Consider the following 57,671-nt stretch of genomic DNA (forward strand, 5'->3'; position numbering starts at 1 on the left):
GCGCCAAAAAGCAACGCCGTCTATACCGCTTTTAAAGCCGCCATGCGTGATGCCAAAGAGATGGCGGACTATGACGTGCCGGAGCATCTGCGTAACGCACCGACCAAGCTGATGAAAGAAATGGGTCTGGGCGCAGAATACCGCTATGCCCATGACGAACCCAACGCCTACGCGGCCGGAGAGAGCTATTTCCCGGCAGAAATGGCCACCACGCGCTACTATCATCCAACCTCGCGCGGGCTGGAAGGCAAAATCGGTGAAAAGTTGGCATGGCTGGCTGAGCAGGATCAAAATAGCCAGACAAAACGCTACCGCTAGCGTTGCCGTTGCGGTAAGGTTAGCGGGTATCACACTTCTTTTATGCGGCTATACCGTTGCGGCATAAAACACAATTTCTCTTTCAATAACAACAAGCACAGGATTAGCATGCTCGATCCCAATCTGCTGCGTAATGAGCTAGACGCAGTCGCCGTAAAACTGGCTCGCAGAGGCTTTAAACTCGATCTGGATCTGCTGCGTTCGCAAGAAGAGCGCCGTAAGGTTCTGCAGGTAGAAACTGAAACACTGCAGGCAGAACGTAACTCCCGATCGAAATCCATCGGCGCGGCCAAAGCGCGCGGTGAAGATATCGAGCCACTGCGTCGCGAAGTGAACGAACTGGGTGACAAGCTGGATGCTGCCAAGGCCGCACTGGATAAGCTGCAGAACGAGATCCGTGATTACGCGTTGGTGATGCCGAACGTGCCGGACGATGCGGTGCCGGATGGTAAAGACGATAGCGAAAACCTGGAAATCTGCCGCTGGGGCGAGCCGCGTCAGTACGATTTCCCGGTACGCGATCACGTTGAGCTGGGCGAAATGGCCGGTGGGCTGGACTTTGCCGCAGCGGTGAAACTGACCGGTGCGCGCTTTGTGGTAATGAAAGGTCAAATGGCTCGTATGCACCGTGCGTTGGCCCAGTTCATGCTGGATCTGCACACGGAACAACACGGTTATCTGGAAACCTACGTGCCCTATCTGGTGAACCATGCCACGCTGTACGGGACTGGCCAGTTGCCGAAGTTTGGTGAAGATCTGTTCCATACCAAACCGCTGGAAGAGGAATCAGAAAGCAGCAACTATGCGCTGATCCCAACTGCGGAAGTGCCAGTCACCAACCTGGTGCGTGACGAGATCCTCGATGAAGAAGATCTGCCACTGAAGATGACCGCGCATACACCATGCTTCCGTTCAGAAGCCGGTTCTTACGGGCGTGACACCCGTGGCCTGATCCGTATGCACCAGTTCGACAAGGTCGAAATGGTCCAGATCGTGCGCCCAGAAGACTCGATGAATGCGCTGGAAGAGTTGACCGGCCATGCGGAGAAAGTGCTGCAGCTGCTGAACCTGCCATATCGTAAAGTGCTGCTGTGCACCGGTGATATCGGTTTTGGTTCCTGTAAAACCTACGATCTGGAAGTGTGGCTGCCTGCGCAGAACACCTATCGCGAGATCTCTTCCTGCTCCAATATGGGAGATTTCCAGGCTCGTCGTATGCAGGCTCGTTGCCGCAGCAAGACCGAGAAGAAGCCACGCCTGGTGCACACGCTGAACGGCTCTGGTTTGGCCGTAGGCCGTACTCTGGTTGCCGTGCTGGAAAACTACCAGCAGGCAGATGGCCGTATTCAGGTGCCAGAAGCATTGCGCCCTTACATGGGCGGCCTGGAATATATCGGTTAACCCACCTCACGGTGGTAACGAAATAGTGTATCGAAAGCGCCTACGGGCGCTTTTTTTGTATGAATGTTTTTTATTTACGAATGAAAGCACCATTTATTGATAGCAGACAAAGTTTCTTACCTCCTTGTGAGTAATATCCTTACCTATGGAGGGGGAATTATTTTTCCACATCAAACCACCCAGCACTAATTCAGCTTCCTCCTGTCTCTGCCGACCAAGGCATGACTTTTCCCGTTGTTCGGGCAAGACCTGGAGTGAGCTATGTCGAAGCAAAAATCTGCAACATCATCCAACGGTATCAGCCGCCGTACGCTAATGAAATCCGGCACGGTAGCGGGTTTGACCCTGGCTGCTGGCGGTTTTTCGTTGCCTTTTAGCCGTCATGCCGTGGCAGAAACGGTCGGCACCGCGGTACAACCCGTGCCGCAGGATAAAGTGGTGTGGGGAGCTTGCTCGGTTAACTGTGGCAGTCGATGCGCCTTGCGGCTGCACGTGCGCGATGATGAAGTTTACTGGGTGGAAACCGACAACACGGGCGATGATGTTTACGGCAACCACCAGGTGCGTGCCTGTCTGCGTGGCCGCTCCATACGGCGGCGCATGAACCATCCGGAACGACTGAATTACCCGATGAAACGCGTCGGCAAACGTGGCGAAGGCAAATTCAAACGCATCAGTTGGGAAGAGGCTTACAGCGAAATTGCCGCCAACCTGCAACGTATCGTCGCCAAATACGGCAATGAAGCGGTTTACATCAACTACACCTCCGGCATTGTCGGCGGCAATATTACCCGTTCTTCACCCTATGCCTCGCTGGTCGCCCGCCTGATGAACTGTTACGGCGGTTTTCTCAGCCACTATGGCACCTACAGTACCGCCCAGATCGCCTGTGCCATGCCTTATACCTACGGCAGCAATGAAGGTAACAGCACCTCTGATATCGAAAACAGTAAGCTGGTGGTGCTGTTCGGCAACAATCCGGCGGAAACCCGCATGAGTGGCGGTGGTATCACCTACTTTCTGGAGCAGGCACGGGAACGTTCAAACGCGCGCATGATCGTCATCGATCCGCGTTATACGGATACGGCTGCTGGGCGGGAAGATGAGTGGATCCCGATCCGGCCTGGTACAGATGCTGCACTGGTCGCCGGATTGGCGCATGTGTTGATCAGCGAGGATTTGGTCGACCAACCGTTCCTGGATAATTACTGCGTGGGTTACGATGAAAAAACCTTACCCGCCGGTGCACCTGCCAACGGCCACTATAAGGCCTATATCCTGGGGCAGGGCGAGGACGGCGTTGAGAAGACCCCACAGTGGGCATCGCAGATCACCGGCATTCCGGCCGAGCGTATCATCAAGCTGGCACGTGAGATTGGCAGTGCCAAACCGGCCTATATCTCTCAAGGTTGGGGGCCACAGCGCCAGGCAAATGGTGAGCTCACCTCGCGGGCCATTGCCATGCTACCTATCCTGACCGGCAACGTAGGGATTAACGGCGGTAACAGCGGTGCGCGTGAATCAACCTATACCATCACCATAGAGCGGATGCCGGTGCTGGAAAATCCGGTAAAAACGCAGATTTCCTGCTTCAGTTGGACCGATGCCATCGCCCGTGGCCCGGAAATGACCGCCAAACGTGATGGGGTACGCGGCAAAGACAAGTTGGACGTGCCGATCAAGTTCATCTGGAACTATGCCGGTAACACCATTACCAACCAGCACTCCGATATCAACAAAACCCACGACATTCTGCAGGATGACTCCCAGTGTGAAATGATCGTGGTGCTGGAAAACTTTATGACCTCTTCGGCGAAATACGCCGATATTTTGCTGCCGGATCTGATGACGGTCGAGCAGGAGGACATCATCCCGAACGATTATGCCGGCAATATGGGCTACCTGATTTTTATCCAGCCGGCCACTTCTGCCAAGTTTGAGCGTAAACCTATCTATGAAGTGATGAGCGAGGTGGCGCGTCGCCTTGGGCCTGAGGTACACCAAAAATTTACCGAAGGGCGCACCCAGGAGCAGTGGCTGCAATACCTGTACGCCAAAATGCTGGCGAAGGACCCGCAGCTACCTTCCTATGAAGCCTTGCGCAGCATGGGGATTTACAAGCGTAAAGACCCGAATGGGCACTTTGTGGCCTATAAAAAATTCCGTGACGATCCCGTAGCTAACCCGTTGAAAACGCCTTCAGGCAAGATCGAGATCTATTCTGCCAAGTTGGCAGAGATCGCCAACAGTTGGGAGCTGGAGAAGGACGAGACCATCAGCCCGCTGCCGGTCTACGCCTCAACCTTTGAAGGTTGGGATGATCCGTTGCGTAACACCTACCCGCTGCAAATGTTCGGTTTCCACTATAAGGCCCGGACCCACTCCAGCTACGGCAATATCGATGTGCTGCAGGCGGCTTGCCCGCAGGAAGTCTGGATTAACCCGCTGGATGCCAGCCAGCGCGGCATTGCCAGCGGCGAAACGGTGCGGGTATTCAATGGCCGTGGCGAAGTTCGCGTGGCCGCCAAGGTGACACCGCGCATCATGCCAGGCGTGGTAGCTATGGGGCAAGGAGCCTGGCATCAGGCCAACATGAACGGCGATCGTATCGATCACGGTGCCTGCATGAATACGCTCACCACCCACCGGCCATCGCCGCTGGCGAAAGGTAACCCGCAGCACACCAATCTGATCGAGATCGAAAAGGTATGAAATAATAATCATTATCAACAATGGCAGTGATATCAACTATTTATTGATTGTGAACAAGGTGGAACTACCTATTTAGGAGGATAGTTCCACCTAGAGCAGGTCAAAATAAAAAAACCATTACCTGCCATTTTAAAACCGATCTGCGTAGTTGATTGCAGATTTTCCTGTAGCCATACCGCTGGCTGATTGAAGCAACCCAGAGCGAAATATTATGAGCGAGTCCCCCAAAAAACCTCTAACCGGCTTTCAGTGTTCCAGACGAAAGCTGGTCAAAAATAGTGCCATTGGCGGGCTTGCCCTTGCCGTTGGTGGCGTTTCCCTGCCTTTCAGCCGTCGTGCCAACGCTGAAACCTCTCCGACATCCGCCCTTGCCAAACCCGAAGAAAAAGTGGTGTGGAGTGCTTGTACGGTAAACTGCGGTAGCCGTTGTCCCCTGCGGATGCATGTGGTCGACGGTATGATCAAATATGTCGAAACTGATAATACTGGCAACGATGAGTACCAAGAGTTGCATCAGGTTCGTGCCTGCCTGCGTGGGCGCTCAATGCGCCGCCGCGTGTATAACCCGGACCGCCTGAAGTACCCCATGCTCCGCGTGGGCAAGCGGGGCGAAGGAAAATTCAAGCAGATAAGCTGGGATGAAGCCTACACGCTGATCGCTGACAACATGAAGCGCATCATCAAAGACTATGGCAATGAAGCCATCTATTTGAACTACGGTACCGGCACCTTGGGGGGCACAATAACCCGCTCTTGGCCACCGGGCTCTACGTTGATCGCGCGTCTGATGAACTGTTGCGGCGGCTATCTGAACCACTATGGTGACTACAGCACCGCGCAGATCGCCATGGGGCTGAATTATACCTATGGCGGTTGGGCGGACGGTAACAGCCCGACGGACATCGAAAACAGCAAGCTGGTGGTGCTGTTCGGCAATAACCCAGGCGAAACCCGCATGAGCGGCGGTGGGGTCACCTACCTGCTGGAGCAGGCGCGTGAGCGTTCGAATGCGCGCATGATTGTGATCGATCCGCGCTACACCGATACCGCTGCCGGTAGGGAAGACGAGTGGATCCCTATTCGCCCTGGCACCGATGCGGCACTGGTTGCCGGGTTGGCGCATGTGTTAATCAGCGAGAACTTGGTCGATCAGCCGTTCCTGGATAAATACTGCGTGGGTTACGACGAAAAAACCTTACCTGCGGGGGCTCCAGCTAATGGGCACTATAAGGCCTATATCCTGGGCCAAGGTGAAGACGGCATTGAGAAAACGCCTGTCTGGGCCTCAAAAATTACCGGTATCCCGGCCGATCGCATCGTCAAACTGGCGCGCGAAATTGGCAGTACCAAACCGGCGTTCATTTCCCAAGGTTGGGGGCCGCAACGCCATGCCAACGGTGAATTGACCTCACGCGCCATCGCCATGTTGCCGATCCTCACCGGTAACGTCGGGATCCATGGCGGTAACACGGGGGCGCGCGAAGGCTCCTACGGCCTGCCGTTTGTTCGGATGCCGACCTTGGAGAATCCGGTTAAAACCAGCATCTCCATGTTTATGTGGACCGATGCCATTCTGCGTGGGCCGGAAATGACCGCCAAGCGTGACGGCGTGCAGGGCAAGGACAAGTTGGACGTGCCGATCAAGTTTATCTGGAACTATGCCAGTAACTGTCTGATCAACCAGCACTCAGAAATCAACCGTACCCATGACATTCTGCAAGACGAGAAGAAGTGCGAGATGATCGTGGTAATCGATAACCACATGACCTCGTCGGCGAAATATGCCGATCTGGTGCTGCCAGATTGCACCGCCTCTGAGCAGATGGACTTTTGCCTGGATGCCTCAAGCGGCAATATGGGCTACGTCATCTTCGCCGATCAGGCGATCAAGCCGCAGTTTGAATGTAAGAACATTTATGAAATGATCAGCGAGATCGCCCGGCGTATGGGGGTTGAGCAGGCCTTCACCGAGGGGCGGACTCAGGAAGAGTGGCTGCGTCACCTTTATCAGCAATCCCGCGAAGCCATTCCGGCGCTACCGGAGTTTGAACAGTTCCTCAAGCAAGGGATCTTCAAGCAGCGCGATCCCGATGGTCACCATGTGGCTTACAAAGCATTCCGGGCCGATCCGCAGGCTAATCCACTGAAAACGCCTTCAGGCAAGATCGAGATCTATTCTGCCCAATTGGCAGAGCTGGCAGCGACTTGGGAATTATCCAAGGACGACGTTATCGATCCGCTGCCGGTGTATGCGGCCGGTTTCGAAAGCCTCGACGATCCGTTAAGCGGCAAATATCCATTGCAGATGACCGGTTTCCACTACAAGGCCAGAACCCACTCTACCTACGGCAACGTCGACGTGCTGAAGGCCGCTTGCCGCCAGGAAATGTGGATCAACCCGATTGATGCGCAATCCCGCGGCATAGCCAACGGAGACCTGATCCGTATTTACAACGATCGGGGTGAGGTACGTATTAATGCCAAGGTGACGCCGCGCATGTTGCCGGGCGTGGTAGCAATGGGCGAAGGAGCATGGTATGCGCCAGATGGTAGCCGTATCGATCATGCTGGCAGTATCAACGTCTTGACCACCCAGCGCCCGTCGCCGCTGGCCAAGGGCAATCCTTCTCACACCAATCTGGTCCAGGTCGCCAAACTTTAAGGAGTAGCTGATGACTACGCAATATGGATTCTACATTGATTCAAGTCGTTGCACCGGCTGCAAAACCTGCGAGCTGGCCTGCAAAGACTATAAAAACCTGACCCCGGACGTCAGCTTCCGCCGCATCTATGAGTATGCCGGGGGCGACTGGCAGCAGGACGGCGATAGCTGGCACCAGAACGTGTTTGCCTATTACTTGTCGATCGCCTGTAACCACTGCGAAGACCCGGCCTGTACCAAAGTGTGCCCAAGTGGCGCCATGCACAAGCGGGAAGACGGCTTTGTGGTGGTGAACGAAGAGATATGTATCGGTTGCCGCTACTGCCATATGGCTTGCCCATACGGCGCACCGCAGTACAACGAAGCGAAAGGCCACATGACCAAGTGCGATGGCTGCTACGAACGCGTCGCCGTTGGCCAAAAGCCGATTTGTGTCGAGTCCTGCCCGCTGCGTGCCCTGGACTTTGGCCCGATCGACGAACTGCGTAAACAACATGGCACCCTGGCGCAAGTGGCACCGTTACCGGCCGCGCATTTCACCAAACCGTGCATCGTACTGAAACCTAACGCCAACAGCCGCCCGAGTGGTGACACTACCGGCCATCTGGCTAATCCGAAGGAGGTTTAAAATGGGAACGGGATGGCATGAATGGCCGCTGATGGTGTTCACCGTATTAGGGCAGTTTGTGGTGGGCGGCGTCATCGTAATGGGGCTGGCGTTGATCGCCGGTAATCTGACCGATCGCCAGAGCAAGGCGGTACACGGTTCTATGTTTTTCCTGTGGTTGCTGATGGGGATCGCCTTTATCGCCTCCGTGATGCACCTGGGGACGCCGATCAGGGCCTTTAACTCGCTCAATCGCATCGGTGAGTCGGCGTTGAGTAATGAAATCGCCAGCGGTTCGGTATTCTTTGCGGTTGGTGGCCTCTATTGGCTGCTGGCCGTGTTGAAAAAAATGCCGCCGGCGCTGGGTAAAGCCTGGCTGGTGCTTACCATGGTGCTAGGCCTGCTGTTTGTCTACGCCATGACGCGTGTCTACCAGATTGATACCGTACCGACTTGGCACAACGGTTACACCACGCTGAACTTCTTCCTGTCGGTGTTTATCGGCGGGCCGCTGTTGGGCGTGTTGCTGCTGCGGGCCGCCGGTCTGCAAGTGGCTGGTCGTGGTCAATTGATGATGATCAGCGTGCTGGCGCTGCTGCTTAGCCTGTGCTCGGCGCTGTTGCAGGGCAGTGAGTTGGCGACCATCAGCAGCTCGGTACAGCAGGCGTCGGCGCTGATCCCGGAATACGGTCAACTGATGGTATGGCGGCTGGTATTGCTGGTTCTCGGCCTGGGTTGCTGGATTTGCCCGCAGTTGCGCCGTGGTAACGCCAGTGTCATGGGGTTGATCTTGGGCTTTGTGTTAGTCTTTGCCGGTGAGTTGATTGGCCGTGGCGTGTTCTACGGCCTGCATATGACCGTTGGCATGGCCGTGGCTGGCTAACGTTAATCTGGGCGCGGCCTGGCTGCGCCCCTGGAGAAGCCCCAAGTTATGATGCTTGAAAAAATTGCCCTGACTGGCCGTGTGCTAGGTGTTTTATTGTATGCCCCACCGGAGAGCAAAGAGTGCCAGCCTTTACTGGACTCCCTGGCCGACCCGCAGTGGTTGACCGAATGGCCTTATGAAGGCGCTCAAGAGGCAGCAGCCCTGATTGCGGAAGGTTTGACTGGAAACCAGCCAGAGACGCTGTCAGAAGCTTATCAACGCCTGTTTGTTGGCCCACATACGCTGGTTGCTCCGCCTTGGGGCTCGGTCTATCTGGATAGAGAGAGCGTGCTGTTTGGTGATTCGACGCTGCGCCTGCGCCAATGGCTGCGGGTGAACGGTATCGAAGCCCAGCGCGACCAGAATGAACCGGAAGACCATATTGGCACTTTGCTGATGATGGCGGCCTGGTTGGCCGAAGAGAAGCAGCACAAAATGATTTCCGGGCTGATTGCGCTGCACATTCTTCCGTGGGCTCCGCGTTATCTGGAGCTGCTGCAGCAACATGCCGGACATCCGTTCTATCAAGGTGTGGCTCAGCTGGCACAAATCACGCTGGCAGCCTGGGCGGAAGAGTGCCCGTCACCGGTGCCGAGCCTGGAGCTGTATTTCTAATGAACAACGACCAGCAGTTATCTGCGCAAGGCAATAGCCGCCGCCGGTTGCTGACTGGTTGGCTGGATCGTAGTAAAGCCTTGCCGGAGCAGGAAGTCCCCTCTGTGACATTGCCTGCGGTGGCTCGTCCACCTCAGGCTTTGCCGGAGGCGTTGTTCAGTGCGTTGTGCAACGGCTGTGGCGGCTGTGTGAGCAGCTGCCCGTACGGTTTATTGAGCCTCGAGCAAAGCAAGCCGGTATTGAGCATCGATTTCACCGAGTGTGATGTCTGCCGCAAATGCACCGCCGCCTGCCAAACCGGGGCGCTGCGTGACAAAATGCCCTGCGACACGCTGCTGCGCCCGCAAATCAGCCATAGCTGCCTGGGGCGCCAGGACAGCTGCCGGATGTGTACCATCAACTGTCCGCAACAGGCTTTATCCTTCCAGCTTTCTGAAAACGGTGCCCGCCAATTGCAGTGTGACGATACGCTGTGTAATGGCTGCGGGCTCTGCAAGCTATCCTGCTTTCACGGGCATATTTCCCTGGCAGCTTCGGGTGAAAAATCGTTGCCGGAACAGCTATAAAGCCAGTTTTAACCCGTTGTTAAACATATTGTGCGATCGCCCGTTAACCGCCGATTGACTTTTTTATCGCCAGTGGCATGATGCGCGCACTCTACTCTGTCTGTTCGGTTTCAATTTCACTATGTCCGCATATTCTCGCCCAGTGCTTATGTTGCTCTGCGGCCTATTGCTGCTTACGGTTTCCATCGCCGTTTTGAACACTTTGGTTCCCCTCTGGTTAACCCATGCTCAATTGCCAACCTGGCAAGTGGGAGTGGTCAGTTCGTCTTACTTTACCGGGAACCTGATGGGAACGCTGGTGGCGGGCAAACTGATCAAGCGGATTGGCTTTACCCGCAGCTATCATCTTGCCTGTCTGGTCTTTGCCTTCGCTACCGTGGGTATGGTGCTGTCGCTGGACTTCTGGAGCTGGATCGGCTGGCGCTTCTTTGCCGGGGTAGGGTGTGCCTGGATTTGGGTGATCGTTGAAAGCGCGCTGTTGCGCAGCGGTAATTTGAGTAACCGTGGCCAACTGTTGGCGGCGTATATGATAGTTTACTACCTCGGTACGGTTGCGGGGCAGTTGCTGCTAAGCAGTGTTTCAACCGAGCTGCTGGATGTGGTGCCGTGGGTGACCGCCGTTGTTATGGCCGCCATGCTGCCAATGCTGTTTGCGCGGGTTAATAACCAAGATGACGAGCCACAGCAGGCCTCAATCTGGCAGATGTTTAAACGTCGTGACGCCCGGTTGGGCATCAACGGCTGTATTATCTCGGGGATCGTGCTGGGCTCGCTGTACGGCCTGATGCCGCTGTATTTAAACCATCAGGGGATGAGTGATGCCAACGTGGGTTACTGGATGGCGCTGCTGGTCAGTTCCGGCATCGTGGGTCAGTGGCCTATAGGGCGTTTGGCCGATCGCTATGGCCGCCTGTTGGTGCTGCGCATTCAGGTGTTCGTGGTGATCCTTGCCAGCATCGCGATGCTGGGTAACTATGCAATGGCTCCGGCGCTGTTTATTCTGGGCTGTGCTGGTTTTACCTTATACCCGGTGGCGATGTCCTGGGCCTGCGAAAAGGTGCTGCCGCATCAGTTGGTGGCGATGAACCAGACATTGTTGATGAGCTATACCGTCGGCAGCTTGCTAGGGCCCGCGATGACGTCGATGCTGATGCAGAGCTACTCCGATCGGCTGCTGTTTGTGATGATTGCGGGGGTGGCGTTGGTTTATTTGATGATGCTGCTGAAGAAACCTGACCATCACCACACCCCGTTGGCTGCGGCCTGAACATGAAAGACCGATCTTTCGAGTGGCGGGCAATTAATTGATATTGCGTACCAAGATATCTTCCGATAAGTGCAGGCTAATTTTTATCCCTTTTTTAGCTGCACTATATCGGTACTCATTGAGCATTTCGCGAATATCATCATCCAGATAGTCGATACCTTCACAATCTATGATCACTTCGCTATCCGGCTTGATTTGTCCCAATAAATGTTTTAATCGCATCTTGTTCAGAAAGGTCAGGTTTTGCTGACATTTGATTAAGTAGTGATTGTCGTAATGCGTCAACCGCAGGGCGTTGCGGTTGCTTTGATACAAACTTCCTGCCAGTTGTACAACGAGTCCAAGCGCGATCCCTTCTAACATACCGAGAAATAAAATACCGAACAGGGTGGCGGTGAAGGGGATAAATTGTTGTAAGCCTTGCCGCCATAGCGATAAGATAATTTTTGGATGTGCCAGCTTAAAGCCAGTATAAATCAAAATTGCCGCTAAACTCGCCAAGGGAATATTGTTAAGTAAATCAGTAAATAGAACCGCACTGAACAGTAATAATAGCCCATGGATGAGGATTGACAGGCGACTTTGCGCACCAGCCTGCACGTTGGCAGAACTTCTTACTATCACAGAGGTGATAGGTAAGCCCCCTATCAGGCCACTTAGCATATTACCGGCCCCTTGCGCACGTAGCTCTTTATCGGCACTTGGTTCTGGCGTCATGGGGGCAATTTTCTTCAATGCCTCCTGACTGAGCAGCGTTTCCAAACTGCCGACGATGGCAATAGTCATGGCAATCACATAGACCGTAGGATTACGCCAAGCTTGCCAGTTAGGAAAAGAGAGTTGAGATTGTAATGCTTCCACACTTGTCAGCGCAGGCAATTCAATGCGTGCCAGGTTTGCCAGCTCGGGTGACAAATACTGTGCGAGCCAGACAAATAAGCATCCCCATAAAACGGCAATCAGAGGGCCCGGTAATGCGGAAAGCCGCAGGCGCTGCTTAACAGAAGAGCTCCCCCAGAATTTGATAAGCAGTAGCGCCCCGATGCTGACTATTATGGCTGCCGGGGTAATGTCTGCTTGTAGTTGCTGCAAAGTGATGTCTTCGCTCAGCCCATGACCTACAGGGTATCCCATAGCCAGTGGTAACTGCTGTAAAATAAGTAGGATGCCAATACCTGCCAACATACCGTGGATCACCGCACTGGGGATCAGTGCCGCCAATTGGCCACTGCGTAGCATACCAAAGACAAATTGAAATATTCCTGACAGTAGCAACGCGAACAAGAAGGTTGGAAAATCGCCCAAAGAAACGATTGCACTAGTAACAATAGTGACCAACCCGGCCGCAGGCCCGCTAACGGAAAAAGGGGAAGGGCTGAGTAGTGTGACAAGGAGCCCGCCGATGATCCCAGTCAGTAAACCCACGAAGGGTGGAACTCCACTGGCTTGAGCGATCCCCAGACACAGTGGCAGAGCGACCAGGAATACGACTAATCCAGCCGGAAGATCAAAGCGCACATTAGCGTATCTCATGATATCGCTCCGTCGTCGGGGTATTGCGCCAGTACATTCAGGAATCCCGTGTGCATATCGTAAATACAACCAAATAGCGTCAATGCTTTATTCTGCTGCCAGGCTCTCTGGATTATGGCGGTTTTACTGAGCTTATTCAGTTGTACCTGTACGTTGGCATACACGGCCTTTTTCAAATACTCAGTTTCTTCATTTTCGGGAGGTTTTAGAGTGACCAGATGGGGGGCCAGAGAGAAGCGCAGAGATGCAAGACGGCGTGTTAAGGAGTCTTTTACTGGAACGTTTCGAGTACTTAAAGCTGACTGGATCCCACCGCAACCGTAATGCCCGCAAATGACGATGCTGCTTACACCAAGATGTTCTACGGCGTATTGCACCACACTCATCAAATTATCATCTTGTTCTTCGACCATATTAGCAATATTACGATGGACAAATAGCTCGCCGGGTTGTGCACGCACGATAGTTTCAGCAGGGACTCGACTGTCAGAGCAGCCTATCCATAGAATTTCAGGGTGCTGAGATTTTGCAAGCTGTGAGAAGTAACTCGGGTCCCGCCATTGCTGTTCTGTTGCCCAGCTACGGTTTCTTACTAATAGATGATTCAAGGAGTTCATAACATGTCCCTTTGTTGGTATTAATCGGCCATGACCAGCCGTTGTAGAATTCAGCGCTGACGCGTAAACCACCGTCGTTTCTACCAGCATTGCTGATGTTTGACTCAAACGACGCAGTTATACTAAGCAGGTAATATGTAAATTTATCTTATGAATAAGTAAAGATAGATGGGGGGAAAGTAATTTAATCTATGCGGGAATCAAACTGGAGCAGGTAAGTGAGTAAGGTAATTATCTGTAATTGTTATAATAATCGATATTTAAGTCTGGTTAATCTTTAAAAGACCAATATCTCCCCTGCAACCCCTTCTTTGTTAAGTGTTATTTATTAATTGCATTTTGCAAAGAAGCAGTTCAACCGCAATGTTGCGAAGTCTCTTGAGCAGGGGGCCTGATCAAGAGACCGCTAACAGGAAGAAGGATAGGGCATCTGTGGGAGCTTAATAGATCACTTTGTGGCCGTAGCTTTCCAGGATCCCCTTCACGCGATCCATGGTGTCGGCCTTAGGCGGATGAACGCCGTCCAACTTGTACTCTTCACCCATCGCGATCCATTTGTGCTTGCCCAGTTCGTGGTAAGGCAACAGCTCGATCTTCTCGATATTAGTCATATCCTTGGTGAACTCACCGAGCAGATGCGTCGATTTATCATCATCAGACCAGCCTGGCACCACCACGTAGCGGATCCAGGTGCGTTGATTACGTTTGGCCAGATAACGAGCAAACTCCAGCGTACGATGGTTGGAAACTCCCACCAGGTTCTGGTGAATATCGTCATTCATCTGTTTCAGATCGAGCATCACCAGATCGGTGGTATCCAGCAGCTCATCAATCACCGGGTCATAACGGCGGACAAAACCGTTGGTGTCCAGACAGGTGCTGATCCCTTCCTTGTGACAGGCGCGGAACCAGTCGCGAACAAATTCGGCCTGCAGGATCGCTTCGCCGCCGGACGCCGTTACGCCGCCGCCGGAAGCGTTCATAAAGTGACGGTAGGCCACGGTATCAGTCATCAGCTCTTCAACCGTGACCTCCTTGCCGCCGTGGGTGTCCCAGGTATCGCGGTTATGGCAGTACAGGCAGCGCATCAGGCAACCCTGGAAGAACACGATAAAGCGGATACCAGGGCCATCAACGGTGCCACAGGATTCGAAAGAGTGGATGCGGCCTTTCAAGGACATTGCGGGTTTCTCCAAAATCGACTGTCAAACGCAGTCTACAATAGGCTGGTAACCGCCAGGCAGGGATCAACGATGTGGCGAAAAAAGGCGCCAGGTAAAACGATTCCTGTTGGCCGGTTACGTACCGGTTCACTGTTTTGCCAGATATCCATGCAGTATATACCCATCACAGGCTAATCAGCAGCGTAGATACCTGGCAAAACAGACTCAAGACCAGAGTCAGGGGGGACTTAGTAAAAAGGCCGGAATATCCGGCCTTGGTAACACTTGTTCAGTGGGGCAGAGTGATCCGCCCCGGAGAAACCGCGATTAGATCGACTGGGTGAAAGTACGAGTAATCACGTCTTGTTGCTGTTCTTTAGTCAACGAGTTGAAGCGCACTGCGTAACCCGATACGCGGATGGTCAGCTGAGGATATTTCTCAGGGTTTTCCATCGCGTCCAGCAGCATTTCACGGTTCATCACGTTCACGTTCAGGTGCTGACCGCCTTCGATGGACGCTTCGTGGTGGAAGTAACCATCCATCAGACCCGCCAGGTTGGCTTTACGCACGTCGTCATCTTTACCCAACGCGTTAGGCACGATGGAGAAGGTGTAAGAGATACCATCTTTCGCATAGGCAAACGGCAGTTTGGCTACGGAGGTCAGAGAGGCTACAGCACCTTTCTGATCGCGGCCGTGCATTGGGTTGGCACCTGGACCAAATGGAGCGCCAGCACGACGGCCATCTGGGGTGTTACCGGTTTTCTTACCATAAACCACGTTAGAGGTGATGGTCAGCACGGACTGAGTTGGTACCGCATTACGGTAGGTACGCAGTTTCTGAATTTTCTTCATGAAACGTTCTACCAGGTCGCAAGCGATGTCATCTACGCGAGAATCGTTGTTACCGAACTGCGGGTATTCACCTTCGATTTTGAAGTCGACAGCCAGGCCGTCTTCATCACGGATGGTGGATACTTTGGCGTACTTGATGGCAGACAGGGAGTCGGCTGCTACGGACAGACCCGCGATACCACAAGCCATGGTGCGATAAACATCACGGTCATGCAGAGCCATCAGCGCAGCTTCATAGCTGTACTTGTCGTGCATGTAGTGAATGATGTTCAACGAGGTCACATACTGCTTGGCCAGCCAGTCCATGAAGTGGTCCATACGTTCCATGACTTTGTCATAGTCCAGTACGGTGTCCATCATTGGGGCTTCTTTCGGGCCAACCTGCATTTTCAGTTTTTCATCAACGCCGCCGTTGATTGCGTACAACATGGTTTTCGCCAGGTTGGCACGCGCACCGAAGAACTGCATTTGCTTACCGACAATCATCGGGCTGACGCAACAGGCGATGGCATAGTCATCGTTGTTGAAGTCTGGGCGCATCAGGTCGTCGTTTTCATACTGTACGGAGGAGGTGTCGATAGACACTTTCGCGGCGTATTTTTTGAAGTTCAACGGCAGTTTTTCAGACCACAGGATGGTCATGTTTGGCTCTGGAGATGGCCCCATGGTGTACAGCGTGTTCAGGAAGCGGAAGCTGTTTTTGGTTACCAGCGTACGACCATCAACACCCATACCGGCCAGGGATTCTGTTGCCCAGATTGGGTCACCAGAGAACAGCTCATCATATTCAGGAGTACGCAGGAAGCGAACCATACGCAGTTTCATGACCAGGTGGTCGATCAGTTCCTGCGCCTGCAGTTCGGTCAGTTTACCGGCCTTGATATCGCGCTCAATGAACACGTCCAGGAAGGTAGATACGCGGCCGAAGGACATGGCTGCACCGTTCTGGGATTTCACCGCGGCCAGGTAGCCGAAGTAGGTCCACTGCACGGCTTCTTGAGCGGTGCTGGCTGGGCCGGAAATGTCGTAGCCGTATTTGGCGGCCATTTCTTTAATCTGCCCCAGGGCGCGGTGCTGTTCAGCAATTTCTTCGCGCAGCTGGATGGTCATTTCCAGATCTTCGCCATTTTCCAGACGAGTCTGCAGAGACTTGAACTGGTTCAGCTTGTCGGCCATCAGGAAGTCGATACCGTACAAAGCAACGCGACGGTAGTCACCGATGATACGGCCACGGCCATACGCATCTGGCAGACCGGTCAACACGCCAGATTTACGGCAGTTCAGGATGTCTTTGGTGTAAACATCGAATACGCCCTGGTTGTGGGTTTTGCGGTATTCGGTGAACACTTTCTTCACTTGTGGATCCAGTTCACGGCCATAAACCTTGCATGAACCTTCAACCATCTTGATGCCGCCGAATGGGATCAGCGCGCGCTTCAGAGGAGCATCAGTCTGCAAACCAACGATGGTCTCCAGATCTTTGTTGATATAGCCCGCATCATGAGAAGTCACGGTGGAGACGACGTTGGTATCGAAATCAACTGGCGCATGGGTGCGGTTTTCCAGTTTGATCCCTTCCATAACCTTGTCCCACAGAGTGGTAGTGGCTTGACTTGCGCCAGCCAGGAAGGATTCATCACCCTCGTAAGGAGTGTAGTTTTTCTGGATGAAGTCACGTACGTTGACTTCTTTCTGCCAGTCACCTTCGCTGAAACCTTGCCAAGCGGTCGCTAACTTCTCGTTAAGTTCGGTCATTATACACCTACCTTCTAATGTGGATTTCTTTGTAAACCCGGCGCCGTGCCAGCCAACAGATTAGTGATTCTGTTTGCCGCCACGCAGATAAATTACCCAGTAAGTCAACCCAACCAGTAGACCACCGCCAATGATGTTACCGATGGTGACGGGGATCAGGTTGTCGATGATAAAGTTGCTTACGGTCAGATGAGCGAATTGCTCGGGTGCTGCCCCCACGGCTTGCCAAAACTCTGGCGTGGCAAAGTGCTTAACCACTATACCCATAGGGATCATAAACATGTTGGCGATACTGTGCTCAAAGCCGCTGGCAACGAACATGGCTACCGGCAGGATCATGGCGAACATCTTGTCCATCAGGCTGCGGCCGGAGTAGCTCATCCAGACGGCCAGGCAAACCATCAGGTTAGCCAGGATGCCCAGACAGACGGCTTCGATAAAGGTGTGGTGCAGTTTATGGTCGGCGGTTTGCAATACGTTCAAACCCCACAGGCCATTGGCCGCCATATACTCGCCTGAGAACCAGATCAGAGCAACGAAGAACAGGGCACCAATCAGGTTGCCAATATAGACGTTTAACCAGTTAAGAGCCAATTGCCCCCAGGTAATACGCCCGCTGGCTTTGGCAATCACGGTCAGTACGGTGGAGGTAAACAGGTCCGCCCCGCAGACGACGACCAGCATTAACCCCATGGAGAAGCAGATACCACCCACCAGCTTGGCGAGGCCGAAAGGAATGGCGGCGGTGCCGGTGGTCGCTGTGATATAAAAAACAAAGGCGATAGAAATGAACACACCTGCGGTGATCGCTAAATAAAAAGTCGTCAGCGGATGCTTGGTGGCTTTATACACCCCCGCATCCTCGGCAACTTTCGCCATCGCGGCAGGTAACAGCATATCGAAGGGGTTGTCAGCTCTCACACTAACTCTCGCTCTTAAGGGTTATTACAACACACTGAGATACTAGCAAAGCAGTATAGGGTAAAAATTGACTTGGATCATAACGCGCGGAAGTAAAACGGCTTAAAACCGCAAATTTAGTAGGGTTTATTGGGTTATATTATTGATTTTAATGTAAAAAATATTTTTTAATGTTTACAAAAAATTTTGAAGTTAACGCCGTTTTGGACTGGGAAGGGTTAAATTTTTGTACTTATTGTCGCTTTTAGATGAATAAGCATTAATTGATGGTTAATTAATATTTCACGCTGACGTAACAATTGGCGATTTAATTATCCTGTTGGCTGATAAGTGCGCTTTTGATAAAAACATGCAACGTCAGGGTTTGCCTGTTTTTTGATCGGCAATCGGGTCAAGGCTGCTTCTTTGGGAGTAACGCCGGTAAGGTTCTACCGGCGTATCAATCAGGCTTATGCCTGCGCCCAGTGACGGCGTTTGGCAGTTTGCAGCTTTTCGTAAGCCGCCAACAGCGCTTGGTGGGCCGGCAGGGCTTTCAATTCACTGTCGATGGCAAACAGGCCGTTGAAGCGCTCTTCACCGCTCATGGCCGCAGAGGCAGCGTCAACCGCATCCTGACCATACATCTTCACGAAGGCCGTGTGATATTGAGCAGGATCGCGTTCTGGCTCCAACGCCAACAGCAGCAGTGTCTGCAGGCAACGATAGTAGTTACTGCGCTCTGGGGTAAACAGCGAGGCGTTGAACTCCTGCGTCCACTCGGCCCAGATCAGTGCCTGCTCGAGATCGCCACCGGCCAATGCCAGCATGGATTTCAGTTCGCCAACGCGCAGGGTGTACCAGGCGTTGTCTTTACCAGAGGCAATGCCCAGCAATTCACGTACGCGGGTGAAATCGTCCAACCCTTCATCATCCAACTGCTGGATCAGAGCCAGGTACTCTTCCGGCTCCCACTCGCTGCCCGGCAGTTGCAGCAGGGTTTCACGCAGGTGCGCGCCCATGCTGTTGTTTGCCAGCAGCAGATCCTCTGCCGGATAGATGTCGGACATCCCCGGTACGATGATACGGCAGGCGTACACGTCCAGGTGCTCGTAATCGGCGATGTACACTTCGGCATCTTCTTTATTAAAGATGCTCATCAGGGTGGCGAACTCTTCCTGCGTGCTGCCGCTGAAACTCCAGTCGACAAAAGGATAGTCGGCATCCTGTTTGAACAGATCCCAGGAGATCAAACCGCTGGAATCGATGAAGTGAGTTTCCAGGTTGGCGTGCTCGGCGACTTCCTCGTCGTCGAAGGTTGGGGCGGTAAACACATCCAGATCTTTCAAGCCGCGGCCTTGCAACAGCTCGGTAACCGTACGCTCCAGCGCGACCCCGAAATCAGGGTGAGCCCCAAAGGAGGCAAAGCAGGTGCCGTTGGCAGGGTTGAACAACACCACGCAGATCACCGGGTAGTTGCCGCCTAACGAAGCATCATAAGAGAGGATCGGGAAACCTTCGGCTTCCAGCTTGGCGATCGCCTCAACCACGTCAGGATAGCGGTTCAGCACTTCGCTCGGGATTTCCGGCAGGCTGATGGACTCGGCGATGATGCGGTTTTTCACATAGCGCTCGAACACCTCGGAGAGGCCCTGAACCCGCGCTTCGTTGGCGGTATTGCCAGCGGACATGCCGTTGGACACGTACAGGTTGCCGATGATGTTCATCGGAATATAAACGGTCTGCTGATCTGACTGGCGGGTGAATGGCAGGGCGCAGATGCCACGATCGCTATTGCCAGACTGCAGATCGATCAGATCGCTGGCAGTCAGTTCCTGCTCCGGATCGTAGAAAGCGTGCGTGCGCTCATCCAGGATGCCTTGTGGCAGTGAGTTGTCAGCCGGGATCGGGAACCATTTCTCATTGGGATAGTGAACGAAATCGCCTTCGGCAATCTGTTGGCCCAAATAGAAATCGGCGAAGAAATAGTTGGTCGACAGGCGCTCGAAATACTCGCCCAGCGCGGAAGCCAGCGCGGCCTTTTTGCTGGCACCTTTACCGTTGGTGAAGCACAGCGGGCAATCGCGATCGCGGATATGCACTGACCAGACGTGTGGCACCGGATTCAGCCAGGAGGCTTCTTCGATATTGAAACCCAGATCGGTTAATTTCTGCTGAAAACGGGCGATGGAGTCTTCCAGCGCAGCGTCTTTGCCAGGAATAAAAGTTTGCGTCATTGTCTTCACTTATGTGGCGTACTAAAAACGCGCAATGATACGGGGTTTTGTTCTCAAGCTCCACGTATTCCTAAAGCCGATCAGAAGTCACAGTTTTTCTAGGGATAAAGACGATAATTCAGCGGGTTAACAATAATGGAGAAACGTAATGAAATCAGTGAAACTCAGCGTGTTGGCACTACTGTTGGCCGGGGCATGCGGCTCGGCACTAGCGTTACCTAACATCACCTTGCTGGCCACCGGCGGGACTATCGCTGGTGGCGGCGACTCGGCCACCAAGTCTAACTACACCGCAGGTAAACTGGGTGTAGAGGCGTTGGTGGATGCGGTGCCGGAGTTGAAAAAGGTTGCCAACGTGCAGGGCGAGCAGGTGGTCAACATCGGTTCGCAGGATATGAATGACGAAGTTTGGCTCAAGCTGGTCAAGAAAATCAATGCGGACTGTGCCAAAACCGATGGCTTCGTGATCACCCACGGTACCGACACGCTGGAGGAGACCGCTTATTTCCTGGATCTCACCGTCAAGTGCGATAAGCCGGTCGTGATCGTGGGGGCGATGCGCCCGGCAACGGCCATGAGTGCCGATGGTCCATTTAACTTGTATAACGCAGTTGTCACAGCCGCTGACCCTCAATCGGCCAAGCGTGGCGTGCTGGTGGTGATGAATGATACGGTGCTCGATGGCCGCGACGTGACCAAAACCAATACCACCGGCGTACAGACTTTCCAGTCACCTAATTTTGGCCCGTTGGGATACATCCACAACGGCAAAATCGACTACCAACGTTCGCCACAGCGCAAGCACACCAGCGAAACGCCGTTTAACGTCGACCAGATGAGTACGCTGCCGACGGTTGGTATTATCTATAACTATGCTAACGCGTCCGACGCGCCAGCCAAGGCGCTGATCGCCGAAGGTTATCAAGGGATCGTCAGCGCCGGGGTGGGTAATGGCAACCTGTATAAAACCGTGTTTGATACGCTGGCCACGGCGGCCCATAACGGCGTAGCGGTAGTGCGTTCCTCCCGTGTGCCTACCGGCTCCACTACTGAAGATGCGGAAGTGGATGATACTAAACTCGGTTTTGTGGCAGCCGGAACGCTGAATCCGCAAAAAGCGAGAATTCTGCTGCAACTGGCATTAACTCAAACCAAAGACGCCAAACAGATCCAGGCGATGTTTAATCAGTATTGATCCCTGACTCAAGTGGGGGCGTAATGCCCCCATTTTCCCCGCTCCGACTATGCTGTAGGAAATCTCTTTTCGCAGGAACGATTTCATGCAGGCATTTGATATCCAAAGAATGGCATTTGACGAGACCACGCCAGAGTTCCTGGCCGAGGTGGCGCTACGCTGCCTGTTCACTTTTCTGCTGGTGTTTATCTTCTTAAAAATGACCGGGCGCCGTGGCGTACGCCAAATGTCGCTGTTTGAAGTGCTGATCATCCTGACTCTGGGGTCCGCCGCGGGTGACGTCGCGTTTTATCACGATGTTCCTTTGCTACCGGTGCTGATGGTTTTCGTTTGTATGATGGTGATGTACCGCTTTTCCACCTGGTTGATGGATCGCTTTCAAAAACTCCAGACCTGGATGGAGGGCGAGCCGCTGATTCTGGTCAGTGAGGGGCTGTTCGATTGGGATATCCTGTGCCGGGAAAATATCACCCATGATGAGTTCTTTATGGAACTCCGTCAGGCCGGTGTTGAGCACCTTGGGCAGGTGAGATTGGCCATCCTGGAGGTGAACGGCACCATATCGGTGTATTTCTACCCGGATGAGCAGGTACGGCCAGGATTACCAGTGTTACCGGCACAATGCGTTAAAAGCGTGGTTGAGATTGATGTGGAGGGTGACTATGCCTGCGGGATGTGTAGCCTGATCTCCACCTTGACGCCATCACCCGAACACGACTGCCCACGCTGTGGTAACCGTAAATGGATCGCAGCCTTGTCCCATAGCCGGGTAAGCTGAATACAGCACAAAAAACCGCGTTAACCCGCTGAATACGCCAGTGTCACAGCGTTTTATGGCATAAATAAACCCTGAGGCCGCAGAGCCTGTTATTTGCGGCCTCGCCAGTTTCTCACCCTTGGAACAATAAGCATTGCAGCCGGGTTACGTGAGTGATAAAACCGATAGAGTTGGTTAACATCAGCGTTAACTTCGGGCATATGTCGAAAGCCGATTTTTACGGCGCACAGTGAATGTGGTGAGGGGAAATGACTCAGGTTTATAATTTTAGCTCAGGCCCGGCGATGCTGCCGGTTGAAGTTTTGCGTCGTGCGGAACAAGAGCTGTGCAACTGGCACGGTCTTGGCACGTCGGTGATGGAAATCAGCCATCGCAGTAAAGAATTTATCGCCGTCGCCGAACAGGCCGAACAGGATCTGCGCGATCTGCTGAAAGTCCCCGCCAACTATAAAGTGCTGTTCTGCCACGGCGGTGCCCGTGCCCAATTTGCCGCGTTGCCACTGAACCTGTTGGGTGATAACACCACCGCCGACTATATCGATGGTGGCTACTGGGCGCACAGCGCGATCACCGAAGCGGAAAAATACTGCCAACCCAACGTGATCGACGTCAAAACCACCGTTGACGGCTTAAGCGGCATCAAGCCGATGAAAGAGTGGCAACTGAGCGATAACGCGGCATACGTCCACTATTGTCCGAACGAAACCATTGACGGTGTGGCCATTGATGAAACGCCAGACTTTGGCGATAAAGTGGTGATTGGCGATTACTCTTCGACCATCCTTTCCCGTCCGTTGGACGTCAGCCGTTTCGGCGTTATCTATGCGGGCGCACAGAAAAACATTGGCCCCGCTGGCCTGACGCTGGTGATTGTGCGTGATGACCTGCTGGGTAAAGCACGCCGTGAAGTCCCGTCGATCCTGGATTACACCGTGTTGGCAGAAAACGACTCGATGTTCAACACGCCGCCAACCTTCGCCTGGTATCTGTCTGGCCTGGTATTCAAATGGCTGAAAGAGCAGGGCGGCCTGGTGGAAATGCAAAAGCGTAACCAGGCCAAGGCCGAGTTGCTGTATAGCACTATCGATCAGTCGGACTTCTACCGTAGCCGTGTGGCCGTTGCCAACCGCTCCTGGATGAACGTGCCGTTCCAGCTTGCCGATCCTGCGCTGGATAAAGTGTTCCTGAGCGAAGCAGAAGCCATTGGCCTGCAGGCGCTGAAGGGCCACCGCGTAGTAGGCGGCATGCGTGCTTCCATCTATAATGCGATGCCGCTGGCCGGCGTGAAGACCCTGACCGACTTTATGGTCGACTTTGAACGCCGCCATGGTTGATTGCCACCGCCCGCATTGAACGGGCGGTCGTACCGCTGTTGTCCTTTTGCATTAAAGCGGCTCCGGCATTATCCCGGGGCCGTTTCGTTTATCAGATTCTGGAGAGTTTTGTTCACATGGTGGATTCCCTGACGTTACAACCGGTTGCTTTGGTCGATGGCACCGTCAACTTACCCGGCTCCAAGAGCGTATCCAATCGGGCTTTGCTACTGGCTGCACTGGCGCGGGGAACGACCCGGCTGACCAACCTGCTGGACAGCGACGACGTGCGTCATATGTTGAATGCCTTGCAGGCGCTGGGAGTGAGTTACCAGCTCTCCGACGATCGCACCACCTGTTCCGTTGAGGGTAATGCTGGCCCGTTGGTTGCCGCGCAGCCGCTGGAGCTGTTCCTCGGTAATGCCGGTACGGCAATGCGTCCATTAGCGGCAGCACTGTGTCTGGGAGAGGGCGACGTGGTGTTGACCGGCGAACCGCGCATGAAAGAGCGCCCGATCGGCCATCTGGTGGATGCCTTACGCCAGGGCGGGGCGCAAATCGATTACCTTGAACAAACCGATTATCCACCTGTGCGCCTGCGTGGCGGTTTCCGCGGCGGCGACGTAAGCGTTGACGGCAGCGTATCCAGCCAGTTTCTGACCGCCTTGCTGATGATGGCACCGTTGGCGGCCCAAGACACCGCTATCCATATTTTGGGTGAGCTGGTTTCCAAACCTTATATCGATATTACCCTGCACCTGATGAGGACTTTCGGCGTGGAAGTCACGCACGACAACTATCGCGTGTTCCATATCCGTGGGCAGCAGACTTACCGTTCACCAGGCGACTATCTGGTAGAAGGCGATGCCTCTTCAGCATCCTATTTCCTGGCCGCTGCGGCGATTAAGGGCGGCACAGTGCGTGTTACCGGTATCGGTAAGAAAAGCGTGCAGGGCGATACCAAATTTGCCGACGTGCTGGAAAAAATGGGCGCGCACATCACCTGGGGCGATGACTTTATCGAGTGCAGCCGCGGTGAGCTCAAAGGCATCGATATGGACATGAACCACATTCCAGATGCGGCGATGACCATTGCCACCACCGCGCTGTTCGCGGCCGGGCCGACCACCATCCGCAATATCTACAACTGGCGGGTAAAAGAAACCGACCGTCTGGCGGCGATGGCAACAGAACTACGCAAAGTTGGCGCCGAGGTGGATGAAGGTGAGGATTACATCCACGTCGTGCCGCCAAGCAAGCTGCAGTTTGCCGAGATCGGCACTTACAACGATCACCGTATGGCGATGTGCTTCTCGCTGGTGGCGCTGTCCGATACGCCGGTGACCATTCTTGATCCGAAGTGTACCGCCAAGACCTTCCCGGACTATTTTGAGCAGTTGGCGCGTATCAGCCAGTTGGCCTAATCTTCTCTATATCCGTTATCAATGGGCCTCGTTTGAGGCCTTTTTTGCGATTAGTGCCCATCTTTTCGGCAATCAGACAGTTCGCGGTAACAGTAAACTCCACAGGCGCGTATAATACGCCCCCGAATCTGCTCCTACTTGGGCAGACAGCAGGGCGTGTTCCTGTGAGGTTCCTACCTGAAGGAGAGAGAAATGACGGCTACAGTTCCGGTGATAACCGTTGATGGACCAAGTGGTGCAGGCAAAGGCACGCTGTGCAAGGCGCTGGCAGAATCCCTTGGTTGGCGTTTGCTGGATTCCGGCGCGATTTATCGCGTACTGGCCCTGGCAGCGTTGCACCATCAGGTGGATATCACCTCTGAAGAGGCGTTAGTCCCCTTGGCCGCCCATCTCGACGTCCGCTTTGTTGCTCAGGACGGCAAGCTGCAGGTTATTTTGGAAGGTGAGGACGTCAGTAATGAGATCCGCACCGAAACCGTTGGCAATACGGCTTCGCAAACGGCCGCATTCCCACGAGTTCGTGAGGCGCTGCTGCGCCGCCAACGCGCATTTCGCGAGGCACCGGGCCTGATCGCCGATGGCCGTGACATGGGCACGGTGGTGTTCCCGGATGCGCCGGTTAAAATTTTCCTTGACGCCAGTTCCGAAGAGCGTGCGCATCGTCGCATGCTACAGTTGCAGGAAAAGGGCTTTAATGTTAACTTTGAACGTCTTTTAGCCGAGATAAAGGAGCGGGATGACCGTGACCGTAATCGGGCTATTGCGCCACTGGTACCGGCTCTCGATGCCCTCGTGTTGGATTCTACCAGCATGTCGATCGAGGAAGTGATCCAGCGGGCGTTGGCATATGCACATGAAGTTTTGGCGTTGCCGCAGCAATAAGCGCGGCGGCGTTTTTAGCTTTTTGTCATATTTGTCATCGTACTGCATAGCAGTAACTGAATATATCGGGTAAAATTTTACCCCTGTAACCTAAACCTTGTCGGCAGGAAGCCAATGGCAAGGTATGTGAAACAACCCCATTCGGCGGGACGCTAAATGGACGTTAAACTATAGAACCCTGAAGATTAAACATGACTGAATCTTTCGCTCAACTCTTTGAAGAATCCCTGAAAACAATCGAAACCCGTCCGGGTTCCATCGTTCGTGGTGTTGTTGTTGCTATCGATAAAGATGTCGTACTGGTTGACGCCGGTCTGAAATCTGAATCTGCCATCCCGGCTGAGCAATTCAAAAACGCCCAGGGCGAGCTGGAAATCCAGGTTGGTGACGAAGTTGACGTTGCGCTGGACGCTGTTGAAGATGGCTTCGGTGAAACTCTGCTGTCCCGTGAGAAAGCTAAGCGTCACGAAGCTTGGATCACGCTGGAAAAAGCTTACGAAGAAGCTGAAACTGTCGTCGGTGTTATCAACGGCAAAGTTAAGGGTGGCTTCACTGTAGAGCTGAACGGTATTCGTGCGTTCCTGCCAGGTTCCCTGGTTGACGTGCGTCCAGTTCGCGACACTCTGCACCTGGAAGGCAAAGAGCTTGAGTTCAAAGTCATCAAGCTGGATCAGAAGCGCAACAACGTTGTTGTTTCTCGTCGTGCAGTAATCGAATCCGAAAACAGCGCAGAGCGCGATCAACTGCTGGAAAACCTGCAGGAAGGCATGGAAGTTAAAGGTATCGTTAAGAACCTCACTGACTACGGTGCATTCGTGGATCTGGGCGGCGTTGACGGCCTGCTGCACATCACTGACATGGCTTGGAAACGCGTTAAGCACCCAAGCGAAATTGTCAACGTGGGCGACGAAATCACTGTCAAGGTGCTGAAGTTCGACCGCGAGCGTACTCGTGTATCTCTGGGCCTGAAGCAACTGGGCGAAGATCCATGGGTTGCTATCGCTAAACGTTACCCAGAAGGCACCAAGCTGACTGGTCGTGTTACCAACCTGACTGATTACGGCTGCTTCGTGGAAATCGAAGAAGGCGTTGAAGGTCTGGTACACGTTTCTGAAATGGATTGGACCAACAAAAACATCCATCCGTCCAAAGTTGTTAACGTGGGCGATGTAGTGGAAGTGATGGTTCTGGACATCGATGAAGAACGTCGTCGTATCTCCCTGGGCCTGAAGCAGTGCAAAAACAACCCATGGCAGCAGTTCGCAGAAACCCACAACAAGGGCGACCGCGTTGAAGGTAAAATCAAGTCTATCACTGACTTCGGTATCTTCATCGGCCTGGACGGCGGCATCGACGGCCTGGTTCACCTGTCTGACATCTCCTGGAACGTTGCAGGCGAAGAAGCAGTTCGTGAATACAAGAAAGGCGACGAAATCGCAGCTGTGGTTCTGCAAGTTGACGCAGAGCGCGAGCGTATCTCCCTGGGCGTGAAGCAACTGGCTGAAGATCCGTTCAATAACTACCTGTCTATGAACAAGAAAGGTACTATTGTTACTGGTAAAGTCACTGCAGTTGACGCCAAAGGTGCTACAGTTGAATTAGCAGGCGGCGTAGAAGGTTACCTGCGTGCTTCTGAAGCCTCTCGCGACCGTATTGAAGACGCAACTCTGGTTCTGAACGTTGGTGACGAAGTTGAAGCTAAATTCACTGGCGTTGACCGTAAGAACCGCGTTGTAAGCCTGTCCGTCCGTGCGAAGGACGAAGCTGACGAGAAAGATGCAATCGCTACGGTTAACAACACCAAGCCGGAAGAAAGCAACTTCTCTAACGCTATGGCTGAAGCCTTCAAAGCGGCTAAAGGCGAGTAATGACGGGGGGCGGTTTCTGACCGCCCCGATACGGTAGTTTAGCTGCAAAGCTTGGAGGAACTATGACCAAGTCTGAACTTATTGAAAGACTTGCTGGCCAGCAATCTCATATTCCGGCGAAGGCCGTTGAGGATGCAGTGAAAGAGATGCTCGAACACATGGCAGCTACGCTAGCCGAAGGTGAGCGCATCGAGATCCGCGGATTCGGCAGTTTTTCTCTTCACTACCGTGCTCCGCGCGTCGGCCGTAACCCTAAAACGGGTGATAAAGTTGAGTTGGACGGCAAGTACGTCCCTCACTTCAAGCCAGGTAAAGAGTTACGTGACCGTGCCAATATCTATGGCTAGTCGCTGACCACCCATAGTGTTGTTGCTTGTAAAGAATATAAAACGGTGCCTTAGGGTGCCGTTTTTTTTCGCCTGAAAAATCCTTCCATACCTGCCAAAATTTGCGCTCCGCTCCGCAACCTTTCCTGCAAATGCCAAATAGCCAACCGATTGTTTACGACCTCCTTTCCTGAGTAGCAACCTGCAACTGGCGGTTAATCGTCTGAGAAGTCACATTTGTTGCAGGATAAACTTGGCAAGGAGCGCGGAAATCAGGATCTCACTGGATAGGGCCGCCATCGCTTTGGTGATGGGGATGCTGCCGATACTGTTTTTGTCCCACTTACCGTCGTGGCCTTTATTGATGGGGCTAGCCGTTGCGGCTTTGTGGCTCTGGCGATATAAGCCGAATCCATGGCGCCAGGCACTATGCTGCTGCCTGCTGGGCTTTATCTACGCCACCGGCAGTGCCAGCCTGTTGATGCAGCAAGTTGCAACGTTGACGACCAGCGGCGATAAAGCCGTGATTGCTTCCGTGCGTAGCATTTGGCTGAACGGGGCTGAAACACCACAGGTGCAACTGCGTATTGAGCAGGTTGGCGGGCGATGGCTGGTTCCTGCATTGTCCTTTACGGCAAACTGGCGTGGCGAAAAGCCCTGTGCGGGGCAACGTTGGGCAATGAAGGTTCGCTTCCGTCCGGTACATAGCAGCCTGAATGAAGGGGGCTTTGACGGGCAGCGTTGGGCCATTGCTAATCGGCAACCGTTGCGTGGCTTTGTACGTTCTGCAACGGCACTGGATAAGGGCTGCAACTGGCGCCAACTGATCGTCAAACAAATGGATCAATCGTTCATTCCACTGACGCAACGCCCGGTGTTGCTGGCGCTGGCGTTTGGCGAACGCTCGCTGATGAGTAATGAACTGCGTGGGCAACTGATGAAAACCGGCGTGGCTCACCTGATGGCCATTTCTGGCCTGCATATTTCCCTGGCCGCTGCCTTTGCCTGGGGGCTGGCGCGTGGCGTGCAGTTTTTGTTGCCCGCGCGTTACATCGGCTACCGTTTGCCGCTGGTCGTCAGTTGGTTGATGGCGCTGTGCTATGTGTGGTTGGCAGGTGGGCAACCTCCGGCAATGAGGGCCTTTATTGCCTTGTCTCTGTGGCTTTGGCTGCGCCTTAAAGGAGTTTCCTGCACTTCCTGGCAAATCTGGCTGTGGTGTATCAGCCTGCTGTTGCTGTGCGATCCTATGTCGGTGCTTTCGGACAGCTTCTGGCTCTCCGCCCTGGCGGTTGCGGCCTTAATCTTTTGGTTCGAATGGGCACCGTTGCCCAGGCGCTTCAGCACTTCTTGGGGTTGGGCACCTCTGCGTTGGCTACACATGCAACTAGGTATGATGCTATTGCTGATGCCGTTACAATTTGGCCTGTTTCATGGCTTGAGCTGGACATCGTTACCCGCCAACCTTTGGGCGGTACCGATCGTTTCTCTGCTGTCGGTTCCGTTGATATTGTTGGCATTGATGCTATTTTTTATTCCGCCGGTAAGCCACTGGTGTTGGCAATTGGCCGATCTTACCGTCAGTTGGGCCTTATGGCCGCTTCCCGGGCTCGAGCAAGGGTGGCTAGAGGTTGGGGCTGCCTTGCTGCAATTTAGCGCCCTTGGGTGGTTAGCCGTGGTTTGCTGGCGTTTTCGCTGGTGGTATCACTTTCCTGTTGGTTGTGCCGTTGTGGTGCTAGGTTGCCTATTCGGGCGGGAAAGATCGCCAGATTATCGCTGGCGGGTAGATATGCTCGACGTAGGGCACGGCCTGGCGGTGGTGATCGAGCGAGAAGGTAAGGCCGTCATCTTTGATACGGGCAACCGCTGGCAAGCCTCCAGCGCGGCAGAGCGCAACATTTTGCCATTCCTGCGTTGGCGGCAGATCTCGCTGGAGCAAATCGTGATCAGCCATAGCCATCTGGATCATATCGGCGGCTTGTCGGTACTCGAAGCGGCGTTTCCACAGGCCAGCGTGCGTACGCCGATCGTTAACGTTGGCCACCTGCCTTGCGTACAAGGGCAGCGATGGGTGTGGCGAGAGCTAAACTTTCAGGTGTTGTGGCCTCCTGCAAGGGTGGATTATGCCGCTAACGATGATTCCTGCGTAGTGCGTGTCGATGACGGCAAGTTCAGCCTGTTGCTGACGGGTGATATTGAACGCCGAGCTGAGCAGGCATTGCTGAAACAACGTGCGAATTTACCCAGCACTATCCTTCAGGTGCCTCATCACGGCAGCAAGACATCTTCAACGCCGCCATTTTTGCGTGCCGTTGCCCCCAAGCTGGCGTTTGCCTCGGCATCCCGCTATAACGCCTGGCGGTTACCGGCAGCAAAAATAGTCAAACGCTATCGGGAAAATCACATTCCCTGGCGTGATACGGCCCGCTCAGGGCAGCTCAGCGTGTTTTTTTATCGTCATGATTGGCAAGTTAAAGGCTTTCGCGAACAACTAAATCCACGTTGGTATCATCAGTGGTTTGGCGTTGAGGGGGATAATGAGTAGAATGGGCCGCTATTTCTTCCGATGCTGGTATTTGCATGATGAATGATAAAGATCTGTCCACCTGGCAGACGTTCCGCCGCCTCTGGCCGATGATCACACCGTTTAAAACCGGGTTGGTGGTCGCCGCCATTGCGCTGGTTTTAAACGCCGCGGGGGATACGTTGATGCTGTCCCTGCTCAAACCGTTATTAGACGACTTTGGTAAAGCCGATAGCCGAGTCTTGCATTGGATGCCGTTGGTCGTGATTGGCCTGATGCTGATGCGTGGCATCACCAGCTATGTCTCCAGCTACTGTATTTCCTGGGTGTCTGGCATGGTGGTAATGCAGATGCGCCGCCGCCTGTTCGGCCATATGATGCGAATGCCGGTGGCCTTTTTTGACCAGCAATCAACAGGAACTCTGCTTTCACGTATTACCTACGACTCGGAACAGGTAGCTTCATCCTCTTCCAGCGCGTTGGTTACCGTGGTGCGTGAAGGGGCCTCGATCATCGGCCTGTTCATCATGATGTTTTATTACAGCTGGCAGCTCTCACTGATCCTGATCGTGCTGGCACCGATTGTTTCCTTCGCAATCCGCCTGGTCTCCAAACGTTTTCGCAATATCAGTAAAAATATGCAAAACACCATGGGGCAGGTGACGACCAGTGCCGAACAGATGCTGAAAGGGCATAAAGAAGTGCTGATCTTTGGTGGCCAACAGGTGGAAACCGAGCGCTTCAACACCGTCAGTAACCGCATGCGTCAGCAGGGGATGAAGTTGGTTTCGGCTTCTTCTATTGCCGATCCTATTATTCAGTTGATCGCCTCATTGGCATTGGCGTTTGTGCTGTTTGCAGCAAGCTTCCCTAGCGTGATGGATACGCTGACCGCCGGTACCATTACCGTGGTGTTCTCCGCCATGATTGCCTTGATGCGTCCACTGAAATCCTTGACCAACGTGAATGCCCAGTTCCAACGCGGTATGGCGGCCTGCCAGACGTTGTTCTCGATCCTGGATTTGGAACAGGAAAAGGATACCGGTACTCGCCAGGTTGAACGTGCCAAAGGTGATATCGAATTCCGTAATGTGACCTTCGCCTATCCGGGGCGTGAGATCCCAGCGCTGCGTGATATCAATCTGAGCATTTCAGAAGGTAAAACGGTGGCGTTGGTTGGTCGTTCTGGTTCGGGTAAATCGACGATTGCCAACCTGCTGACGCGGTTCTACGACGTGCAGGAAGGGCAGATCCTGATGGATGGCCACGACCTGAGGGAATATACCCTGGCCTCGCTGCGCGATCAGGTTGCCCTGGTCTCACAGAACGTCCACCTGTTCAATGACACCATTGCCAACAACATTGCCTATGCTCGTGAAGAGCGCTACAGCCGTGAAGAGATCGAGAAAGCGGCGCGCATGGCCTATGCCACCGACTTCATTGATAAAATGGAGCAGGGTCTGGATACGGTGATCGGTGAGAACGGCGTGATGCTTTCCGGTGGTCAGCGTCAGCGTATTGCCATCGCTCGTGCCTTGCTGCGAGATTGCCCAATCCTGATCCTGGATGAAGCCACCTCCGCGCTGGATACCGAATCCGAGCGTGCGATCCAGGCGGCCTTGGACGAACTGCAGAAAAACCGTACCTCATTGGTAATTGCCCACCGTCTGTCGACTATCGAGAAAGCCGACGAGATCCTGGTGGTTGAAGATGGGCGTATCGTTGAACGTGGCCAGCATGCCGAGTTGATCGAGCAGAAAGGGGCTTACGCACAACTTCACCGCATGCAGTTTGGTCAGTAATGATAGAGCGTATCTGGTCAGGTAGTTCACTGGTTTACCTGCTGCTGTTGCCGCTCTCCTGGCTGTATGGCCTGGTGAGCGGCCTGATCCGCCTTAGCTACCGCTGTGGCTTGCGCAAGAGTTGGCGTGCGCCGGTGCCGGTCGTTATCGTGGGGAACCTCACTGCGGGTGGCAACGGTAAAACACCGATGGTGATCTGGTTGGTTGAACAGCTGCAACAGCGTGGCTACCGGGTCGGCGTGGTTTCCAGAGGTTACGGCGGCAAGTCGGCGGTCTATCCGCTGGTGCTGGATGCTCAGACTACCACCCGGCAGGCCGGTGATGAACCCGTGCTGATCTTTCAGCGCACCGGGGCACCGGTGGCTATTTCACCAAAGCGCGCCGAAGCGGTGCAAGCCTTGTTGAACCAGGGCAAGCTTGATTTGATCATCACCGACGATGGCCTCCAGCACTATGCTTTACAGCGTGATTTTGAGCTGGTGGTGATCGATGGCGTTCGTCGCTTCGGCAACGGCTGGTGGCTACCCGCTGGCCCAATGCGTGAGCGTGTATCCCGCTTAAAGACGGTGGATGCCTGTGTGGCAAATGGCGGTGTTGCCCAGCCGGGGGAAATCGCCATGAAGCTCCAGGCGCAGGATGCGGTAAATATCGCCAGCGGTGAACGCCGCCCGGCGATCGAATTGCCCCACGTGGTGGCGATGGCAGGGATCGGTCATCCTCCAAGATTTTTCGCCACGTTAGAAAAGTTGGGAGTTGAAGTCGAGCGCGAGGTTGCTTTTGCCGATCACCAGGAATACAACCACGGGCAGTTAGCCGCATTGGCGAGCCAAGGCCAAACGCTGCTGATGACCGAGAAGGATGCGGTGAAATGCCGTGCCTTTGCCCAGCCTGACTGGTGGTATTTACCGGTTGAAGCGGTACTTCCCACCGAGCAGGCCGAGCGACTGTTGCAAGGGATCCAGAAGTTAATCAAATAATCTAAGCTTCCAAAGCGTGCAAGCCCAAGGCTTGCGCGCAAGCTTGCAGTGAGCGCTGCTGTGTTTGCTGGTAAAGCGCCAACTCATCAATCACGCCTGCCCCTAATGCCTGTTCAAACGCCGCACGGCTTGATGACGCCGCGTATCGCGCATGGCGGCTCCCCCCCAGATTAGACTGAAAAATTCCGGCGGCGCTGACCGGCAGGAAATCCTCATACACCAACGGCTGGAAGCGGATGTAGTCCAGTGCGATGAGCTGTTCAAGCGTGCTGTGCTGCTCAACGGTCTCTTTAGCCGCCAGCCCGCATTCGGTAGGGAAATAGCGGAACCAGGCTAATTGCTGCACGCGCAGTGTATTGTAATCATCCGGGAAGGCTTGGAAATGCTCAGCCAGCAGTTGGTAATAGCGTGGAGCATTATCTTCCGTAGCCGGAACCTGTAATGCATCCTGGGCGGCCTGCAGCAGGCGATCGTAAAGCGCTCGCCCTTTGGCGGTCAGGGCTACGCCCCGTTGCTCAATTTCACCGAAACGCGCGGTATGATGGCCCACAACCTGATGACCGTCGGGTTCGATAAACAGGACTTGTTCCTCTAACGCTTTGAAACTGGTCTGGCGTAGCAGAATAGGGCAGTTGCGTGTAGGTGGGCCTTCGATCACCGCTTTAGGCGGGATCCCGCGTTCTGGCATTGCCGCCTGTACTCGATCGATATCCAGCGTTCTTGGTGTCAGGTGGTTGATATGCGGCCCTTTGAAGGCGACGATATCGGCGATCAGGCGATGTTGATTGTGCAACTGTTGATACTCGCTGGCGCTGACGGTGGCCAAACGGTGCCAACGGAAGGTTTCGAGCGCCTGGGCAACGAATTCTTGCGCCTGTTCAGCATCCAGCCCGCCCTGAACTTCATGTAACGCTATCAGCTCCAAAGCCCGCTCGGTAAAAATGCAGCGGCGATCCAGCAGCCGTTGTGCCAGCTCGCGTAGCGCCACATTCTCAATCAGTTCCAGCCGTAGCAACGAAGTAAAGATGCGAAACGGGCTGACTTGCAGATCGGCTTCATGTACGGCACGAAAGGCGGTGGAGTGGACGGGGACACCAGCAGCGGTGAGATCGTAATAACCCACAGGAGACATGCCCATGACGGCAAACAGTCGTCGTAAAGTCTGCAATTCAGCTGCCGTGCCGACGCGGATAGCGCCGTGGCGCTCCATCGATAATCGACCGATTTCACCGGTAATCTGCAACCCATGTGCCAAGGCTGAATCTTTACTCAGCACCTCCCGATTGGTTTCAGCGACCAGTTCGATCAAGTCACCATACAGTGGCACCTCTTGTTGATACATGGCCGACATTGCCAGGGAAAATTTGGCGCGAATGTCATTCGGCGAGACGAAGTGCTGGTCGATCATACTGCTAGCTCCTTAGCTCAATAAAATCTGAAAAATGCGGTTTAGGCCGCCAATAGTGCTGGCCAGATGACACCTCACCGTGTTTTTGACTCAAGTCTAGTCAGTTGGTTCGTGATTTGTTATCGATTGGCTAACGATATTAGTGTTTTATGCGTTGGCTCTCATTTGCAGGTATCACCCCAAGTGGTGAGTGATGAGCGAAATGCTCTTTCGGTGAGCTAAAAAAAAGAGGGGTTTAAATTTTGAAAATCAGTGTGATAGGAATATTTTTGGCGGATATAGCTAAAAAGTGTGATAAACCTCTTGTCTTGATGATGAGTTTATGAGTTAATGCATACCGGCCTGTGATGCAGCGCTATTTATGTACGAGTATAGATTAAGTAGTTCCTCCCAAGACGTTATCATCTGATTCCGCTTCAAAGACGAACCTTCTAAGTACCTCCCATAAGTAATGATTCTGAAAAACGGCCAAATTGCCATAGGGCAGGTTTTTGTAAATATTTAAAAGGTAATAGTAATGTCTAAGAAGACGGGTCAGGTTAAGTGGTTCAACGAAAGTAAAGGTTTTGGTTTCATTGAACAACAAGATGGCGGCAAAGATGTATTCGTACACTTCTCTGCAATCATGACCGAAGGTTTCAAGACTCTGGCAGAAGGCCAGCGTGTTGAGTATACCATTCAGGACAGCCCGCGCGGGCCGGCTGCCGCCAACGTTGTTGCTCTGTAAGTTTAGAGGGAATAGCGTATAGAGAGCTTAATACAACCATAATGACGCGTTTATGCTGAGTTATGCGGAAGATATTAAGCTCAAACAGCCCGCCGTAGTGCGGGTTTTTTAATTTTTGCTCACGAGAGGTTTGTTACGAGAAACTTTAGGATGGGCTGGTAGCGTCCACACAATAACAAAAATAACGTTGTGAAGGATGCTCAAGTGAAAGGATATAAAATATGTTTAAGAATACAATGCTAAAAATGGGCCAAGTGAAATGGTTTGATCAGGCTCAAGGCTATGGTGTTATTTCACCGGTCGATGGTAGTGACGAAATTTATGTTAGCCGCCGTGCTATCGCCAATACCAAGAACAAGTCATTAAACGAAGGTCAGAACGTCGAGTTCTCGATTTATCGTAGCTCTCACGGGCTGTCAGCGGCAGACGTTATCGCGTTCTGACCCAAACTTTCCTCGCCAGTGCCGGTGCCGCCACCCCATGCACTGGCGAAGAAAATTTCTCCAGGATCCTCTATCATCAGGCCATTGCTCAATGACCCTTGGATATCAGGATGCCAATCCCCGTTATTTCGCTTTCCTCTGCCCGCGCGCTTCATCTTGCCGCTCAAGGGCTGCTATCCCCGATCAAACGCCAGGCTTGCCCCGATGATGTGATTACCGCCATCGATCGTATGGGGTTGCTGCAAATTGACACCATCAGCGTGGTGGCCCGCAGCCCTTACCTGGTGCTGTTCAGTCGCTTGGGTGATTATCGGCCAGAATGGCTGGAACAGGCCTTGGCTAGCCGCAAACTGTTTGAGTACTGGGCGCACGAAGCCTGTTTTCTCCCTATCGATGACTTTGGTCTGTTACGCCACCGCATGCTGCAACCTCAGGGGATGGGGTGGAAATACTCGCAGGAATGGGTGCAACAGCACCAACAGGCTATCGATGAACTGCTACAGCATATCGCGGTAAATGGGCCGGTGCGTTCGGCCGATTTTAGCGCCGAAAAGAAAGGCGCTAACGGCTGGTGGGATTGGAAGCCGGAAAAGCGTCATCTGGAAATTCTGTTTACCTCTGGCAAGTTGATGGTGGCTGAACGCCGTAATTTTCACCGTGTCTACGATCTCACCGAACGTTTATTGCCGCAGTGGGATGATGATGTACATGCCTTACCTCAGGCGACGGCGCAGCAACAGATGCTCACCCGCAGTTGCCGCTATCTCGGCGTGTTTAAAGCCGAATGGCTGGCGGATTATTACCGCTTGAAACGCGTCGCCCCCAGACCGTTGTTGGCAATGCTATTACAGCAGGGAGAGATCTCCCAGATCGCTATCGACGGGCTGGAAGGGGAATTTTATGTCCATCAGTCGCTGGCAGCCGAGTTGGCGCTGGCGGTACAAGGGAAGTTGAAATCTACGGTAACTTGCCTGCTGTCTCCTTTTGATCCGGTAGTGTGGGATCGGCGGCGCGCGCTGGAACTGTTCAACTTTGACTATCGGTTGGAATGCTACACGCCAAAAGAAAAACGCCAGTACGGCTATTTCACTTTGCCGTTGTTGCAACGGGGTGAACTGATTGGCCGGGTAGATGCGAAAATGCACCGCAAACAGGGCGTGTTTGAAGCGATCAGTTTCCATCTTGAATCTGGGGTCAAGCTGGGTAAGCAGCGTTGTCAGGATATTCGTCAGGCAATCACCCGTACGGCGAAATGGCACGGGGCGCAGCAGATTTCGCTGGGCGATGTTCCGGCGCTGTTGGCCGCAGAGTGGGGGCAGGGCTGGGAAGTAGAATAACTAACGCCCCTCGCCCTGAGCTTTGTTAGTTGCTGTAGTTGGCAAACAGCGCGATGATTTTATGAAGACGTTTGATCATTTGCAGGTTCTCATTTTTTTGTGATGTAAATCACAAAAAATTCTACGCCTGCTAATGGAGTGATTCAACCCCCGCAGAAAAATTTCCCGTTCGGCAACCGTCTGAGCAAATCAGGCGGTGATTAACCGGTCCTATGGCGTTATGCTATCCTCACGCACTTTCCCTGTTAGCATATCTTCCCCTGGAGGAAGCATGGATCACCGTTTACTCGAAATCATTGCCTGCCCGGTTTGCAACGGTAAGCTCTATTTCAACAAAGAACATCAGGAACTGGTCTGCAAACTGGACGGCCTGGCCTACCCATTACGTGATGGTATTCCGGTATTGCTGGAAAACGAAGCGCGCACCATCCCACTGGACGAGAAACACGCATGAGTTTTATCGCTATCATCCCGGCGCGTTATGCGTCCACCCGCTTGCCGGGTAAACCGTTGGCGGATATCCACGGTAAGCCGATGGTGGTGCATGTGATGGAACGAGCCCGTGAATCAGGGGCTTCCCGCGTGATTGTCGCCACCGATCACCCTGAGGTGGCCAAAGCGGTCGAGGCTGCCGGCGGTGAAGTTTGCATGACCAGCCCGGACCACCATTCCGGCACCGAACGCCTGGCGGAAGTGATCGAAAAATGTGGCTTTGCTGATGATGAAATCATTGTCAATGTGCAAGGCGATGAGCCGATGATCCCGCCGGTTATCGTGCGTCAGGTGGCAGAAAACCTGGCGGCCAGTAGCGCAGGGATGGCCACGCTGGCGGTACCGATCGAAACCGCAGAAGAAGCCTTCAACCCGAATGCGGTCAAGGTGGTGATGGATGCGCAAGGCTATGCGCTCTATTTCTCACGTGCCACCATCCCTTGGGATCGTGAGCGTTTTGCTCAATCAAAACAGACTATTGGCAATAGCCTGCTGCGGCATATCGGGATTTATGCTTACCGCGCCGGTTTTGTCCGCCGCTACGTCAACTGGCAACCAAGCCAGCTGGAACAGATTGAACTGCTGGAGCAGTTGCGTGTGCTGTGGTACGGCGAAAAGATCCACGTCGCGGTGGCGCAGGCCATTCCGAGCGTCGGTGTCGATACCCCGGAAGACTTGCAACGAGTGCGGGACAGCATCAAGCGTTGAGTCATCTATTGGCCGGAGACCCCGGCCATCTCAATTCCCTGATTTACCCTTTTTATTGATCTGCATTGAAGAATTTCTCCGCTCACCGTTCAATGATGACAGTTGCTTATCCTTAATGTGGAGGGGGTCGTTCCATGGAGCAGCTGCGTGCCGAATTGAGTATTGTGCTGGGAGAGTCCGTCGGTCGTCTGGAACGCGTCAGCGAACAGCCTTATGCCCATCTGTATTCACTGTACGATCGTCAGGATCATGCGATCCCGCTGATGGCGAAAAGCTTCGTCTGTGAGGGCATTGCCCAGCAGGAAGCTTACAAGTTATCCATGCTGGCGCGTGAAGGGGACATTCGTCTGCCAACGGTGTTTGGCGTGGTCTACACCCGGCAAGCGCCCTACAAAGAGATATTGCTGATCGAACGCCTGCGTGGCGTCTCGGTCGAGGCTCCAACCCGGACTTTGGCCCGTTGGGAAGCCTTGATGGACCAGATTGTCGACGGCATGCTGGCCTGGCACCGTATCGATAGCCACGGCTGCGTGGGCACGGTTGACAGCACGCAGGAGAATGACTGGTGCAGTTGGTACCAGCAGCGTATCGAAGTACTTTGGTCAACTCTGGGTAATATGAACTCGCCGCTGTTAAGCATGGCAGACCGCCGCCTGCTGTACCGCACGCGCGAAATGCTGATCGACTTCTTTGCCGATTTTGATGACCCTTGCGTGCTGGTGCACGGTAATCTGGGGTTACGCAGCATGCTGAAAGATGCCAAAACCGACCAACTGCTGGCGATGCTCAACCCAGGCATGATGCTGTGGGCGCCACGGGAATATGAGCTGTTCAGGCTTTGCGAGGCGGGGATGCCGGATCAATTGCTGTTCCGCTATCTACAGCGTGCGCCAGTGGCGGAGTCTTTCCTGTCTCGTCGTTGGCTTTATGTGGTGTGGGAGGCGGTAGCCAGGATGATCCATACCGGCAAGCTGGATCGCCCGGCGTTCGATCAGGCCGCACAACAGCTACGGCCCTGGCTGGCTCACTAATTGCTGCTGACTTCACCATCCCCTTTTAGCTGCTGCCACAGACTGCCCAGCGTTTCATATGCCGCCCGTTCGCTGTGCCCAAGGAACATCGCGGAAGGCATCACCCGATCCCAGATATTCAGCGGTGAGGTAATGGCCAGTTGATTGGCCGGAGCCGGGATTGGGTGCAGGCCCTGAGCCTCAAAGAAGCGCATGGCACGCGGCAAGTGATTGGCGGATGTCACCAGCGCAAACGGCTGTTTCCCTACCAATTTGGCGACCTCTGCGGCTTCCTGTTCGGTATCCCGCGGGCGGTCCACCAGCACGATGTCGCTGGCAGGCACACCCAGGCTTTCCGCCACCAGTGCTGCGGTGGCCGCGCTGCTTTGCGTTTTCGCGCCTTTTCCACCGGTAAAGACCATCTTGCTACCCGGGTGCGACAGGTATAGCCTGACGCCTTCGGTCACTCGTGGCAGGCTGTTGTTGAGCAGGTTAGAGCTGGGGGCCCAGTCCGGGTTATAGGTATAACCGCCGCCAAGCACCACGATATAGTCAATCTGGCCGTTGCCTCTATAGGTCGGGTAACTGGATTCTAACGGCTTCAACAGGCGATCGGCGACCGGTTGCAGGCTGAGCAACAGCAACAGCAGCCAACTCAGGCTTAATATGACTTTGCCGCATTTCTGCCAACGGGTAAACCACAGCAGCAATAATGCCAGCCCCATTAACAACAGCAGGGCGGGTAGAGGCATCATCAGGCCGCCAATAAATTTTTTTAAGTGAAATAACATCAAAAATCAGGTCCTTTTGGGCGAAAAAACGACATCTGGCCGCATTCATGCTGCAAGAAGATTTATTCTAAGCCAGTCTGTGCCAAAATAGCAGGTTTGAATGGGCAGGCGCTTTGCCGTCGGCCAAGATAGAATCAGCGGAGCCGTTGTCCATGCAGGATCGCAATTTTGACGATATTGCCGAGAAGTTTGCGCGTAATATTTACGGCACCACCAAGGGGAAAATCCGTCAGGCGGTAGTCTGGCAGGATCTGACCACGCTGCTGGCTCAGTTACCACAGCGGCCGCTGCGCATTCTGGATGCTGGGGGGGGCGAAGGCCACATGGCCTGCCAACTGGCAGAATTAGGACATCAGGTCTTGTTGTGCGATCTTTCTGGTGAGATGATCCAACGCGCTGCGTTGCTGGCCGAGCAGAAAGGTGTGAGCCAGAACATGCAATTCATACAAAGTTCGGCGCAAGAGATTGGTCAGCATTTGGCACAACCGGTCGATCTGATATTGTTCCATGCGGTTTTGGAGTGGATCGCCGAACCGCAGGTGGCCTTGCAGGCGTTGTATGACTGCCTGGTGCCCGGGGGCGCACTGTCACTGATGTTCTTTAATGCCAACGGTTTGTTGATGCGTAATGTGGTGTTGGGCAACTTCCAACTGGTGGATCCCGAGGTCAGGCGGCGTCGCAAGCGCTCGCTGTCGCCGCAGTATCCACACAGCCCACCGCTGGTCTACGGCTGGTTGGAGCAGATGGGCATGCAGATTTCAGGCAAAACCGGCGTGAGGGTTTTCCATGATTATCTGCAAAGCAGGCAGCTACAGACCCAAAAATTTGAAGAGTTACTGGCGCTTGAACAGCTTTATTGTCGGCAAGAGCCTTACGTGAGTTTGGGGCGCTATATTCACGTCTCGGCGCATAAACCGAACCTGAAGGACGAACTATGAGTGAATTTTCCCAGACAGTACCCGAACTGGTCGCCTGGGCACGGAAAAATGATTTCTCTATTTCGCTCCCCACTGAGCGTCTTGCGTTTTTGCTGGCTATCGCCACGTTAAATGGTGAGCGGCTGGACGGCGAGATGAGCGAAGGTGAGCTGGTTGATGCATTTCGCCATGTCAGCAAAGGGTTTGAACAGACGCATGAAACGGTGGCGATACGCGCCAACAATGCGATTAACGACATGGTGCGCCAGCGCCTGTTGAACCGTTTTACCAGCGAGTTGGCGGACGGCAATGCTATCTATCGCCTGACGCCGCTGGGTATTGGTATAACCGATTACTATATCCGCCAGCGTGAGTTTTCGACCCTGCGTCTTTCCATGCAGCTGTCGATCGTGGCGGAAGAGTTGAAGCGTGCCGCAGACGCTGCCGAAGAGGGCGGCGATGATTTCCATTGGCACCGCAACGTCTTTGCTCCGCTGAAATACTCGGTAGCGGAGATCTTCGACAGTATCGATCTGACCCAGCGCCTAATGGATGAACAGCAACAGAGCGTGAAAACCGATATCGCGGCGCTGCTCAACCAGGATTGGCGTGCGGCGATCTCCAGCTGTGAGATGCTGCTGTCGGAAACCTCCGGTACCTTGCGTGAACTTCAGGATACGCTGGAGGCCGCAGGTGATAAACTCCAGGCCAACCTGCTGAGGATTCAGGATGCCACGCTGGGTGAGATGGAGCTGGGCTTTGTCGATAAGCTGGTGTTTGATTTGCAAAGCAAGCTGGATCGCATCATCAGTTGGGGCCAACAGGCGATTGACCTGTGGATCGGCTATGATCGCCACGTGCACAAGTTTATCCGTACCGCCATCGATATGGATAAAAACCGCGTGTTTGCCCAACGCCTGCGCCAATCGGTACAAAACTACTTCGATAATCCTTGGACGCTGACCCATGCCAACGCCGATCGTCTGCTCGATATGCGTGACGAAGAGCTGGCGTTGCGCAGTGAAGAGGTCACCGGGGAACTGCCGCCAGATCTGGAATATGAAGAGTTCAGCGAAATTCGCGAACAGCTGGCAGCGATGATCGAACAGGCACTGAAGATTTATCAGGAACAAAAGATGCCGCTCGATTTAGGGGCAGTGATGCGCGATTATCTGGCGCAATATCCGCGTGTGCGTCACTTTGACGTTGCCCGCATAGTGGTCGACCAGGCAGTGCGCCTTGGTGTGGCTGAAGCTGATTTTTCAGGGTTGCCCGCGCAGTGGCAGGCAATCAATGATTACGGAGCCAAGGTACAGGCCCATGTCATCGACAAATATTGAACAAGTAATGCCAGTCAAGCTGGCCAAGGCATTGTCTAACACGCTGTTTCCGGCGTTGGACAGCCAATTGCGCGCAGGTCGTCACATCGGTATCGATGAGTTGGACAACCACGCATTCCTCATGGATTTTCAAGACGAGCTGGAAGAGTTTTATACCCGTTACAGCGTCGAGCTGATCCGGGCGCCGGAAGGGTTCTTCTATTTGCGCCCGCGCTCGACCACGCTCATTCCACGCTCGGTGCTTTCCGAGTTGGACATGATGGTCGGCAAGATCCTGTGCTACCTCTACCTGAGCCCCGAGCGCCTGGCGCATGAAGGTATTTTCAGCCAGCAGGAGCTGTACGATGAGCTGCTGAGCCTGGCGGATGAGAGCAAGCTGCTGAAGTTCGTCAACCAGCGCTCCACCGGTTCGGATCTTGACCGTCAGAAGCTGCATGAAAAAGTGCGCTCCTCGCTCAATCGCCTGCGCCGTCTGGGCATGGTGTATTTCATGGGCAATGACAACAGCAAATTCCGCATTACCGAGGCGGTGTTCCGCTTCGGTGCCGATGTGCGTAGCGGTGACGATCCGCGCGAAGCCCAGTTGCGGATGATCCGCGACGGTGAGGCGATGCCGGTAGAAAACAGCCTGTCACTGAACGATGAAGTTGATGCGGAAGATGTGCAGGCAGAAGCTACCCAGGACAGTGCAGAGGATGAACAGGAATGATTGAACGCGGTAAATTTCGCTCACTGACGCTGGTTAACTGGAACGGTTTCTTTGCCCGAACCTTTGATCTCGATGAGCTGGTCACCACGCTTTCGGGCGGTAACGGGGCCGGTAAGTCCACCACCATGGCGGCCTTCGTCACGGCGCTAATCCCGGATCTGACGCTGCTGCACTTTCGTAACACCACCGAAGCTGGCGCCACCAGCGGTTCACGCGACAAAGGCCTGCACGGTAAATTGCGTGCCGGTGTCTGCTACTCAACGCTGGACGTAGTCAACTCACGCCACCAGCGTGTGGTGGTCGGGGTTCGTCTGCAACAGGTTGCGGGGCGCGATCGTAAGGTCGATATCAAACCTTTCACCATTCAGGGGCTGCCAACGGCAGTGCAACCGACCGAACTGCTGACCGAGACCGTCGGTGAGCGTCAGGCTCGGGTTCTTTCGTTGCAGGAACTGAAAGAGCGTGTTGAAGAGATGGAAGGGGTGCAGTTCAAGCAGTTCAACTCCATCACCGATTACCACGCCCTGATGTTTGATCTGGGGGTGCTGCCCAAGCGCCTGCGCACTTCTTCCGACCGCAGCAAGTTCTATCGTCTGATCGAAGCCTCGCTGTACGGCGGGATTTCCAGTGCCATCACCCGTTCTCTGCGTGATTACCTGCTGCCGGAAAACGGCGGCGTGCGTAAAGCGTTCCAGGATATGGAAGCCGCTCTGCGCGAGAACCGCATGACGCTGGAAGCGATCCGCGTCACCCAGTCGGACCGCGATCTGTTCAAGCATCTGATCTCCGAAGCGACCTCGTACGTTGCCGCAGACTACATGCGCCATGCCAATGAACGGCGTATCCATCTGGATGGGGCGCTGGTATTGCGCAACGAGTTACTGAGCAGCCGCAAACAACTGGCCGCCGAGCAGTTCCGCCATGTTGAAATGGCGCGTGAGCTGGCTGAGCAAAGCGGTGCCGAATCCGATCTGGAAACCGATTATCAGGCCGCCAGCGATCACCTCAATCTGGTGCAGACCGCAATGCGCCAGCAGGAAAAGATCGAACGCTATGAAGGCGATCTGGAAGAGCTGACCTACCGTCTGGAAGAACAGAATGAGGTTGTCGCCGAAGCGAGCGAGCAGCAGGCGGAAAACGAAGCGCGTGCCGAAGCCGCAGAGCTGGAGGTGGATGAGCTGAAAAGCCAGCTCGCCGATTACCAGCAGGCGTTGGACGTGCAGCAAACCCGTGCCATTCAATATCAGCAGGCACTTCAGGCTCTTGAGCGCGCCCGTGCGCTGTGTCAGGTGCCGGAACTCACCGCCGAAAATGCCGAAGAGTGGCTGGATACCTTCCAGGCGCGTGAGCAGGAAGCGACAGAGTCCCTGTTGCAGTTGGAACAAAAGTTAAGCGTGGCGGATGCCGCTCACAGCCAGTTCGAGCAGGCCTATCAGCTGGTGGGTAAAATTGCGGGCGAAGTCAGCCGCAGTGAAGCCTGGCAAACCGCGCGTGAGCTATTGCGTGACTGGCCTTCGCAGCAGCATCAGGCCGAGCGTGTGCAGCCGTTGCGGATGCGTTTGAGCGAGTTGGAGCAACGTCTGCGCTCGCAGCAGGATGCCGAACGTCTGTTGCAGGAGTTCTGCAAACGTCACGGGCAGAGTTATCAGCCGGATGAACTTGATGCCTTGCAGCAAGAGCTGGAAGAGCGTTTGGAATCGTTGTCCCAAAGCGTCAGCGAGGCCGGTGAGCGTCGGATGGAAATGCGCCAGGAGCTGGAGCAGATCCAGCAGCGCATCAAGGAGCTGACCGCCAGGGCACCGATTTGGCTGGCCGCGCAGGATTCACTGACCCAGCTCAGCGAGCAGAGCGGTGAAGCCTTCGAAGATGGTCAGCAGGTTACCGAATACATGCAGCAACTGCTGGAGCGCGAACGCGAAACCACGGTTGAACGTGATGAAGTGGCCAGCCGCAAGCGTGAAATCGAAGCGCAGATTGAACGTCTCAGCCAGCCGAGCGGGGCAGAAGATCAGCGTCTGGTAACGCTGGCGGAGCGCTTTGGCGGTGTGCTGTTGTCTGAAATCTATGACGATGTCACCATTGACGATGCCCCGTACTTCTCTGCGTTGTACGGCCCGTCGCGCCACGCCATTGTGGTGCCGGATCTGTCGCTGGTGCGCGAGATGCTGGAAGGGTTGGAGGATTGCCCGGAAGATCTCTACCTGATCGAAGGGGATCCGCAGTCGTTTGACGACAGCGTGTTCGCCGTCGAAGAGCAAGAAAAAGCGGTGGTGGTGAAAATCGCCGATCGCCAGTGGCGTTACTCGCGCTACCCTGAGGTGCCGCTGTTTGGCCGTGCTGCCCGGGAAAATCGCCTGGAAGTGCTGTACGCAGAACGTGACTCCTTGGCCGAACGCTACGCCACCTTGTCATTTGACGTGCAGAAAACCCAGCGTTCTCACCAGGCGTTCAGCCGCTTTATCGGTTCGCACCTCGCCGTGGCGTTTGACGCGGATCCTGAAGCGGATATCCGTGCTCTGAACAGCCGCCGTGGTGAAATTGAGCGTGCGCTCAATAACCACGAAGCGCAGAACCAACAGCAGCGTCAGCAATACGATCAGGCCAAAGAGGGCATTTCCGCACTCAACCGCCTGATGCCGCTGGTCTCACTGCTGAATGATGAAACCTTGCAGGATCGTGTCGAAGAGATCCGCGAGGAAATGGAAGAGGCGCAGGATGCTGCGCGCTATATCCAACAGCACGGCGTTTCCTTGGCCAAGCTGGAGCCTATGTTATCGGTGCTGCAAAGCGATCCGGAGCAGCATGAGCAGCTACAGCAGGACTATGCACAGGCCCAGGCCACCCAACGCCAGGCCAAACAACAAGCCTTTGCCCTGACGGAAGTGGTACAGCGCCGCGCTCACTTCAGCTATACCGATTCTGCTGGCATGCAGAATGCCGATAACGATCTCAACGATAAACTGCGTCAACGCCTGGAACATGCGGAAGCGGAACGCACCCGCGCCCGCGAGCAACTGCGCCAGTATCAGACCCAGTTTACGCAATACAGCCAGGTACTGGCCTCGCTGAAAAGCTCTTATGACGCCAAACGCGACATGCTTAAAGAGCTGAGCCAGGAACTGGTAGACATTGGCGTGCAGGCCGATGCCAATGCCGAAGCCCGCGCGCGGCAGCGCCGGGACGAATTACATGCCTCGCTGAGTAATAACCGTAACCGCCGTAACCAGTTGGAGAAACAGCTGACCTTCTGCGAAGCGGAAATGGACAGCCTGCAAAAGAGACTGCGCAAGCTGGAGCGTGATTATTACCAACTGCGTGAGCAGGTGGTGACCGCCAAGGCGGGCTGGTGTGCCGTGATGCGTCTGGTGAAAGACAACGGGGTTGAACGCCGTCTGCACCGTCGTGAACTGGCCTATATGGACGGTGACGAGCTGCGTTCGATGTCGGATAAGGCATTGGGTGCGCTGCGTCTGGCGGTGGCGGATAACGAACATCTGCGTGACGTGCTGCGCCTGTCGGAAGATCCGAAACGGCCAGAGCGCAAGATCCAGTTCTTTATCGCGGTCTATCAGCATCTGCGCGAGCGTATCCGTCAGGATATTATCCGCACCGACGATCCGGTCGAAGCTATCGAACAGATGGAGATCGAACTGGGCCGTCTGACCGAAGAGCTGACCGCCCGCGAACAGAAACTGGCGATCAGTTCGAAGAGCGTGGCGAACATTATCCGCAAGACCATTCAGCGCGAGCAGAACCGTATCCGGATGCTTAACCAGGGGCTGCAAGCGGTTTCCTTCGGTCAGGTGAAGAGCGTGCGGCTGAACGTCAACGTACGGGAAGCGCATGCCACCTTGCTGGATGTGCTCTCCGAGCAGCAGGAACAGCATCAGGATCTGTTTAACAGCAACCGTCTGACCTTCTCGGAAGCGTTGGCCAAGCTGTATCAGCGCCTGAACCCGCAGATCGATATGGGCCAGCGCACGCCACAAACCATCGGTGAAGAGCTGCTGGATTACCGTAACTATCTGGAGCTGGAAGTGGAAGTGTTCCGTGGCTCCGACGGCTGGCTGCGTGCGGAAAGTGGCGCGTTGTCTACCGGGGAAGCGATCGGTACCGGTATGTCAATTCTGGTCATGGTGGTGCAGAGCTGGGAAGAGGAATCACGCCGCCTGCGGGGTAAAGATATTTCGCCTTGCCGCCTGCTGTTCCTTGATGAAGCCGCGCGTCTGGATGCCAAATCCATCGCCACGCTGTTTGAGCTGTGCGATCGTCTGGAGATGCAGTTGATTATCGCTGCACCAGAAAACATCAGCCCGGAAAAAGGGACCACCTATAAACTGGTGCGTAAGGTGTTCCAGAACCATGAGCATGTGCACGTGGTTGGCCTGCGTGGGTTCGCCAGTGAACAACCAGCTTTAGATTCGGTGTCGGAATAAACGCCACAAAGCTAAAAAAGTGCACTATAAATCTGAAAATAGCCGCCTGAAGGTGGCTATTTTTTTGTATGACGAGGATGATAGGCGTGTTTTTTTGCCGGTGGTAAGCTGGAATGAAACGGTTATTTACGGCGCTGAGAGCAAAAGCGCCGTTCTGTTTGTATACTGAAACTAATAATAGTCCGTGCGGTATTTTTGTGAGCCTACAGGGGGCAAGGGATGTTGCTTAAAAATGGAAACTCAGTACGACGTCTGGCATTGAGTTGCGCAATAGCGTGTGGTTTTGCCGTGTCGTTTTCCGCATGGGCAACCGTTCCGGCGTTACCGGTGGCGTCATCGTCATCGGGAATGTCCGTGGCACAAAGTCGTGCCGAACTGCTGGCGGCATTGCCGAAAAGCGTTGTGCCTTATTATCTCTCCACTTTGGCACCGCTGTACGCTGCCAATCAGATGCAGCCTATGTGGCAAGATCGGGAAGCGGTACAGCAATTTCAGCAGCAACTGGCTGAGTTGGCCATTTCTGGCGTACAGCCGCAGTTTACTCAATGGGTAAAACTGCTGACCGATCCGCTCATCACCGATATGGCACGTGATATTGTGCTGTCGGATGCGATGCTGGGTTATTTGCAGTTTGTCTCCTCAATCGGGGCTAACGGCAACAACTGGTTGTACAGCAATGTTCCTTACAAGCTGAAGGTGCCAGCGAATACGGTGATCAACCAGTGGCAGCTCTCGATACATCAGGGCAAAACGCTGGCGTATATCAACTCGTTGGCCCCGCAGCATCCTCAGTACGCCAAAATGCATTTGGCGCTGCGCGAAATGCTGGCGGCTGGGCGCCCGTGGCCACAAATGACCAATGGTGCAAGCCTGCGTCCAGGTCAGCTCAGCGACGATATTCCCGCACTGCGCGATATTCTGGCGCGTACCGGAATGCTAATCGCCACTCCGGCGGTAGCATCTGCTTCGCCTGAGCCTCAGGTCAACAACGCCAGCGCGACGACCCCGGCGGCGGATGACGATCTGTCGGTGGATGAAGAGAAGGATCGTGCTACCGCAGCGGCTGTCGTAAGCCCGGGCGCGGCATCGATCAAAGATCTTGCTCCCTCTCCAGAAGCGACCGCGCAGGTACAACCTGCCAGTCCGGTTTCGGTAACGGATAATCGTTACACCGAAGATCTGGTGGAAGGGGTCAAACGCTTCCAAACCTGGCAAGGGCTGACGCCTGATGGCGTTATCGGTGCCCGGACGCGTGAATGGCTGAACGTTTCGCCACAAACTCGAGCTTCACTGCTGGCGTTGAACATCCAGCGCCTGCGCATTCTGCCTGGGCACGTTGATACCGGCATTATGGTCAACATCCCGAACTACTCGCTCACCTACTATCTGAATGGTAATGAAGTATTATCTTCGCGGGTGATTGTTGGCCGCCCGAGCCGCAAAACGCCATTGATGAGCAGTGCGCTGAATAACGTGGTGGTCAACCCGCCGTGGAACGTGCCAACCAAGCTGATCCGTGAAGATATCGTGCCCAAGGCCATGCATGATGCGAGCTACTTCCAGAAACACGGCTATCGGGTATTCTCTGGCTGGAGCAACGATGCGCAAGTGATCGATCCGGCAATGATTGACTGGAGTGTGGTTTCACCACGCAATTTCCCTTACCGCATCCAGCAGGCGCCGGGGACCAGCAACTCGTTAGGGCGTTTCAAGTTCAACATGCCGAGCTCGGATGCCATCTATCTGCATGATACCCCGAACCACGGCCTGTTCCAGAAGGATATCCGGGCGTTAAGCTCTGGCTGTGTGCGCGTTAACAAGGCTTCCGATTTGGCCAATATGTTGTTACAGGATGCCGGTTGGAACAACGCGCGTGTTTCCTCCACGCTGAAAGGCGGCAATACGACGTATGTAAACATCCGCCAGAACATCCCGGTGCAACTGTATTACCTGACGGCCTGGGTCTCTGATGATGGCAAGCCACAGTTCCGTACAGATATTTACAATTATGATGCGACAGTGAGATCGGGTGCACAAATTTTGGCTCAGGCCGAAAAATTGATGCAATAAATGCAGTAATTCTAGATAAATAACGGTCTGAATGTCTAGCCAGTAACAGGCTCTGTTTTTTGTGAGCACGGGTAAACCACAGCGTATCGCGGGTTGACTCCGCATACGCTGGCGGTTATGGTTCGGGCAGTGCGCAGTTTTGTGCATATATTTTGACATTCTTGCCGAGTTTAAAGAGTCATGGACAAAATTGATCATCATCGCCGTAAATGGCTGGCGTTAGGTAGCGCCGCCGTGGGTATCGCACTGCTTCCAGGGCAGGCGTTTGCCAGTCTTTCTACCTCTCGCCCACGTATTCTGTTGTTGAATAATCTTAATACCGGCGAATCCATCAAGGCCGAGTTCTTCAACGGTAAAGGTTACAATAAAGAAGAGTTGGCACGCCTGAACCATATCTTCCGTGACTATCGGGCCAATAAGGTCAAGAGCATCGATCCGGCTCTGTTTGATCATCTCTATCGCCTACAGGTAATGCTGGGTACCAGCAAACCGGTACAGCTGATTTCCGGCTACCGTTCAATGGCGACCAATACCGAAATGCGTGAGCACAGCCGTGGCGTGGCCAAGCAGAGCTACCACACCAAAGGCCAGGCGATGGATTTCCATATCGAAGGGATCCAACTGAGTAATATCCGTAAGGCGGCGTTAAAAATGCGCGCCGGCGGGGTAGGCTATTATCCACGTAGTAACTTTGTGCACATCGATACCGGCCCGGTGCGGACCTGGTAATCATTGTGCATCATGATCGCTGAATGGCACCCGCCCCTTGGGCGTGGTGCCGTTGTCGTTGGAGCTTTATGAAATACCATATTATCCCCGTTACGGCGTTCAGTCAGAACTGCACGCTCATCTGGTGCGACGTCACCAAACAGGCGGCGCTGGTCGATCCTGGTGGCGATCCGGAAAAACTGAAGGCTGCCATTGCCGAAAAGGGCGTGCAGGTCAGCCAGATTTTGCTGACGCACGGCCATCTCGATCACGTAGGCGCGGCGGCAGAAATGGCCGAGCATTATCAGGTACCGATCTATGGGCCAAATAAGGAAGATGCCTTCTGGCTTGAAGGTTTGCCAGCACAGAGCCGTATGTTTGGCCTGGATGAATGCGCCGCGCTAACGCCGACCAAATGGCTGGAAGAGGGGGATAAAGTGCAGGTGGGCGAAATGTCGCTGAACGTACTGCATTGCCCTGGCCATACGCCTGGTCATATCGTTTTTATCAACGAACAGGCACGTTTGGCATTAGTGGGTGACGTGTTGTTCAACGGTGGCGTTGGCCGCAGCGATTTCCCGCGCGGTGACCATCAGGCGCTAATCGCTTCAATCCGCAACAAATTACTGCCTCAGGGCGACGATATGGCGTTTATTCCAGGACATGGCCCGATGTCTACCTTTGGTCATGAACGTCAAACCAACCCGTTCCTGCGCGAAGAACCGGCTATCTGGTAAAGACACCTCTCGCAAAAGAACAAAGGGGCGCAAATGCGCCCCTTTTTCAATGCAAAATCAACTTACAGCACGGCAACGATGGCTTCGCACAGCGGCGCCATATTGTCCGGCGTCATCCCTGCCACGTTAACGCGGCCGGAGTTAACGGCATACACGCCAAATTCATCACGCAGACGCAGAACCTGCTCTTTGGTCAGGCCGCTGAAGGAGAACATGCCGTTCTGGTTGATGATAAAGCTGAAATCCTGCTGCGCCCCTTTCTCCTGCAGGGTATTAACGAACAACTGGCGCATACGGTGAATGCGCTGACGCATGTCGGTCAGCTCTTGTTCCCAAATGGCGCGCAGCGCTGGGTTACCCAAGATGGTGGCAACTACGGCCGCACCGTGTGACGGCGGGTTCGAGTAGTTGGCACGGATCGCGGCTTTCACCTGGCTGAAGGCACGCTCGGCGGTTTCTGCATCGGCAGCTACCACGGTGCAGGCACCGACACGCTCGTTATACAGGCCAAAGTTCTTCGAGTAGGAGCTGGCAACGATCAGTTCCTGATGTTTGGCAGCAAAGATACGCAGACCCTGGGCATCTTCTTCCAGGCCCTTGGCGAAGCCCTGGTAAGCGAAGTCGAACAGCGGCAACCAACCCTTGGCTACGGACAGTTCAGCCAACTGAGCCCATTGTGCTTCGGTTGGATCGATACCGGTAGGGTTATGGCAGCAACCATGGAACAGCACTACGTCGCCTGCTTGAGCCTGGTTCAGGCTGGTGAGCAGACCGTCGAAGTCCAGCGCATGGTTGGCGGCGTCGTAATAGTTGTATTCCAACACTTCCAGGCCAACGGCACCAAAGACGTTTTTATGGTTTGGCCAGCTTGGATTGCTGACCCAGATACGCTTGGCGCTGGTCTGGTTGGCAATAAAGTCGGCCGCGACACGCAGGGCACCGGTACCACCAGGGGTTTGCGCGGTACGGGCACGCTTGTCGGCAATGATTGGGCTCTGCTTGCCGAACAACAGTTCTTGCGTGCAGCTGGCAAATTCAGGAATACCTTCAATACCCAGGTAGTTTTTGGTGGTCTCATTTTCCAGCAGATACTGTTCAGCTTTTTTAACGCTGGTCAGCACCGGCGTTTTGCCGGTTTCGTCTTTATAGACGCCAATCCCCAGGTTGATTTTATTCTCACGCTTGTCGGCGCGGAAAATGTCGGTCAGACCTAGAATCGGGTCGGCAGGTGCAGCGGTGATTTTTTCAAACATGTCAGATGCTTCCATGGCCTAGAGTTAAGCAGACAGAAACATCAGGGTAGCGCCAGTTATCGCCTTTGCCAACCGTTTGCGAGAAAAACACCTCGATCTTGTGACGGCGGCAGATTCAGCACAAAAAATGACGGGGAAGGGCAGATTGGCAGAATAAAAAATTGGCGGAAGCGCTAAAAACAAAAACAGGGCCGAAGCCCTGTTTTTTAACTTAGCTGACGGCGAACCGTCATCAAGTGCAACAACTTAGAACTGGTAAACCAGACCGGTAGCTACGATGTTGTCAGTAGCGATGCCGTTAGCACGAGTGAAGTCGTTTTCGTCCAGCAGGTTGATTTTGTAATCAACGTAGGTAGACATGTTTTTGTTGAAGTAGTAAGTAGTACCTACATCAATGTATTTAACCAGATCGTTGTCAGTGCCGTTAGGGCCAGCCAGGTTCTTACCTTTAGACTGCAGGTAAGCGATAGATGGACGCAGGCCGAAATCGAACTGGTACTGTGCTACCACTTCAAAGTTCTGAGTTTTGTTAGCGATGGTGTTAGACGCGCTACCGTATGGAGTCATGTTGCGGGTTTCCGCATACATGGTTGCCAGGTAGACGTTGTTGGCATCGTATTTAGCACCAACGGTCCATGCATCAGCTACGTTACCGCCAGCAGTGCTGTTATCTTTCTGGTCAATGGTACGGTTAGATGAAGAGTATGCTGCACCTAAGCTGACACCGGTATCCAAAATTGCGTAGGTGGTAGAAACACCAACACCGTCACCGTTTTGTTTCTTCAGCTCACGCTTGTCGTTTTCGTTCTTGCCTTGATACTGCAGAGCGAAGTTCCAACCATCAACCATACCGAAGAAGTTGTTGTTACGGTAAGTAGCAACACCGTTGGTACGACCGGTCATGAAGTTGTCGGTAGTGGTGTAAGTATCGCCACCGAACTCTGGCAGCATATCTGTCCAGCCTTCAACGTCATACACTACGCCGTAGTTACGGCCGTAATCGAATGAACCGAATTCAGCAAATTTCAGACCTGCGAAGCCCAGACGAGTCTTAGTACCTTCGGTACCTTGTGACTCAGCGTGGTTAGCTTGCACGTTGTATTCCCACTGGCCGTAACCGGTCAGTTGGTCAGTAATCTGGGTTTCACCTTTGAAGCCAAAGCGCACGTATGACTTGTCGCCATCTTCGCTTTTGTCTTTAGAGAAGTAGTGCAGGCCGTCAACTTTACCGTACAGATCCAGTTTGTTGCCGTCTTTGTTGTAGATTTCAGCTGCGTTGGCTGCACCAGCTGCTAACAGAGCTGGGATCACTACTGCAAGAATGTTGCGCTTCATCATCATTATTACCCTCATTGGTTTTATTCGGACACCTTGCCACTGCCGCCAATAATTCTTTTGGAACTATTGTTGATAGATTGGTGTCGTCCTGTGTCTGCACGCAGTGTTCCATTCACGGGCAGGTTTATCTAGAACGAAAATGCTACCAATGTCGTAATCAGGTTTCAGGAAGAAACGATGTGTAACAATTTGTGTATTTTGGGGAACTTTGTGATGCAGGTCAATAATCAAAAATGCGAAAGGCCAGCTAAGCTGGCCTTTATTATGTAAAGAAAATGTTTAAATTATGCTGGGTTTTATGACTTAGAAGCTGGCGTTACGTGGCGTTCTTGGGAACGGGATCACGTCACGGACGTTCTGCACCCCGGTCACATAGGCGATTAAACGCTCAAAACCTAAGCCAAAACCAGAATGTGGCACGGTGCCATAGCGGCGCAGGTCACGATACCACCAATAATCTTCTTTATTGAGGCCCATCTCTGCCAGACGCTGATCCAGCACATCCAGACGTTCTTCACGCTGAGAACCACCGATGATTTCACCAATGCCCGGTGCTAGCACATCCATCGCCGCAACGGTTTTGCCATCTTCGTTCATGCGCATGTAGAAGGCTTTGATATCTTTCGGGTAGTTTTTCACCACTACCGGAGCCTTGAAGTGTTGCTCGGCCAGATAGCGTTCGTGTTCAGACGACAGATCGATGCCCCAGGAAACCGGGTTCTCGAAGGTCTGGCCGGAAGCGAGCAGGATCTCGACCGCCTCGGTGTAGTCCACCTGGGCGAAATCGGAAGAGACAAAGCGCTTCAGACGGTCGATGGCGTCTTTATCTACCCGCTCAGCAAAGAATTGCAGATCGTCGGCACGTTCATCCAGCACCGCCTGGAAGACATATTTCAGCATGCTTTCGGCCAGCCCGGCAACGTCGTCCAGGGTAGCAAAGGCAACTTCCGGTTCGATCATCCAGAATTCAGCCAGGTGACGGCTGGTGTTCGAGTTCTCGGCACGGAAGGTGGGGCCAAAGGTATAAATTTTTGACAGCGCACAGGCGTAGGTTTCGCCGTTCAACTGGCCGGATACGGTCAGGAAGGCTTCTTTACCGAAGAAATCCTGGCTGAAATCGACGGCACCTTTATCAGTGCGTGGCAGGTTTTCCATATCCAGCGTGGAGACGCGGAACATTTCACCGGCACCTTCGGTATCAGAGGCGGTGATCAGTGGGGTGGAAACCCAGAAATAACCGTTCTCATGGAAGTAGCGGTGGATTGCCTGTGCCAAGGTGTGGCGAACGCGGGCAACTGCGCCAATCAGGTTGGTGCGTGGGCGCAGGTGGGCAACTTCGCGCAGGTATTCGATGCTGTGGCGTTTGGCCGCCATTGGATAGGTGTCAGGATCGTCAACCCAACCCACCACCTTGATGGCTGTGGCTTGCAGTTCGAAGCTCTGGCCTTCACCCGGCGAAGTTACCACGGTACCGGTCACTTCAATGGAACAGCCGGTGGTCAGGCGTAACACTTCGTCCTGATAATTCGGCAGAGAATCATTAACGACGGCCTGTAACGGATTAAAGCAGGAGCCGTCATAAACGGCGAGGAAGGAGATACCAGCTTTAGAATCTCTCCGGGTACGTACCCAACCGCGCACGGTGACTTCACTGTCAACCGCAGCACGACCTTGCAGTACGTCGACTACAGGCACTACGCTCATAGATTTCTCTCTTATAAGTTTTTCAGAAATAGGCTAACAACCCAAGAATTTGGGGATGTTGCTATGTTACTTGCCGCGTTGCAGAGCACAAGCAGAAATCATCAGAATGAGACAACATTTATTGCAGTGGGATAAAAAAACAGGAGGTATATAAAGGAAGAGGGGGAACGCCGGTGAGAAATGCCCACACGGTTTGTATCCCCGGCTGACTCTTGTTCTTTAATGCAGCGCCGTACAGTTCCCTCTCCCAGTGGGAGAGGGTTGGAGAGAGGGGGCACCTTAACTGGCTTTCTTCACCAGCGGCAGATCGAAGGCTTTGCGCAGCGCTTTGACAAACGCGGGGTCCTGGCAGATGGTTTTGCCTGGGCTATCGGACAGTTTGGCTACCGGCTTGCCTTTACACTCGACCAGCTTGATCACAATATTTAGCGGCTTGACGCCGGGGATATTGCAGGTCAGACGCGTGCCGATACCGAACGCCAGGTTGATGCGCCGATCAAAGTGGCGATACAACGCCAAAGCCTTATCCAGATCCAGATTGTCTGAAAACACCAGCGTCTTGCTCATGGGATCGATCCCCAATTGCTGGTAATGGGCAATGGCTTTTTCACCCCATTCGATCGGATCGCCAGAGTCGTGGCGCAGACCTTGATAGCTCTGGGCAAACTGCTTGCCGAAATCACGCAGGAACGCATCCATGGTGATACAGTCGGTCAGTGCAATGCCGAGCTGAGCGGGATATTCATCCAGCCAGGCCTGCAAGGCGGCACGTTGGCTGTTGGCCAGTACCGGGCTAATCTGTTGATGAGCCTGGAACCACTCATGGGCTTGCGTGCCAACCGGGATCAGATCCAGCCGATGCGCCAAATCGTAGTTACTGGTGCCAGCCAGATAGGGGAATTCGGTTTTCAGCGTGCTGACAATGGCCTGTTGCACCTCGCGGGAGAAGCGGCGACGGGTGCCAAAGTCCATTAGCTTGAAGCGTGAAATATCAATATCCCCGCTCAGTTGCTTGAACTGCGCCAGGTTCTGGCGCAACTGGCTAATGGCCATCTCTGGCGTGGCCTGTGGCGAACGCTGGCGGTGCACCACTTCGCTGATCACGGCCAACAACGGCACTTCCCACATAATCACTTCGCGCCAGGGGCCAGCGATACGGATATGCAATTTGCCGTCGTGATTGCTAATGCTGACCTGCTGCGGATCGTAGCGAAACTCCCGCAGCCAGCTCAGGTAATCCTGATGGAAGAAAGGCAGGCTGGAGAGATAGCGGTGTTCGGCTTCGGTTAGCGCCAACTCGCTCATCATGGCAACCTGCGCGCGGATCTCGTCGGCATATTCGCCCAGCAGTTCGTCGCCACGGCAACGAAACTCCGCCGCAACGGTAATTGCGGGGTAGCGATGGAACACTGCTTGCTGCATATGAAGCTTGTAGGCGTCAGTATCAAGCAGTGAAGTCAAAATCGGGGAAGCGTATAGAGTCATATCGCGTTACAGCATCCTCGTCAGGCGCGTGTCCAAATCCGGATAATCAAAAAAGTGGGGGGAGTATACCCGGATTATCCTGTTATTGAAGCCTCATCACACCACAAATGGCCGGAACGGGTCGAGGATAAAACGTGCCTTTATTTTACCGGGGGCATAACCTCAGCCAGAAAAAGCCATTTAATCCAATAAACTGAATGGCTTAGTTGATTTACTCATAAAAATTATGAGGTTAATTATTTTAAACACCGATTCAGATAAAACCGGTTGGCGTATAAATACTGACCCGATTGCGCCCGCTCTTCTTACAAAAATAGAGCGCTTCGTCGGCCTGTTTGATGGCTGGATGCAGTTGTGACAGGTCGCCTACGGCAGCGATACCACAGCTGATGGTAAAGCGCACCCGTTTTCCGTTGAGCAACTCCAGGCACATTTGTTGGGTTTGTTCACGCAGCGCTTCCATCATGCTGCGGGCATTTTCCAGGGAACAGTGGCCGAGCAGCAGGGCAAACTCCTCACCACCATAGCGGCAAAAGATATCGCTGGAACGGAAGGTGTTACTTAACGACTGGGCGAACATTACCAGCACTCGGTCGCCGACATCGTGGCCATAGGTATCGTTAAGACGCTTGAAGTTATCGATATCGATGAGACAGAACGCCAGCGGATAGCTACTCTGCGCAAGCATCTCACACTCGAGGAAAAATTTGCGGCGGTTATAAATGTTGGTTAAGGGATCGAAGAATGACGAGACTTCCAGCTCTTTGATTAGCTGCTGCTTTTCGTTTTCCAGCGCGATCTTGACCTGATTGTATTGTTTGAGCTGGGTGATGGCGTCACTG

Annotated in this window: 45 protein-coding genes (2 of these 45 only partly in view); 32 read left to right on the plus strand and 13 right to left on the minus strand. The window is 53.9% G+C overall.

From position 1 onward, the window contains the following. The 9 genes from KGP21_RS10995 to KGP21_RS11035 all read left to right on the plus strand — a co-directional run. Positions 1-318 carry the end of a replication-associated recombination protein A gene (locus KGP21_RS10995; RefSeq protein WP_059200383.1) on the plus strand. The gene continues 1,026 nt to the left of window position 1, outside the view, so only the last 318 of its 1,344 coding nucleotides appear in the window; its start codon lies off the left edge, out of view; its stop codon occupies positions 316-318. A 108-nt stretch (positions 319-426) separates the two neighbouring features. Continuing rightward, positions 427-1,719 (plus strand): serine--tRNA ligase, encoded by a 1,293-nt coding sequence (serS, locus tag KGP21_RS11000; RefSeq protein ID WP_021804939.1) that lies wholly within the window; start codon positions 427-429, stop codon positions 1,717-1,719. Positions 1,720-1,980: 261 nt separating this feature from the next. Further along, positions 1,981-4,431 carry a selenate/tellurate reductase subunit YnfE gene (gene ynfE / locus KGP21_RS11005; RefSeq protein ID WP_094982383.1) on the plus strand — a complete coding sequence of 817 codons (2,451 nt, stop codon included), beginning with the start codon at positions 1,981-1,983 and terminating at the stop codon, positions 4,429-4,431. A 211-nt stretch (positions 4,432-4,642) separates the two neighbouring features. Beyond that, a complete protein-coding gene (gene dmsA, locus KGP21_RS11010) occupies positions 4,643-7,093 on the plus strand; it encodes a dimethylsulfoxide reductase subunit A (protein WP_223538167.1) in 2,451 nt (816 codons plus the stop codon). Between the two features lie 10 nt (positions 7,094-7,103). Then, positions 7,104-7,721 (plus strand): DMSO/selenate family reductase complex B subunit, encoded by a 618-nt coding sequence (locus tag KGP21_RS11015; protein ID WP_021804936.1) that lies wholly within the window; start codon positions 7,104-7,106, stop codon positions 7,719-7,721. A gap of 1 nt (position 7,722) precedes the next feature. Continuing rightward, positions 7,723-8,583, plus strand: a complete 861-nt coding sequence (locus KGP21_RS11020) for a DmsC/YnfH family molybdoenzyme membrane anchor subunit (protein ID WP_094982381.1) — start codon at positions 7,723-7,725, stop codon at positions 8,581-8,583. A 48-nt stretch (positions 8,584-8,631) separates the two neighbouring features. After that, positions 8,632-9,240, plus strand: coding sequence for a Tat proofreading chaperone DmsD (gene dmsD, locus KGP21_RS11025; protein WP_021804934.1), 609 nt, complete (start codon positions 8,632-8,634; stop codon positions 9,238-9,240). Further along, positions 9,240-9,806 carry a ferredoxin-type protein NapF gene (gene napF / locus KGP21_RS11030; protein WP_223538170.1) on the plus strand — a complete coding sequence of 189 codons (567 nt, stop codon included), beginning with the start codon at positions 9,240-9,242 and terminating at the stop codon, positions 9,804-9,806. Before dmsD ends, napF begins: the two co-directional genes overlap by 1 nt. Before the next feature lie 121 nt (positions 9,807-9,927). Next, a complete protein-coding gene (locus KGP21_RS11035) occupies positions 9,928-11,073 on the plus strand; it encodes an MFS transporter (RefSeq protein WP_179247828.1) in 1,146 nt (381 codons plus the stop codon). A 33-nt stretch (positions 11,074-11,106) separates the two neighbouring features. Here the strand turns inward: KGP21_RS11035 and KGP21_RS11040 are convergent, their stop codons facing one another. From KGP21_RS11040 to ycaO, 6 genes are all read right to left on the minus strand, one after another. Beyond that, positions 11,107-12,606 (minus strand): SulP family inorganic anion transporter, encoded by a 1,500-nt coding sequence (locus tag KGP21_RS11040; RefSeq protein ID WP_179247829.1) that lies wholly within the window; start codon positions 12,604-12,606, stop codon positions 11,107-11,109. Next, positions 12,603-13,223: a carbonic anhydrase gene (locus KGP21_RS11045; RefSeq protein ID WP_179249739.1), complete on the minus strand. Its 621-nt coding sequence runs from the start codon at positions 13,221-13,223 to the stop codon at positions 12,603-12,605. The genes KGP21_RS11040 and KGP21_RS11045 overlap by 4 nt, the downstream gene beginning before the upstream one ends. A gap of 440 nt (positions 13,224-13,663) precedes the next feature. Continuing rightward, the gene (pflA, locus tag KGP21_RS11050; protein WP_024484611.1) at positions 13,664-14,404 is read right to left on the minus strand and encodes a pyruvate formate lyase 1-activating protein; all 741 of its coding nucleotides are present in this window, start codon (positions 14,402-14,404) and stop codon (positions 13,664-13,666) included. A gap of 309 nt (positions 14,405-14,713) precedes the next feature. Further along, entirely contained in the window at positions 14,714-16,996 is a 2,283-nt protein-coding gene (gene pflB / locus KGP21_RS11055) for a formate C-acetyltransferase (RefSeq protein ID WP_021804926.1), read from the minus strand. 60 nt (positions 16,997-17,056) lie between these two features. Further along, positions 17,057-17,917 (minus strand): formate transporter FocA, encoded by an 861-nt coding sequence (focA, locus tag KGP21_RS11060; RefSeq protein WP_024484609.1) that lies wholly within the window; start codon positions 17,915-17,917, stop codon positions 17,057-17,059. Between the two features lie 449 nt (positions 17,918-18,366). Then, positions 18,367-20,130, minus strand: a complete 1,764-nt coding sequence (gene ycaO, locus KGP21_RS11065; RefSeq protein ID WP_071680745.1) for a 30S ribosomal protein S12 methylthiotransferase accessory factor YcaO — start codon at positions 20,128-20,130, stop codon at positions 18,367-18,369. Between the two features lie 148 nt (positions 20,131-20,278). On the opposite strand from ycaO, the gene ansB reads away from it, so the two are divergent. The 10 genes from ansB (at position 20,279) to lpxK (ending at position 33,216) form a co-directional block, all read left to right on the plus strand. Then, on the plus strand, positions 20,279-21,325 hold the full coding sequence (gene ansB, locus KGP21_RS11070; protein WP_037375004.1) for an L-asparaginase 2: 1,047 nt from the start codon (positions 20,279-20,281) through the stop codon (positions 21,323-21,325). A gap of 85 nt (positions 21,326-21,410) precedes the next feature. Then, positions 21,411-22,103 (plus strand): DUF421 domain-containing protein, encoded by a 693-nt coding sequence (locus KGP21_RS11075; RefSeq protein WP_059200392.1) that lies wholly within the window; start codon positions 21,411-21,413, stop codon positions 22,101-22,103. Between the two features lie 248 nt (positions 22,104-22,351). Continuing rightward, positions 22,352-23,437 carry a 3-phosphoserine/phosphohydroxythreonine transaminase gene (gene serC, locus KGP21_RS11080; RefSeq protein WP_021804922.1) on the plus strand — a complete coding sequence of 362 codons (1,086 nt, stop codon included), beginning with the start codon at positions 22,352-22,354 and terminating at the stop codon, positions 23,435-23,437. Between the two features lie 116 nt (positions 23,438-23,553). Next, positions 23,554-24,840, plus strand: a complete 1,287-nt coding sequence (aroA, locus tag KGP21_RS11085) for a 3-phosphoshikimate 1-carboxyvinyltransferase (RefSeq protein ID WP_179253153.1) — start codon at positions 23,554-23,556, stop codon at positions 24,838-24,840. A 192-nt stretch (positions 24,841-25,032) separates the two neighbouring features. Further along, a complete protein-coding gene (gene cmk / locus KGP21_RS11090; RefSeq protein WP_021804920.1) occupies positions 25,033-25,722 on the plus strand; it encodes a (d)CMP kinase in 690 nt (229 codons plus the stop codon). Positions 25,723-25,913: 191 nt separating this feature from the next. After that, positions 25,914-27,590, plus strand: a complete 1,677-nt coding sequence (gene rpsA / locus KGP21_RS11095) for a 30S ribosomal protein S1 (protein WP_021804919.1) — start codon at positions 25,914-25,916, stop codon at positions 27,588-27,590. Between the two features lie 62 nt (positions 27,591-27,652). After that, positions 27,653-27,937 carry an integration host factor subunit beta gene (gene ihfB / locus KGP21_RS11100; RefSeq protein ID WP_004928264.1) on the plus strand — a complete coding sequence of 95 codons (285 nt, stop codon included), beginning with the start codon at positions 27,653-27,655 and terminating at the stop codon, positions 27,935-27,937. Positions 27,938-28,226: 289 nt separating this feature from the next. Continuing rightward, positions 28,227-30,458: a ComEC family protein gene (locus tag KGP21_RS11105; RefSeq protein ID WP_245398492.1), complete on the plus strand. Its 2,232-nt coding sequence runs from the start codon at positions 28,227-28,229 to the stop codon at positions 30,456-30,458. 35 nt (positions 30,459-30,493) lie between these two features. Continuing rightward, positions 30,494-32,239 (plus strand): lipid A ABC transporter ATP-binding protein/permease MsbA, encoded by a 1,746-nt coding sequence (gene msbA, locus KGP21_RS11110; protein WP_021804917.1) that lies wholly within the window; start codon positions 30,494-30,496, stop codon positions 32,237-32,239. After that, on the plus strand, positions 32,239-33,216 hold the full coding sequence (gene lpxK / locus KGP21_RS11115) for a tetraacyldisaccharide 4'-kinase (protein ID WP_021804916.1): 978 nt from the start codon (positions 32,239-32,241) through the stop codon (positions 33,214-33,216). The genes msbA and lpxK overlap by 1 nt, the downstream gene beginning before the upstream one ends. Position 33,217: 1 nt before the next feature. Here the strand turns inward: lpxK and KGP21_RS11120 are convergent, their stop codons facing one another. Then, a complete protein-coding gene (locus tag KGP21_RS11120) occupies positions 33,218-34,624 on the minus strand; it encodes a VOC family protein (protein ID WP_223538176.1) in 1,407 nt (468 codons plus the stop codon). 517 nt (positions 34,625-35,141) lie between these two features. Between KGP21_RS11120 and KGP21_RS11125 the strand changes: the two genes are divergently transcribed. The 6 genes from KGP21_RS11125 (at position 35,142) to KGP21_RS11150 (ending at position 39,362) form a co-directional block, all read left to right on the plus strand. Beyond that, positions 35,142-35,351: a cold shock domain-containing protein gene (locus KGP21_RS11125; protein ID WP_021804914.1), complete on the plus strand. Its 210-nt coding sequence runs from the start codon at positions 35,142-35,144 to the stop codon at positions 35,349-35,351. Between the two features lie 221 nt (positions 35,352-35,572). After that, positions 35,573-35,794, plus strand: a complete 222-nt coding sequence (locus KGP21_RS11130; protein WP_021804913.1) for a cold-shock protein — start codon at positions 35,573-35,575, stop codon at positions 35,792-35,794. 110 nt (positions 35,795-35,904) lie between these two features. Further along, entirely contained in the window at positions 35,905-37,131 is a 1,227-nt protein-coding gene (locus KGP21_RS11135) for a winged helix-turn-helix domain-containing protein (RefSeq protein WP_021804912.1), read from the plus strand. Between the two features lie 271 nt (positions 37,132-37,402). Then, positions 37,403-37,585, plus strand: a complete 183-nt coding sequence (locus tag KGP21_RS11140; RefSeq protein ID WP_021804911.1) for a Trm112 family protein — start codon at positions 37,403-37,405, stop codon at positions 37,583-37,585. Further along, a complete protein-coding gene (gene kdsB, locus KGP21_RS11145) occupies positions 37,582-38,331 on the plus strand; it encodes a 3-deoxy-manno-octulosonate cytidylyltransferase (RefSeq protein ID WP_223538178.1) in 750 nt (249 codons plus the stop codon). Before KGP21_RS11140 ends, kdsB begins: the two co-directional genes overlap by 4 nt. 134 nt (positions 38,332-38,465) lie before the next feature. Next, a complete protein-coding gene (locus KGP21_RS11150) occupies positions 38,466-39,362 on the plus strand; it encodes a YcbJ family phosphotransferase (protein WP_179249776.1) in 897 nt (298 codons plus the stop codon). Here the strand turns inward: KGP21_RS11150 and elyC are convergent. Then, complete coding sequence (elyC, locus tag KGP21_RS11155; protein ID WP_059200398.1) at positions 39,359-40,132, minus strand: envelope biogenesis factor ElyC; 774 nt, start codon at positions 40,130-40,132, stop codon at positions 39,359-39,361. The two genes, KGP21_RS11150 and elyC, sit on opposite strands and share 4 nt — an antisense overlap. 152 nt (positions 40,133-40,284) lie before the next feature. Here elyC and cmoM point away from each other — a divergent pair, with 152 nt between their 5' ends. The 7 genes from cmoM (at position 40,285) to KGP21_RS11190 (ending at position 51,049) form a co-directional block, all read left to right on the plus strand. After that, the gene (gene cmoM, locus KGP21_RS11160; RefSeq protein ID WP_021804907.1) at positions 40,285-41,070 is read left to right on the plus strand and encodes a tRNA uridine 5-oxyacetic acid(34) methyltransferase CmoM; all 786 of its coding nucleotides are present in this window, start codon (positions 40,285-40,287) and stop codon (positions 41,068-41,070) included. Then, complete coding sequence (gene mukF, locus KGP21_RS11165; protein WP_021804906.1) at positions 41,067-42,389, plus strand: chromosome partition protein MukF; 1,323 nt, start codon at positions 41,067-41,069, stop codon at positions 42,387-42,389. Before cmoM ends, mukF begins: the two co-directional genes overlap by 4 nt. Then, positions 42,370-43,098, plus strand: coding sequence for a chromosome partition protein MukE (gene mukE, locus KGP21_RS11170; protein ID WP_223501256.1), 729 nt, complete (start codon positions 42,370-42,372; stop codon positions 43,096-43,098). The genes mukF and mukE overlap by 20 nt, the downstream gene beginning before the upstream one ends. Further along, positions 43,095-47,534: a chromosome partition protein MukB gene (gene mukB, locus KGP21_RS11175; RefSeq protein WP_021804904.1), complete on the plus strand. Its 4,440-nt coding sequence runs from the start codon at positions 43,095-43,097 to the stop codon at positions 47,532-47,534. The genes mukE and mukB overlap by 4 nt, the downstream gene beginning before the upstream one ends. Positions 47,535-47,753: 219 nt before the next feature. Next, positions 47,754-49,604, plus strand: coding sequence for a L,D-transpeptidase (gene ldtD, locus KGP21_RS11180; protein WP_021804902.1), 1,851 nt, complete (start codon positions 47,754-47,756; stop codon positions 49,602-49,604). Between the two features lie 180 nt (positions 49,605-49,784). Beyond that, positions 49,785-50,333: a YcbK family protein gene (locus KGP21_RS11185; protein ID WP_021804901.1), complete on the plus strand. Its 549-nt coding sequence runs from the start codon at positions 49,785-49,787 to the stop codon at positions 50,331-50,333. Positions 50,334-50,401: 68 nt separating this feature from the next. Next, entirely contained in the window at positions 50,402-51,049 is a 648-nt protein-coding gene (locus KGP21_RS11190) for an MBL fold metallo-hydrolase (RefSeq protein ID WP_223538180.1), read from the plus strand. 62 nt (positions 51,050-51,111) lie between these two features. On the opposite strand, the gene KGP21_RS11195 is transcribed toward KGP21_RS11190, so the two are convergent. From KGP21_RS11195 to KGP21_RS11215, 5 genes are all read right to left on the minus strand, one after another. After that, positions 51,112-52,302, minus strand: a complete 1,191-nt coding sequence (locus KGP21_RS11195) for an amino acid aminotransferase (protein ID WP_021804899.1) — start codon at positions 52,300-52,302, stop codon at positions 51,112-51,114. A gap of 246 nt (positions 52,303-52,548) precedes the next feature. Then, positions 52,549-53,640, minus strand: coding sequence for a porin OmpC (ompC, locus tag KGP21_RS11200; RefSeq protein WP_305801186.1), 1,092 nt, complete (start codon positions 53,638-53,640; stop codon positions 52,549-52,551). 303 nt (positions 53,641-53,943) lie between these two features. Further along, the gene (gene asnS, locus KGP21_RS11205; protein ID WP_209522274.1) at positions 53,944-55,344 is read right to left on the minus strand and encodes an asparagine--tRNA ligase; all 1,401 of its coding nucleotides are present in this window, start codon (positions 55,342-55,344) and stop codon (positions 53,944-53,946) included. 279 nt (positions 55,345-55,623) lie between these two features. After that, positions 55,624-56,829: a nicotinate phosphoribosyltransferase gene (gene pncB / locus KGP21_RS11210; protein WP_037375001.1), complete on the minus strand. Its 1,206-nt coding sequence runs from the start codon at positions 56,827-56,829 to the stop codon at positions 55,624-55,626. Between the two features lie 253 nt (positions 56,830-57,082). Continuing rightward, positions 57,083-57,671 carry the 3' end of a GGDEF domain-containing protein gene (locus KGP21_RS11215; RefSeq protein WP_021804895.1) on the minus strand. The gene runs 1,112 nt beyond the window's last position, so the window shows 589 of its 1,701 coding nt (coding positions 1,113-1,701); its start codon lies off the right edge, out of view; it ends in the stop codon at positions 57,083-57,085.

It is taken from the genome of Serratia sp. JSRIV004, assembly GCF_019968705.1.
GTDB classification, from domain to species: domain Bacteria; phylum Pseudomonadota; class Gammaproteobacteria; order Enterobacterales; family Enterobacteriaceae; genus Chania; species Chania fonticola_B.

What these genes read in the sequence shown, in the direction of transcription:
- serS (WP_021804939.1), top strand. Translation starts at nt 427, where the DNA reads ATGCTCGATCCCAATCTGCTGCGTAATGAGCTAGACGCAGTCGCCGTA.
- ynfE (WP_094982383.1), top strand. Translation starts at nt 1,981, where the DNA reads ATGTCGAAGCAAAAATCTGCAACATCATCCAACGGTATCAGCCGCCGT.
- dmsA (WP_223538167.1), top strand. Translation starts at nt 4,643, where the DNA reads ATGAGCGAGTCCCCCAAAAAACCTCTAACCGGCTTTCAGTGTTCCAGA.
- KGP21_RS11015 (WP_021804936.1), top strand. Translation starts at nt 7,104, where the DNA reads ATGACTACGCAATATGGATTCTACATTGATTCAAGTCGTTGCACCGGC.
- KGP21_RS11020 (WP_094982381.1), top strand. Translation starts at nt 7,723, where the DNA reads ATGGGAACGGGATGGCATGAATGGCCGCTGATGGTGTTCACCGTATTA.
- dmsD (WP_021804934.1), top strand. Translation starts at nt 8,632, where the DNA reads ATGATGCTTGAAAAAATTGCCCTGACTGGCCGTGTGCTAGGTGTTTTA.
- napF (WP_223538170.1), top strand. Translation starts at nt 9,240, where the DNA reads ATGAACAACGACCAGCAGTTATCTGCGCAAGGCAATAGCCGCCGCCGG.
- KGP21_RS11035 (WP_179247828.1), top strand. Translation starts at nt 9,928, where the DNA reads ATGTCCGCATATTCTCGCCCAGTGCTTATGTTGCTCTGCGGCCTATTG.
- KGP21_RS11040 (WP_179247829.1), bottom strand. Translation starts at nt 12,606, where the DNA reads ATGAGATACGCTAATGTGCGCTTTGATCTTCCGGCTGGATTAGTCGTA.
- KGP21_RS11045 (WP_179249739.1), bottom strand. Translation starts at nt 13,223, where the DNA reads ATGAACTCCTTGAATCATCTATTAGTAAGAAACCGTAGCTGGGCAACA.
- pflA (WP_024484611.1), bottom strand. Translation starts at nt 14,404, where the DNA reads ATGTCCTTGAAAGGCCGCATCCACTCTTTCGAATCCTGTGGCACCGTT.
- pflB (WP_021804926.1), bottom strand. Translation starts at nt 16,996, where the DNA reads ATGACCGAACTTAACGAGAAGTTAGCGACCGCTTGGCAAGGTTTCAGC.
- ycaO (WP_071680745.1), bottom strand. Translation starts at nt 20,130, where the DNA reads ATGACGCAAACTTTTATTCCTGGCAAAGACGCTGCGCTGGAAGACTCC.
- ansB (WP_037375004.1), top strand. Translation starts at nt 20,279, where the DNA reads ATGAAATCAGTGAAACTCAGCGTGTTGGCACTACTGTTGGCCGGGGCA.
- KGP21_RS11075 (WP_059200392.1), top strand. Translation starts at nt 21,411, where the DNA reads ATGCAGGCATTTGATATCCAAAGAATGGCATTTGACGAGACCACGCCA.
- serC (WP_021804922.1), top strand. Translation starts at nt 22,352, where the DNA reads ATGACTCAGGTTTATAATTTTAGCTCAGGCCCGGCGATGCTGCCGGTT.
- aroA (WP_179253153.1), top strand. Translation starts at nt 23,554, where the DNA reads ATGGTGGATTCCCTGACGTTACAACCGGTTGCTTTGGTCGATGGCACC.
- cmk (WP_021804920.1), top strand. Translation starts at nt 25,033, where the DNA reads ATGACGGCTACAGTTCCGGTGATAACCGTTGATGGACCAAGTGGTGCA.
- rpsA (WP_021804919.1), top strand. Translation starts at nt 25,914, where the DNA reads ATGACTGAATCTTTCGCTCAACTCTTTGAAGAATCCCTGAAAACAATC.
- ihfB (WP_004928264.1), top strand. Translation starts at nt 27,653, where the DNA reads ATGACCAAGTCTGAACTTATTGAAAGACTTGCTGGCCAGCAATCTCAT.
- KGP21_RS11105 (WP_245398492.1), top strand. Translation starts at nt 28,227, where the DNA reads ATGGGGATGCTGCCGATACTGTTTTTGTCCCACTTACCGTCGTGGCCT.
- msbA (WP_021804917.1), top strand. Translation starts at nt 30,494, where the DNA reads ATGATGAATGATAAAGATCTGTCCACCTGGCAGACGTTCCGCCGCCTC.
- lpxK (WP_021804916.1), top strand. Translation starts at nt 32,239, where the DNA reads ATGATAGAGCGTATCTGGTCAGGTAGTTCACTGGTTTACCTGCTGCTG.
- KGP21_RS11120 (WP_223538176.1), bottom strand. Translation starts at nt 34,624, where the DNA reads ATGATCGACCAGCACTTCGTCTCGCCGAATGACATTCGCGCCAAATTT.
- KGP21_RS11125 (WP_021804914.1), top strand. Translation starts at nt 35,142, where the DNA reads ATGTCTAAGAAGACGGGTCAGGTTAAGTGGTTCAACGAAAGTAAAGGT.
- KGP21_RS11130 (WP_021804913.1), top strand. Translation starts at nt 35,573, where the DNA reads ATGTTTAAGAATACAATGCTAAAAATGGGCCAAGTGAAATGGTTTGAT.
- KGP21_RS11135 (WP_021804912.1), top strand. Translation starts at nt 35,905, where the DNA reads ATGCCAATCCCCGTTATTTCGCTTTCCTCTGCCCGCGCGCTTCATCTT.
- KGP21_RS11140 (WP_021804911.1), top strand. Translation starts at nt 37,403, where the DNA reads ATGGATCACCGTTTACTCGAAATCATTGCCTGCCCGGTTTGCAACGGT.
- kdsB (WP_223538178.1), top strand. Translation starts at nt 37,582, where the DNA reads ATGAGTTTTATCGCTATCATCCCGGCGCGTTATGCGTCCACCCGCTTG.
- KGP21_RS11150 (WP_179249776.1), top strand. Translation starts at nt 38,466, where the DNA reads ATGGAGCAGCTGCGTGCCGAATTGAGTATTGTGCTGGGAGAGTCCGTC.
- elyC (WP_059200398.1), bottom strand. Translation starts at nt 40,132, where the DNA reads ATGTTATTTCACTTAAAAAAATTTATTGGCGGCCTGATGATGCCTCTA.
- cmoM (WP_021804907.1), top strand. Translation starts at nt 40,285, where the DNA reads ATGCAGGATCGCAATTTTGACGATATTGCCGAGAAGTTTGCGCGTAAT.
- mukF (WP_021804906.1), top strand. Translation starts at nt 41,067, where the DNA reads ATGAGTGAATTTTCCCAGACAGTACCCGAACTGGTCGCCTGGGCACGG.
- mukE (WP_223501256.1), top strand. Translation starts at nt 42,370, where the DNA reads ATGTCATCGACAAATATTGAACAAGTAATGCCAGTCAAGCTGGCCAAG.
- mukB (WP_021804904.1), top strand. Translation starts at nt 43,095, where the DNA reads ATGATTGAACGCGGTAAATTTCGCTCACTGACGCTGGTTAACTGGAAC.
- ldtD (WP_021804902.1), top strand. Translation starts at nt 47,754, where the DNA reads ATGTTGCTTAAAAATGGAAACTCAGTACGACGTCTGGCATTGAGTTGC.
- KGP21_RS11185 (WP_021804901.1), top strand. Translation starts at nt 49,785, where the DNA reads ATGGACAAAATTGATCATCATCGCCGTAAATGGCTGGCGTTAGGTAGC.
- KGP21_RS11190 (WP_223538180.1), top strand. Translation starts at nt 50,402, where the DNA reads ATGAAATACCATATTATCCCCGTTACGGCGTTCAGTCAGAACTGCACG.
- KGP21_RS11195 (WP_021804899.1), bottom strand. Translation starts at nt 52,302, where the DNA reads ATGTTTGAAAAAATCACCGCTGCACCTGCCGACCCGATTCTAGGTCTG.
- ompC (WP_305801186.1), bottom strand. Translation starts at nt 53,640, where the DNA reads ATGATGAAGCGCAACATTCTTGCAGTAGTGATCCCAGCTCTGTTAGCA.
- asnS (WP_209522274.1), bottom strand. Translation starts at nt 55,344, where the DNA reads ATGAGCGTAGTGCCTGTAGTCGACGTACTGCAAGGTCGTGCTGCGGTT.
- pncB (WP_037375001.1), bottom strand. Translation starts at nt 56,829, where the DNA reads ATGACTCTATACGCTTCCCCGATTTTGACTTCACTGCTTGATACTGAC.